Origin of the sequence: Hymenobacter rubidus (genome assembly GCF_016734815.1) — a bacterium.
GTDB classification, from domain to species: domain Bacteria; phylum Bacteroidota; class Bacteroidia; order Cytophagales; family Hymenobacteraceae; genus Hymenobacter; species Hymenobacter rubidus.
Map to the genome: position 1 here is coordinate 1 of NZ_JAERQF010000041.1, position 45,454 is coordinate 45,454.

The window sequence follows — 45,454 nt, forward strand, 5'->3', positions numbered from 1 at the left end:
GGGCACGAACTCGCGTCCTTACTCACCCTCCACTTTCACCTGCTCGATTCGCAACCCACTTCGTGACGGGTATAACTCAAACAGCTTCTTAGCGCGGTGTCGGGGTTGGTGTACCGTAGCGCGAAGGTTGTCGTTCGCGTGCCCGCGCCGCGAGCTCGTTCTGGCACGCGAACGACAACGTTCGCGCTACTGACCGCACGTACACTGACTTCAAAACGGCTGTAACGAAGCGTTGCGTAACTAAGCTCGGCCGCAACCCCAGCGGCGGGCGGCGGCGTACACAGCCGCGAAGCAACGCTCCTCCCCCACGATGAAAACCCCTGATTTAAACGCGCTGGTTCAGCAATTTCTGGAACACAAACTCACGCTGGCCCTGGCCGAAAGCTGCACCTGCGGCTTGGTAGCAGCCCAATTGGCTCCGGCCACGGGCGTCAGCGAAGTACTGCTCGGCTCCGTGGTCACCTACCACGTCGAAGCCAAACAAAAGCTGCTGGGGGTGAAAAAGGAAACCCTGGCCACCTACTCGGCCGAAAGCCAGCAAACCACCAATGAAATGGCCCAGGGCCTGCACCGCCACCTGCCCGCCGCCGACGTGTGCGTGGCCGTGACCGGCCTGTGCGGCCCCGGCGCCTCCGAAACGCCCGATAAGCCCGTCGGCACTGTGTTCGTCACCGTGCTGGTGGAAGGCCACGCCTACGAGTACCGCGAGCAGTTCAACGGCACCGGCGACAAGCTGCGGGCACAGGCCGCCGAATTCATCTACGAAAAACTGGCGGAGCTGCTCACCCGCCGCAAACAGCTGGCCGGCGCCGTGCAGCCCGGCACCAAGCAGCTAAAAAGCAACATTGCGGCGTGAGGGCGGAGCAGCTGTGTAACCAGCCAAGGCGCCCGTCAGGCAGCGCGCAGCGAAGCAGCTGGCGTGGGGTAGTAAATCAATCGTCTGTCATCCTGAGCTTGCGAAGGACCTTATCAAGCCTGCGCCAGTTGAGGATTACTGCCACCCGTTCAGCGGTGAGAAGGTCCTTCGCAAGCTCAGGATTACAGACGATTGATTTACTACCCCACGCGAGATGCTTCGCTGCGCACTGCCTGACGGGCTGCCTAACTGATTTCTCTGCTACGGCGTGCTCTGCCGGTATAGGTCACTCACGCGGTAGCGGCCCGTTTTGGAATTGAAATCCGAGAGGCTCTGGCTGAAGCCCAGGTCCGTCACCGCTTTCACAAAGGCGGGGTTGCTGGCCTCGTACATCTCGCGCAGGTAGCGGGGCGTGAGTGGGAAGATGAGCCCCGTCAGGCCCACACTGAAGTAGTAGCGCGGGGCCGTGTACTGGCCCATGGCGCTGGCGCCGGGTGTGGCCACGTTGGTGCCGTTGCGCTCAGTGCCCGGCTGAATATCACTGCTGCTGTAGATGGCCAGTGTATCGGACGTTTCGAGCTGGTACTCACCGCCCCGGTAGAAGCGGTGCGTGCGGCCCTTGCCCGTCACATAGCCCCAGAGGCTATCGGTGGCAAGGCGGATTTTTTGGGTGCGGGGGCCGTTGGGCACCGTTACCACCAGCTGGCCGCGCTTGTCGGGGTACGAGGCCTCGACGCCGGCCGGCTGGGGCCGGCGGTGGCGGTAGGCCACCGCTGTGCGGTAGGCCCCCGGCGGAACCGTGACCACCTGCGCCACGGCAGACTCGGCCAGCACGCTCAGCGACGCTAAAAACAGAAGACGAAAGGAATTCATGGCGTTGAATGGAAGTGTAAATGTAGCCGGGCCGGGCCCCGCCGCAGCCGCTGCGCCAACGAAGCGGACGGAATGTGGCGGCCATTGCCGAACTTTGAGCAGGACAACGACCGTCGAACCGGCAATCATTCCCGCTTACATGAAAAAACGCTTTTTGCCGCTGTTCCTGGCGGCCCTCACCCTGGCTTCCGGCACGGCCGGCGCCTGGGGCTTTTTCGGCCACCGCACCATTACCCAAGTGGCCGTGTACGAATTGCCTTCCTCCATGCAGGCCTTCTACTACCGGCACATGCCGGAGCTGGTGCGCCTGAGCACGGCCCCCGACGAGCGCCGCAACGACGACCCTTCCGAAGCGCCCAAGCACTTCATCGACATGGACCACTACTCCGAAGACGACCCCTTCGGCAAGGTGCCCAAGCAGTACGACAAAGCGGTGGAGAAATTCACGGCCGATACCCTGAAAAAGTACGGCACCGTGCCGTGGGTCATCATGGAAACGAAGGACAACCTGACCGAGGCCTTCCGGCAGAGCGACACCACGGCCATCGTCAAGTACTCGGCCGAGCTGAGCCACTACGTGGCCGATGCCTTTGTGCCCCTGCACACCACCATCAACTACGACGGCCAGCTCACCGACCAGAAGGGCCTGCACAGCCTCTGGGAAAGCCAGCTGCCCGAGAAATACATCAACGACTACAAGCTCGACGGCGAGCCCGCCAAATACATCAAAGACCCGCTGGCCGCCATCTGGGCCACGCTGGCGCAGAGCTACGGCTTCCTGGGCGAAACCTTCGACCGGGCGACCAAAATTGAGAAGACGATGAAGCCCGAGGTGCGCTTCACGTTCTCGCACAAGTACGGCAAAACCACGCGCCGCTATTCCGATGCCTTCGCGGCCGAGTACGAAAAACAGGTGGGCGGCATGGTCGATTTTCGCCTGAAGTCAGCGCCCAACCTGGTGTCTTCCCTGTGGCTCTCGGCCTGGCAGGATTCCGGCAAGCCCGACCTGGCCCTGCTGATGCACCCGGCCAAGCCCACCAAAGAGGAAAAAGAGAAGCTCAACACCGAGCTAAGCGCCTGGAAGAAGAATACCCTGGCCCAGGACCAGCTGCTGCTGGCCCAGCAGAAAGTGAAGAAAGTGGAAGAAGCCGACCAGATTAAGTCGGCCAAAGACATGGCCGAACCCCCCGCCGAAACCGAAGCCGCCCCAGCCGCACCTGCCCCGGCCGACGCTCCTGCTCCCGCGCCCGCCGCGCCGGAGAAAGTGAAGGTGAAAACCAAAACCAGCAGCGGGACCGAGAAAACCAAGCAAAAAGCCAACGACGGCTGGTAGCCGAAGCGCCCAACGATGCTGGCAAAAGCCTGTGCCGCCCGGCGCAGGCTTTTGTGCATTTTGACCACCTTGACCCAACCACGGGGCCGGTTCCGGCGTCTTACTTTTGGGCCCAGGGTTGGGCACAATTTTTCTTCTATGGCTCCTTCATTTTTCGGCCGGTTGGTCATCGGCCTGGCGCTGCTGGCCGCCTGCAACCAGACGCCGCCCCCTACGGCCGCGCCCAAAACCAAGCCCCCCGTTCCCGGCCCCGACCTGGCCACCCTCACCGACAGCGCCGCCCCGGCCGCCCTGCTGGCCTACGGCCGCCAATACCCCGGCTCGGAAGTGCTGATTAAGACGCGGCTGGGCAACATTCGGGTGCGGCTCTACGACGACACCCCGATTCACAAGGCCAATTTCCTGCTGCTGGCCCGCAAGGGCGTGTTCGATGAAACCATGTTCAACCGCGTGGTGAAGGATTTTGCCGTGCAGGGCGGCCAAACCTACGCCGCCCGCACCATCCGGCTGAAGCGCTACCGCCTGCCGCCCGAGTTTCGGGCCGAGCACTTTCACCGCAAAGGCGCCCTGGGCATGGCCCGCTACGACGACGAAAAGAACCCCGGCAAGCTGTCGTCGAACACCGATTTTTACTTTGTGGTGGGCTCAACGCTGGCCCCCAACCAGTCGCAGGCCATGGCCGGGCGCCGGCTCACCCCTGCCCAAACCAAGGCGTATGCCACGGTGGGCGGCGTGCCCTCGCTCGACGGCCAGTACACCGTTTTTGGCGAAGTAATCGAAGGGCAGGACGTGGTGGATAAAATTGCTAACGAGCCCGTGGAATCAGATAAATGGCCCGTCACGGACATCCCGATGAAGGTAGAAGTGGTGCGGTAATGGGTCCGCGGGCCCGGCCCGCTACGTCCAGGGCTCTTCGGTCAGGAAGGCTTCGAGCAGCGGCACCAGGTCGGCGGTGTGCTCGGGCAGCGCGGAGGGCACAAACCGCAAAAACTGCGTCGACACCACGTTGCGAAAGCCCATGGACCAGTCGGCAAACGCCCGGGCCTGCACCGGGCCGTCGGCCAGCTTGGTTACGCTGCGGTGGCGAATATCGGCCGCAATGGTGGCAAAAAGGGCCTGAACGGTGGCGGATTCGCCTTCCAGCACCTGCAGGATTTGGCCTTCGCTGTGCAGCAGCACGCCCGTTACCGCCAGGTCGGCGTTTTTCTGGCGCCAGCTTGCAAGTTGCTGCTGAAGCTCGGTTTCGGTGAGGGCCACGCCGGCGGTGCTGGTGTAGACGAGTTGGTGCATAGCAAGGATATTGATAAAGAACGAACAAATCTAAATTTATCCGCAGACACTCGCAACCCGCGGCCGAGCTAAATAAAAAGGCCCGCCCCCAGGGGAAGCGGACCTTCTCGTATCGGGCGCGGAAACAGTTTCCCGTGCGTGATTCAGAATAAGCTATGCAAACGGCTTACCAAATTTTGGCGCGGTCGGCGGTGGGGCGTACCATCTTGTCGCCGTCTTTGCAGCCAAAGGCGGCGTGAAACTCCGGCATGTTCTGCAACGGACCGTTGGTGCGGTACTCGCCGGGCGAGTGCGGGTCGGTCTGGATTTGCTGGCGCATGGCTTCCGGGCGCTGGTTCGAACGCCAGATTTGGGCGTAGCCCAGGAAGAAGCGCTGCTCCGGCGTGAAGCCGTCAATCGGCTTGCCGGCTTTGGCCTGGGCCGTTTTCTGGAAAGCCTGGTGCGCAATGGTGAGGCCACCAAGGTCAGCCAGGTTTTCGCCCATCGTCAGGCTGCCGTTCACGTGCACCGAATCCATCGGCGAGAAAGCGTCGAACTGCTTGCCCACCACGGCAGCTTTGCTCGTAAATTTCTCGCCGTCTTCTTTGGTCCACCAGTCGCGCAGGTTGCCGCTGGCGTCCGACTTGCGGCCCTGGTCGTCGAAGCCGTGGGTCATTTCGTGGCCAATCACGGCCCCGATGCCGCCGTAGTTCACCGCGTCGTCGGCCTTGGGGTCGTAGAAGGGCGGCTGCAGAATGCCGGCCGGGAACACGATTTCGTTCATGCTCGAATTGTAGTAGGCGTTCACCGTGGGCGGCGTCATGCCCCACTCGCCGCGGTCAATGGGCTTGCCAAACTTGCTCAAGTTGTCTTTCGAGGCCCACTCGGCCGTGGCAAAGAGGTTATTCAGCGCGCTTTCCCGCGAAATTTTCAGGGCCGAATAATCTTTCCACTTGTCGGGGTAGCCAATCTTCACGGCGAAGGCGTTGAGCTTTTTCAGGGCCTCGGCTTTGGTGGCGGCGCTCATCCATTCGGTGGCCTGAATGCGCTCAGCGTAGGCCACGCGCAGGTTTTCCACCATGGCTTTGGCGCGGGCCTTGGCCTCGGGGCTGAAGGCTTCGTCTACGTACAGTTGGCCGAAGGCCTCGCCCAGCGCGCCGTCGGTAGCGGCCAGGGCGCGGCGCCAGCGGGGCTGCTGCTGCTTGGCGCCCGTGAGCACCTGGCGGAACTTGAAGCTCTCGTCAACATACGCTTTGGGCAGGGCCGAGTTCACGCCGCTCACCAGGTGCCAGCGCAGGTACTGCTTCTGGTCGGCGAGGGGCTCCTCTTTCAGCATCGCGCTCACTTCTTTCAGAAATTCGGGCTGGCCCACGATGACTTCCTTGGCGTTGCCCAAGCCGCTTTCCTTGAGCACCAGCGGCAGGTTCAGGTTGGGGTAGTCGGCGGCGGCCTGCTCCACGGTCAGCTTGTTGTAATTGCTCTCGCGGTCGCGCAGGGCCACGCGGGTGCGGGAGGCCTTGGCCAGGCGCGTCTCGATGCGGGTGACGGCAGCGGCGTTTTTCTCGGCCGTGGCCTGGTCGTCGCCCAGCAGCTTAAAGGTGTTGACCTGGTAGGTCTGGTACGCGGCCCGGATGGCTTTGGAGCGGCCATCGTCCTTCAGGTAATAGTCACGGTCGGGCAGCGTGAGGCCGCCCTGGCCCATGCGCACAGCGTATTGCGTGCTGTTTTTGCTGTCCTGCGTCACACCGAAGCTGTACCAGCCCGTACCGAACGACTTGGGGTCGGCGAGGTAGTGCTGAAGGGTGGGCAGGTCGTTGATGGCCGCAATCTGGTTCAGGCGCGGCTGGAGGTATTTCAGGCCGGCTTTCTCAATGGCCACCGAGTCCATGGCCGCGGCGTAGAAGTCGCCCACCTTTTGCAGGTTGGTGCCGGGCTTGGCCATGCGGTCGTTGGCGGCTTTTTCCAGAATGCGCCGCTCAATGGCCCGGTTGCGGGCGGCCAGCTCATCAAAGGCACCGTAGCGGACTTCGGCCGCCGGAATGGGCGTGTTCTTCAGCCAGGTGCCCGAGGCAAACTGAAAGAAATTGTCGCAGGGCGCCACCGAGCGGTCCATGTTGGCCAGCGAAATGCCCGTGCCGCTGGTGGGCACGGCCACGGTGGTTTTTTGTTTGCCCGCGCTGCTGGACTTGGTTTTGATTTTGGTTTGGGCCTGGGCCACGCCAGTACCCAGCCCCAGAAGCGCCGCGGCAAAAACCGCTTGGCGCATGAAATCAACTTGTTGCATAATCTGAGTTCAAAGGATAAGAAATTACCATGTGCAAGCTACAAACAATTCGTTTATTCAATAAAAGGCAAAAAACAAAAGGATTGGCTGCCATATTAGCAATTAAGCCAATAGCGCAGTCAATCCTTTTGCAATAGCGAAGGGCCGTGCCGCAATTACCAGATTTTCGAGCGGTCAGCCGCCGCGCGCATCATCTTGTTGCCTTCCTGGCAGCCGAAGGCTTTGTAGAACTCCGGCATGTTCATCAGCGGTCCGTTGGTGCGGTACATGGCCGGCGAGTGCGGGTCGGTCTGCACTTGCTGGCGGATGTACTCGTCGCGGGTGTTGGTGCGCCAAATCTGGCCATAAGCCAGGAAAAAGCGCTGCTCCGGCGTGAAGCCGTCAATTTTTTGCCCGGCTTTGGCCTGCGGGGTTTTCTCAAAGGCCTGGTAAGCAATGGTGAGGCCGCCGAGGTCGGCCAGGTTTTCGCCCATGGTCAGCTTGCCGTTCACGTGCACCGAGTCGAGGGGCGAAAACGCATCGAACTGCTTGCCGACAATGGCGGCTTTGGCGTTGAATTTCTCCGCATCCTCCTTGGTCCACCAGTCTTTCAGGTTGCCTTCGGCGTCGTACTGCCGGCCCTGGTCGTCGAAGCCGTGGGTCATTTCGTGGCCAATCACGGCCCCGATGCCGCCGTAGTTCACGGCATCATCGGCCTTGGGGTCGAAGAACGGCGGCTGCAAAATGCCGGCCGGGAACACGATTTCGTTCATCGGCGGGTTGTAGTAGGCGTTCACCGTGGGCGGCGTCATGCCCCACTCGTTGCGGTCGATGGGGTGGCCGAAGTGCTTGATTTGGTCCTCGTTGGCCCACACGCGGGCAGCCAGCAAGTTGTTCAGGTAGCTCTCGCGGCTCACGTTCAGGCTCGAATAGTCCTTCCACTTGTCGGGGTAGCCAATTTTCACCGTGAAGGCATTGAGCTTTTTCAGGGCTTCCTTTTTGGTGGCGGCGCTCATCCAGTCGGTAGATTGAATGCGTTCGGCATAGGCCACGCGCAGGTTCTCAATCATTTGCTTGGCGCGGGCCTTGGCCGCGGGCGAGAAAGCTTTGTCTACATACAGCTGGCCGAACGCCTCGCCCAGGGCGCGGTCCGTCGACTGCAGCATGCGCTTCCAGCGGGGCTGCTGCTTTTTGGCGCCGGTCAGCGTTTGGGCAAATTTGAAAGCTTCGTCGCCGTAAGCCTTGGGCAGCGCGGCGGTCACGCTGCTCACCAGGTGCCAGCGCAGGTACTGCTTCTGGTCGGCAATGGGCTCTTCCTTCAGCATGGTGCTCACTTCTTTGAGGAAGTCGGGCTGGCCCACAATCACTTCTTTGGCGGCCCCCAGGCCATTTTCCTTCAGCATCATGGGGAGGGCCAGGTTGGGGTAGGCGGCGTTGGCCTCGGCCACCGTCATCTTGTTGTAGTTGGCGTAGGGGTCGCGCAGGTCCACGCGGCCTTTGCTGGCTTTGGCCAGGCGCGTTTCGATGCGCTGCACGGCAGCGGCATTGGCTTTGGCCGCGTCGGGGCTGTCACCGAGCATTTTGAAGGTGTTGACCAAATACGCCTCGTAGGCAGCGCGAATGGCTTTGGAGCGCCCGTCTTCCTTCAGGTAGTAGTCGCGGTCGGGCAGCGAGAGGCCGCCCTGGCCAATCTGCACCGCGTACTGGGAGCTGATTTTATCGTCCTGGCCCACGCCGGCCCCGTACCACACGTTGCCCGCCTGCGCCTTGGGGTCGGCCAGAAAGCGCTGCATCTCGTTGAGGTCCTTGATGGCCGCGATGCGGTTCAGGTGCGGCTGCAAATACTTCAGGCCCGCCGCCTCGATGGCCGCCGAGTCCATGGCCGACGCGTAGAAGTCCCCTACTTTCTGGGCGTTCGAGCCTTTGGGGGCTTTGGCCGCGTTTTTGGCCGCTGCTTCCAGAATGGTGCGCAGGGTGGCGTTGTTGTTGTTGGCGAGTTCGTTGAAAGAGCCCCAGCGCGATTCAGCCGCCGGAATCGGGTTGTTTTTCAACCAGTTGCCCGAAGCGTAGTGAAAGAAGTCCTCGCAAGGCTTCACCGACGGGTCGATGTTGGCAATGGTGATGCCGACGCCTTTCTGCGGGGGCGTGGTGGGCGGGCCCGCCGAAACCAGGGCCGCCGCGCCGCCCAAACCTAGTACGGCCAAACCCAGCCGCCGAGCAATAGAAATTGAAAACATGAAATGAAAATTGGTTGAAAATTATGCCGTGAAGTTAAGGACCCGGGGCCTTTGGGGAGGTTGCACCAACGCGGCCGCACTGGCACGTGGTTCCGGCAAAGGGCCTGCGGCACCGGCAGGAAGAACTTTTTCGTTCAACGCCCCGGCCGCCCGTAACTTGCGCCCATGCCGCTCTACAACCGCCGCCCCGAGCTTTTGCCCCTCACGCCCCCGCCGCCCCTGGGCCTGACGGACTTGCTGAGCCGCGTGCGCCTGGCTCTGCAGCAGCAACTGGCCGACTCCTACTGGGTGGTGGCCGAAGTGGCCGAGCTCAGCCTGCCGCGCTTTGCCGGCGCCCATTGCTACCTCACCCTCACCGAGCAAACCACCGACGGCCGCGGCACGCCCCTCAAGGCCCAGGCCCGCGCCACGCTCTGGAGCCAGCGCTACCAGCAGCTGGCCCCGGCGTTTGAGCGCGCCACCGGGCAGCCCCTGCGCGCGGGGCTCAAGCTGCTGCTGCGCGTGCAGGTGCGCTTTCACGAGCAGTACGGCCTGAGCCTCGACATCGTGGCCATTGACCCCAGCTACACCGTGGGCGAGCTGGCCCTGCAACGCCTGAACACCCTGCGGCGGCTGGAATCCAAAGGCTTGCTGGAACGGCAAAAAAGCCTTACCCTTCCCCTGGCCCCTCAGCGGCTTGCGGTTATTTCCTCACCCACAGCCGCGGGCTTCCAGGATTTTGTGCAGCACCTACGGGAAGCGCCCTACGATTTTGCCCTTACCCTGTTTCCGGCCACCATGCAGGGCGACGAGGCCCCGGCCAGCATTCGGGCCGCGCTGGATGGCGTGCGCGTCCGGCGCGGGCAGTTCGATGCCGTCGTCATCATTCGCGGGGGCGGCGGCCGCACCGATTTGCTGGCCTTTGACGAATACGGCCTGGCCGCGGCCGTGGGCGCTTTTCCCCTGCCGGTTCTCACCGGCATCGGCCACGAGCGCGACGAGGCCGTGGTGGACCTTACCGCCCACCGCGCCCTTAAAACGCCCACGGCCGTGGCGGCCTTTCTGGTAGAGCGGCTGGCCCGGCTGGAAGGCGCTCTGCTGGGCTACGGCGAGCAGGTGGCCGCCCTGGTGCGGCGCCAACTGGGCCAGCATCACGCCCGCCTGCAGCAGCTCAGCGGGCGCAGCCGCTACGCGGCCCATCGCCAGCTCGATGCGGCCCAGGAGGCCTTGCTGGTCCGCGCCCGCCAGGCGGTGCAAGGCCCCCGCGAGCAACTCCGCCAGCTGGGGCTGGGACTGGAGCGCTTCCGGCACCAACTGTCCCGGGCCGCCCGCCGCGCCCTGGCCCGGGAGCAGTGTAGCCTGCGTCAGCACGGGCGGCGGCTGCTCAAGCGCTTTAGCCGCCACCACCAGCGCCGACGCGAGGCCCTGTTGCGCCGCCGCTTTCAGCTGCAGCTGGCCCTGGAGCGGCACCTGCACCGCACCGAACTGCGCCTTTATCAATTAATAAGCAGCAATGAGCAGCGGACAGTCCGCCGTTAGGGAAATTGCTCATTGCTCATTGCTCATTGCTCATTGCTAATTAAAAAACATGACCTACCGCGAAGCTATTGAAGAGCTCGAAACCATTCTCCGGGCCCTCGAAACCGATGCCGTGGACGTAGACGACCTTACCTCCCGCGTCGAACGCTCGGCGGAACTCATTCGGCTCTGCCGCCACAAGCTGCGCCACGCCGAAGCCTCCCTCGACCGCGTGTTCGACACGCTGGACGACGAAGAAGAGGCCGATGAACTAGCTGAGGATGAGGACGAAGAAGCCGATGAGGAGGAAGATGACGAGGCCGATGATGAGCACGACGACCTGCCGGGAGGGCCCGGCCGGGCGTGGTAATGTTTTCAATCGTATATCTTTCCCCACCTTGCGCCCTATATTTGGCCCGCTCAATCCAAATCAAACTTTTTTTCATTCAATTTTCATCCCACTCTTATCTCTTGCACTATATGCCATTTGATGGTTCTGAAGGCAGCCCTATTGACGCCAACACCGCAGGCGACTGGACCCATGCTTACCAAGCCAGTGTTCCGGGCGACGCTGCAAAAGCTATGTTTTTTGGTCGGGACATTTTGGAGTCTATCTTAGCTCAGGATGGCTGCAAAGGCATCCGTTTCTATTTTGGGCTTTCCAGCGGTAGTGTGGACCTTAAGGGCACAATGCAGCTGGTAGCGGTGGGCGCCGACCACGATGAAAACGACCAGCTTGGCGATGGCTTCATCGTGGCTGATGAAGCCACAAGTTGCCCAAGCGCCTGTAGCCAGCCCAACGTACTGTACAACTAACTTTTGTGCTCCCCGTCATGTCGCCCGAACTGCTGAAGCTACTGTCCACCAGCCTGATGTATACCATGCAGGCAAGCGTGTTGGTGCCGATGATTGTGGTGTGGCGGCGGCAGCGGCATTTTCCTGCGGCCATAAAAATCCTGAGCTGGTATGTGTATTTATCGGCTTTCTGCTCGATTATGGCGAAGCTTTGCGCAATTTATCTGCACAACAACTTGTTTGTACTAATTGGCTTCAATACCGGCAAGGTTCTGCTGTTTGCGGCGATGTATGGCTTGGTCATGCCCACTTGGAAGCGCACGATGTGGCTAACAGTGGCCATAGGGTTTATGCTCACTATCAGCACAATGCCTTATAACATGATAGTGGCAATGGATGTAGCCCGCGTTGTGCAATGCGCTGTATTGGCTGGGCTTGCCCTGTTGTACATGGACTATACGTTAACCCATTCCGGCTCAGAACCAGGTTCGCAAAACCCCTATTGGCTGCTGAGTGTGGGACAACTGGTTTATTCAGCTGGCACGGTCACAGGCTTCAGCCTAGATTGGCTGGGACAAACTTCGGCCGTTATTAATCACCTTGAATTTCTTTGCGTTGCGGGCAGTGGGCTGGCCTTTAACTACTTTCTAACGCTGGCCTTTTTGCGGGCCAATCGCACAGAACCCACCGAAACGCCTGCCCCGCCGGTTGCCGGAGAGCAAGTCGGGCTGCCGCCAAGCCTGGGAAATGCCAAGCCCGTGTACGGCCTTGAACAATAATATATTTCATAAATATATAATATCAATTATATATTTATGAAAATTCTTTGCTCACCGCTTTGCTGTCACGGTTTCGCCTGCCATAGCATTCATTCAGCTTTCTTCCGGCGGATTTTGTAGACAGCCGCTGCTTTTGCCCATCTGCGCGCTTCTGCCTCTATGCCTGCACTTTAAGCACTAAACTGTTTACCTAACTCACGTATAAAGCTGCGCCGCTTGCGTCCGGCTGTAACCTAAATTCCGTTGCCTGCGCTACAGGGCGTGCAACCAAGCAAGTTGGCAACCCGAACGGGTTGGGAATTTCTTTTTTTATTCTTTTGCGCTACCTGTCCGTTCGGGCATTCATGTGACTGACTTTTTACCCTTGTTTCTACTCACTCCTACTTTGCTCTTGCTCGTGCTCGGGCTGGTGTGGTTTGTGGTACGTTACCAACGGGCACAAATGCGCCAGCAGCAGGAAGTAGCGCAGCTCAAGGAAGCGGCGCAGCAGCAGGCACTGGCCGCGGCGCTGGTGGCGCAGGAAGACGAACGCCAACGCATTGCCGGCGAATTGCACGACGGCGTGGGCACTATTCTGGCCCTGGCCAAACTGCACCTGTACGCCCCCGGCAGCCCGCCCTCGCCCGAAGCCGGTGCGCTTATCGACCAGGCGGTGGCCGAAGTGCGCCGCATCTCGCGCAACCTTCAGCCCGCTACGCTCCAGCAACTGGGGTTGGCGCAGGCCTTGCGGGCGCTGGTGCAGGCCGTGCCGAGCGACAGCGGCCCCGAAGTACGCCTGGAGCAGGACACCCCGCTGGGCCGGCTCATTCCGCCCCACGAGCTGATGGTGTACCGCATTGCCCAGGAACTCCTCACCAACGGCCTGCTGCATGCCGAAGCGGCCCACATTGTGCTGCGGGTGGCCTCGGTGCCCGGCCAGCTCACCCTCACTTATTCCGACGATGGCCAGGGTTTCGACCTGGCCGACCTGGAAGAACTGCCGCCTCCCGGCCCCCACGGGCAGCCCGTGGGCATGGGGCTCATCAATCTGCGCAGCCGCGTGGCGGTACTCGGCGGGCAGTTGCACTACCATTCCGAACCTGGCGTTGGCACCCGTGTCGAAGCCCTATTGCCCGTTACGCTGTTGCCAGCGGGCACGCCCACCCCTACTTTTTCACTCAACTCATGACCTCTCCCACCTCCGCTGCGGGCGCCGTTCCCGTGCGCCTGGCCATCGTCGACGACCACATTCTGTTTCGCAAAGGTCTGCGGGCACTGCTCAGCGGGTATGCGGGCATCGAGGTGGTGTGCGAAGCCGGCAACGGCCAGGAACTGCTGGAACTGCTTGACCAGGGCAGCAGCCCCAACGTGATTCTGATGGACATGCAAATGCCCATCCTCGATGGCCTGCAAACCACCCGGCTGCTGCGCACCCAGTTTCCGGCCGTGCGCGTGGTCATCATCTCCATGCACGACGACCCCTCCCTGGTGAGCACCGTGCTGGCCGAAGGCGCTCACAGCTACTTGGTAAAAAACACTTCACCGGAAGAGATGCGCAGCGCGGTATTGGCCGCTGCGGCCGCCGGCGCTCGCAAATAGCTAAAAAGCTGGGCAGCGCCCACCGAAACAAGAAAGGCCATGCCGCACGTAGCGCGGCATGGCCCTTTGCTTCTACCGAAGCTGTTCAGGAAGGGCGCCAGACCGGGAAGAACCGACTTCCTAAACCGCTTCATCGTAAGTGTGCGGGGTACTTCCCTGCGCAGCCCAACGCTTACAGCGTGGCCGACAGGCCAACGGTGAACGTACGGCCGCGGTTGAAGAATCCCTGCAACAACGACGCGTCAGTGGCCGACGTGCTGGCGGGCACATCGGTAATGTAGAACTCGTTGAGCACGTTGAGGACGGAGCCTTTGAGGCCCAGGCGAACTTTGTCGCCAAACAAGCGCTTGGGCAGGTCGTAGCCCAGGTGCAGGTCGAGGTTTCGGGAGGTGGGCAGCCGATAGGTATCGGTGCGGCTGGCTTCGCTGAGGAGACTCACGGGGTCGAAGCCGGCGTAGTACTTGGTGAAGAGCAGGAACGAAGGCCGGATGTAGAAGTTATTCACCGGCTCGTAGCGCAGGCCCATCTGGAACTGGTTCTGGGCGGCATCGCCCACGTGCACGCCTTTGAGGTAAATGGGCATGTCGGGGGTACCTATCGGCTGGTTGTTCACGTCGCTTTGGTTCACCACGCCGTTGCCGGCCCAGCGCCAGTCGCCGAGGCTGATGGCGGCGTTGAGCTGCAGCCGGCGGCTGATTTCCTGGGCCACGCTCATCTCGATGCCCATGTGGCGGGCATCCACGTTGCGCACGTTGTTGTAGATGGTGGCATCGCCGCTGCCGCTAATGGAGTTGCTGCTTTTGTTGGTCCAGTAGGTGTAGTAGGCGTTCAGGGTCACTTTCAGGCTGGGGTAGCTAATGCCGTAGCCCAGCTCAAGCGAGGTAATTCCTTCGTTGCGGATGTCGTTATACTTCTGGCCGTTGTTGTTAAAGACGAACTGGTAGAACGGCACCTTGCTGTTGTAGCCCACGTTGGCAAACAGGTTGTCGTGCTCGGTCAGGTTGTAGTTGGCCCCCGCTTTTACGCTGTAGCCGTAGATGTTCACCCAATCGTTTTCGAGGTAGTGGCCGTCGGCATTGGTGTAGCTCTGGCCGTTTATCACCAGGGGCGGTGCACCGTAGGGCACGTCGTAGCTTTTGCCATCCACGGTCACCTGCTTGGGCCGGAAGTAGTCGATGCGCGCGTAGCTGATGCGCGAAACGGTGCCGCTGACCACCGCCGAAAGCAGCGGCGTTTTGTATTCGAGCTGGCCGTAGCCGCCCAGCCACCCTGTTTTGCTGTCGTTGTAGAAGCCGAACTTGTCGCCCACCTTCAGGCGGGTGTTGGCGTCGGCGTTGCGGTTGACGGCCGTACCGGAGCCGATGGCGTAATCGCCGCCCAGCAAGTCCCGGATTTCGCGGTAATGAATGCCATAATAGTAGCGGGCGTCAACGCCGGCCGACAGCGTGAGGCTGGGCTTGAGCAGGTAGTCGAACCCGGAAACCAGCCCGTACCAGCGGTGCGAGTTAACGCTGTTCGCCAGGTACTGCGAGGACAGGCGCTGGCCATCGGCACCCACTTTTTTGTAGTTGTCGTCGTAGGCTTTCTGGAGGTTGTCCTGGCCATCCGCATCCGTCGACAAGGTACTGCCCGCCGCCTGGGAGCCGCCGCCCGTGCCTTTGGAAGCGTAAACCACCGTGGAGATGAACAGCCGGTCGGTCACGTTCCAGAAGTGGTTGAGGTTGACCTGGGGCTTGTGGAAATAGTTTACCCGCTCGTTCACCACTTCCTGGCCGTGACTGATTTTATTGCCGTTGTTATCCAGCGTGTAGCGGTCCACAAGTCCCCAGCCTTTGTTGTATTTGAACCCTCTGTCGCCGGACGATACGGGCGTGGCCCCCAGCTCTTTGGCTTTCTCATTGGAATACACCCCAATCCGCTCGCCAAACGGAATGCGCTGGCCGTGGCTCTGGGGCGAGCCCATGCCGGTGAGGGAAAGGGTGTGCTTGCCCATGCGCTTGCTCACGGTGCCGAAGTAAGTCCAGGCATCGTCAAACGTCTTGTCTACCCAGCCGTCCTGGGTGCGGCGCGCGCCGTAAGCCGTCACGGCCCAGTCGCCCTTGAGCTGGCCGCTGCTGAGCATGAGCGAGTATTTCTGGTAGTTGTTCGAGCCGCCTTCCACGCGGGCCACCACCGAGCGCTTGTCATCGAAGCCTTTGGTGAGCACGTTGATGGTGCCGCCCACGGAAGGCACGGTAATTTTGGAAGCCGACAGGCCCCGCTGCACCTGCAAGGACTTTGTCACGTCGCCCAGGTCCCAGTTCGACCAGTATACCTGGCCGTTTTCCATGTCGTTCACGGGCACGCCGTTGATGAGCACCGCCACGTTGCGCTGGTCGAAACCGCGCACGTTGATGCGCGAGTCGCCGGTGCCGCCGCCCGCGCCCTGGGTGGCGTACACGCCGGGCGTCTCGTTGAGAATCATCGGCAGGTCGCGGTTGGAGAGGGTTTCGCGCAGCTTCACCTCGTTCACGGCCGAGAAGGCCACGGGCGTGGACCGTTCCTGCGCCTGGGCGGCCACCACGGTCACTTCTTCCAGGCTGGCGTTGTCGGAGGCAAGGCTGAAGGAAACCGTTACGCTCTGGGTCGTGATTTTGACGGTTTGGGTCGTGGCCTTGTAGCCGATGAAGCTGGCCTGCACGGTGTAAGTACCGGCCGGCAGGTTGGAAACTTTGTAGGCACCGTCGGCATCGGCCCCGCCGCCGGTGTTCTGGCCATTGCCGGTCACCTGCACGGTGGCGCCCGGCAGGGTTTCGCCGCTCACCTGGTCCACCACGCGCCCGCGGATGGAAAACTTATTTTGGGCCAGGGCCGGCAGGGAAAGCAAAACGGCTAAAAGAGCTGTAAATAAGTGCTTCATACCAAAGAAAAAACCACCCGGCACACTCCGGGGACAACAAATATACAGTATACAGCCTGACCGGGGCTGGCTCTAGCCAGCGGGCTGTAATGGTTTGATGAAGAAGAGCGGGCAAGCGGTAAATTTTCCGCCAGCAAACCGCCAGCAGTAGCTTTGGCCCATGAATCGACCGCTGCTTTGGGGCCTGATTGGCGCCCTGTTTTGGCTAGCGAGCAGCCCCAGCCGGGCCCAGGTGTATTACGTCGACCTGGCCGCTCAGCCCCTGAATCTGCCCGCTTCGGCCTTCGCCGTCGAGCAGGTGCTGGATGGACGCCCCAACCGGGCCGGCATTGGCACGGTGCACCGGGGGCTCAATAACATTCCGCAGGTGGCCGGCTTGCACCCGACGGTGGCAGCGGCCCTCACCGCTTACCTGCAAGCGCAGCTCCCGCCCGGCACCGCCGACAAGCCGCGCCTGGTGCTGGTCATCCGGCAGCTGCAGCTGGCCGAGGAAATAACGGCTTTGTACGAAAAAGCCAGCCTTGAGCTGGCCCTGGACGCCTACGTGCACTTGCCCGACGGCTATCACTACGCGCTGAGCGCCAGTGATTTTATTGAAGGCAAAGGAATGGAAACAACGGCCCGCCACGCGCCCAACCTGGCCCTTGCGCTCCGGCACTGCCTGGCCCAGTGCCAGGGCATCAACTGGGCCAAGAGCGCGGAGCAGCCGGCCCGTTCCCTTGCCTACCTCGAACAAACAGGCCGCCTTGCCGAAGGCACGCCGGTTTACCCGATTCTGGTTGATTCGGTGCGCAAAAAGGGCTACTTCCCCACCTTTTTAGCGTTTCGCAACAACCAGCCGGAGGTCCGGCCCGCGCTGCTGGTCGAAGCCGTGCCCCGCAAAGCCAAGGGCTGGGAGGGCACCTCGGAGGTGAAGCCCTATTTTGCCACGGCCAGCGGCGGCAAAGAATACCTGCGCAACGCATGGGGCTTTTCCGATGGCCGGCAGCTTTATATTTTCCATCACCGCCACTTTGTGCCGTTGGAAAAGAAAAACGGGACGTTCGGTTTCGTTGGTTTTTCGGGGGCCGACCCTGGGGCCGTGAGCACCGGAGCCTTGGTAGGCGGGGCAATTGGCGGGGCCATCGCGGCGGGCGCCACCAACGACCAGCCCACGCCCTACACCGTGAACATGGTCACGGGCGACATCTCGCTCTTCGACGACCCCGGCCTGGTTGCTACCCCTGATACGGCCCTGCTCTGCATTTACCGCCGGGCCGGCACGGCAGGCCCCCCGGTTCAGGTGCTGCTAAACGGCAAGCCCCTGGGCGAACTGGCTGACAATCAATTTCTAACCATTCCCTGGACCGATAAGCTGCACGAACCGCGTTTGTGCCTGGCCGGGACACCGGAGACGTGCTTTGGCTTTCTCCCGGAATTTGGCAAAACGAATTACCTGAGAATCAGTCGTACTCCCGCCGACGCAAGCAAGCCTCCGCTGGAACAGGTAACTGCCAAGGGTGGCGAGTTTGAAATTCGGCAACTCAAGGCCCGCGCCAAAAGCCGGGGTAAATGAGCAGCGTCCCACGTGCGCTACGTCCCGGCGCAGCTTGCCAAGCAACGCTCCCGACCACTCACTGCCAGCCGCTACGCCAGCTCCACGCCGGGGTCCCAGAACAGCTTCCCGAAATCCCCCACCCGGTCTTCTACTACTTGGATGCCTTCGGCTTCGAGGGCTTCCTGCATGGCGAAGGGGGTGGCGTAGTGCAGGCGGCCGGTGAGGTGGCCCAGGCGGTTGAGCACGCGGTGGGCGGGCACGTATGGGGCGGCGGTGTGGGCGGCCATCATGGCGTAGCCCACGGTGCGGGCGCCGTGCCGGGCGCCGAGGTAGTGCGCAATGGCCCCGTAGGTGGTAACGCGGCCGGCCGGCACGAGGCGCACGACTTCGTGCACGTCCTGAAAAAAATTGCGCGGCTCGGGCGGGGTGACGGCGGTGGGCTTCGGCTTCATCGGGACGAAGATAGTCTCGGTCAGGGTGATGCCGTTCTACGTCTATTAGTGGCCAAGCCGCGCAACCTTTCGAGCGAAATTTGCACTATATGAGTTCGGCCCGACGGCATATTCGTTCCTTCGGACGCCGGTTGTCGTATAGCCAAACTACCCCACGTGAGAGCCCAGGCTTCTCACACCACTCGTGCGTTTTGCTTTTTATGCCTTTGGAAACTCCTACCGCTGCCGCCTCCAAAACCTGGGACACCACCACGTCTGCCCCCGTCGTTCCGGAGCCGTCCACCCCGCCCGCTACGCCACCACCGCGCAAGCGTGGCTGGCTGGGCTGGCTGCTGGCGGCCGTCGTTATTGCGGGCATGGCCTGGGCCAAGGCGAAGTATTTTCCCAGCCCCACCGCGGGCGAAAAAGGCGGGGGCAAAGGCGAGAAAGGCAGTGGCAAAGGCGGCAAGGGCGGTGGGTCCGGCGGAGCCGGAGCCAAAGTACCGGTGCAGGTATACGTGGTGGCCGCCACCAAGCTTTCCGATGAAGTGGCCTCCACCGGCTCGGTACTGGCCGACGAGTCGGTGACCATCCAGAGCGAGATTTCGGGCAAAATCACCAGCCTCAATATTCAGGAAGGACAGCCGGTGCGCAAGGGCCAGCTGCTGTTCACCATCAACGCGGCCGATGTGCAGGCCCAGTTGCAAAAGCAGGAATACAACATCAAGCTCTACCGCGACCAGGAGCAGCGCCAGCGCACGCTGCTGGCCAAAGAATACATCAGCCGGCAGGAATACGAGCAGTCGCAAAACGCCTTGCTCACGGCTCAGGCCGACCTGGCTGCGCTGCGCGTAACGCTGCAAAAAGCTTTCGTGCGGGCGCCGTTCGACGGGATTTTGGGGCTGCGCAATACCTCGGTGGGCGCCTACGTGTCGCCGGGCACGGCCATCACCACGCTCTCGCGGGTGAAGCCGGTAAAAATCGACTTCAACGTGCCCAGCCGCTTCGCACAATCGGTGCGCGTAGGCGACCCGGTGCTGGTGACCGACGAGGCCACTACCCAGAAAATCGAGGCCAAGGTGTACGCCATCAACCCGCAGATTGACCCGGTTTCGCGCACGCTGCCGGTGCGGGCCGTGTATGCCAACACCCACATGGAGCTGCGCCCCGGCGGGTTCGTGAAAGTGAACCTGGAGCTGGGCGAAACGGCTGAGGCATTGCAGATTCCGACCGAATCGGTGGTGCCGGTGGCCAGCGGCTACACGGTGTTCACGGTGAAGAAGGGCAAGGCCGCCGTGCAGCCCGTCAACATCGGGGTGCGCTCGGACAAGGTCATTCAAATCACCAAGGGCCTGGCCGTGGGCGACACCGTCATTCGCACCGGCATTTTGCAGGTGAAGGCGGGCGACCGGGTGAGCATTCAGAAGTAAGCAGCAGCACGCCTGTCATCCTGAGCGTAGCGAAGGACCTTCTCACGGCTGAGTCGTTTGGCTTACTACAGGTTGTTTAGCGGTGAGAAGGTCCTTCGCTACGCTCAGGATGACACAGAAATTTCATAGACCAAACTAAAATGAGCCTTTCTTCCGTCAGCATCAACCGGCCGGTCCTCGCCATTGTGATGAGCTTGCTCATCGTAATTTTCGGGGCCATTGGGTTTCGCTCGCTCGCTATTCGCGAGTACCCGAGCGTCGACCCGCCCATCATCACGGTCCAAACGAGCTACACCGGCGCTTCGGCCGACGTCATTCAGTCGCAGATAACCGAGCCGCTCGAGGAAGGCATCAACGGCATCGCGGGCATCCGCAACCTGTCGAGCACCAGCCGCGACGGGGCCAGTACCATTACCGTGGAGTTTGACCTCGGGGTAGACCTGGAAGCTGCCGCCAACGACGTGCGCGACAAGGTATCGAGCGCGCAGGGCCGCCTGCCGCGCGACGTAGACCCGCCCACCGTGAGCAAGGCCAACGCCGACTCCTCCCCCATCATTCTGAGTTACTTAAGCAGCTCGTCGCGCACCCTGCTGGAGCTGACGGACTACGCCAACAACGTGCTAAAGGAGCGGCTCCAAACCATTCCCGGCGTGAGCGAAATCCGGGTGTGGGGCGAGCGCAAGTACTCCATGCGCCTCTGGCTCGACCCGGTGAAAATGGCCGCCCTTGGCATCTCGCCCGTGGACGTGCAGCAGGCCCTGGCCCGCGAAAACGTGGAGCTGCCCAGCGGCGCGGTGCAAGGCCAGAGCACGCAATTGTCGTTGCGCACCATGGGTCGCCTGTCGTCGGTGACGGATTTCAACAACCTGATTATCCGCAACGACCCGACCTCGCTGGTCCGCCTCACCGACGTGGGCTACGCCGAGCTTTATCCCGAGAACGACCAGACCATCCTGCGCCGCAACGGCATTCCGATGGTGGGCGTGATGGCCATTCCGCAGCCGGGCGCCAACCAGATTGCCATCACCGACGAGTTTAACAAGCGGATGAAGCAATACCAGAACGACTTGCCCAAAGACCTGAAAATCAGCAGTGGGTTTGACAATTCGGTCTTTATTCGCGCCTCGATAGCGGAGGTGGAGGACACCATCATTGAAGCTTTCGCATTGGTGGTGGTCGTCATTTTCCTGTTCCTGCGCGACTGGCGTTCCACCATCATTCCGGTGGTGGCCATTCCGGTGTCGCTCATCGGCATTTTCTTCGTGATGGACCTCATGGGCTTCTCCATCAACGTGCTGACGCTGCTAGCCATCGTGCTGGCCATCAGCCTGGTAGTAGATGATGCCATTGTGGTGCTAGAGAATATCTACAGCAGAATCGAGGAAGGAGAAACCCCACTCGAAGCCGCCAAAAACGGCTCGGAGGAAATTTTGATGGCTGTTATTTCAACCACCATCGTGCTGGCGGCGGTGTTTCTGCCGGTGGTATTTCTGTCGGGCATCACGGGCAAGCTGTTCCGCGAATTCGGCATTGTGCTGGCCGGCTCGGTGCTGATTTCGGCCTTCGTGTCGCTCACGCTTACCCCCATGATGTGCTCGAAGCTGCTGAAACGAGAAGGCGGCCACAACTGGCTCTACCGCAAGACCGAGCCCTTCTTCCAGGCCCTGACCAACGGTTACCGCGAGGCCTTGGTCACTTTCCTCGACCGCCGCTGGCTGGCTTGGGGCCTGGTGGCGCTGACGGGCGTCGGCATCTGGTATTTTATGAAAACCCTGCCAACTGAGCTGGCCCCGGTAGAAGACCGCAACCGTCTCAGCATCAACGCCACGGCGCCGGAAGGCGCGTCGTTTGAGTACATGGACGACTACGTGAACCAGCTTGCGAAGGCCTTGGCCGACAGTTCGCGCCAGGATGCCGACAACATCCTGACCGTGACTTCGCCGGGCGGGGGCAGCAGCGGCGGCGCGGCCAACTCGGCCATTGCCCGCGTGCTGCTCAAAGACCCCGAAGCCCGCCCCCACACCCAGCAGCAGCTGGCCGATATTCTCACCGCGACGGTGAAGAAATACACCGGCGCCCGCGTATCCGTCTCACAGGACCAGAGCATTAGCTCCGGCGGTGGGGGCGGCCGCGGCGGCAGCCTGCCCGTGGGCTTCGTGGTGCAAACCCAGGATTTTGATAAGCTAACGGCGGCCGTGCCCAAGTTTCTGGAAGCTGCGCAGGCCGACAAAACGTTCAGCTTCGTGGACGTGAACCTGAAGTTCAACAAGCCCGAGCTGCGCGTGGTGATTGACCGCGAGAAGGCCCAGACCCTGGGCGTGAGCGTGCAGGACATCAGCCAGACCTTGCAGGCCGGCCTCAGCGGCCAGCGCTACGGCTACTTCATCCGCAACGGCAAGCAGTACCAGATTATCGGCCAGGTGGCCCGCGAAGACCGGAACCAGCCGCTCGACGTGCGCACCCTGAACGTGAAAAGCCGCAGCGGCAAGCTGGTGCAGCTCGACAACGTGATTCGCCTGGAGGAGAAGAGCACGCCGCCGCAGCTCTACCGCTTCAACCGCTACAACGCGGCCACGTTCTCGGCCTCGCTGGCCAAGGGCAAGACGCTGGGCGAAGGCATCGCCGCCATGCAGGCCATTGCCGATAAGCAGCTGGACGACTCGTTCTCTACGGCCCTCACGGGGCAGTCGCGCGACTTTGCCGAAAGCTCGTCCTCGGTGCTGTTTGCCTTTGGCCTGGCCCTGGTGCTGATTTACCTGATTCTGGCCGCGCAGTTCGAGAGCTTCCGCGACCCCGGCATCATCATGGTGACGGTGCCGCTGGCGTTGTCGGGGGCCTTGTTCAGCCTCTGGTATTTCAACCAGACCATGAACCTGTTCTCGCAAATCGGCATCATCATGCTGGTGGGCCTGGTGACGAAAAACGGCATTCTCATCGTCGAGTTTGCCAACCAAAGCGTGGAGAAAGGCGCCGACTACATGACGGGTTTGATTGAGGGCTCGGCCGCCCGTTTCCGTCCCATTCTGATGACGAGCCTGTGCGCCGTGCTGGGCATTTTGCCCATTGCGCTGGCGCAGGGCGCGGGCGCGCTGGGCCGCCGGGCCATGGGCATTGGCGTGGTGGGTGGGCTGCTGTTTGCCACGGGCCTCACGCTGTTTGTGGTGCCGGTGATGTACTCGTATTTCGCTACTGCTAAGAAACATTCGGCTAAAAAAGTAGCGGCCGAGCCGGAAGCGGTGACGGCGTAATGTTTTTATTAAGAACGTCATGCTGAGCGCAGCGAAGCATCTCTACCGTTTCGTCAGTTCAGCCTGCCCCAACCTGATAATTGATTTAGTGCTGCGGTAGGGATGCTTCGACTACGCTCAGCATGACGTTCTTTTTTCCTTGCATGAAACTCCCAACGCTTCTTTTCCTTTCCCTCCTGCCCTTCGCCAGCTTGGCGCAGCAGATTCCGAAGGCGCGGCCCAACCAGTTGGCGCGGCCGGCTTCGGTGCCGTCGGCCCCGCCTCTCTCGCTCCAGCAGGCCATTGCCGAAGCGTTGCAGCACAATTACGGCATCCTGCTTTCGCGCCAGGATGAGCAGATTGCGCAGAATAACGTGACCCGCGGCAACGCCGGCCAGCTGCCCAGCCTCACCGGCAACCTCACCCGCACCTTCAACAACAACAACATCAACCAGCGCTTCGGCGAGGCTGACCCGCGCATTGTGAACGGGGCCAGCTCCAACGCTTTTAATACCAACGTGACGCTGGGCTGGACGATTTTCGACGGGTTTGGCATGTTCATCGCCTACGACCGGCTGAAAACCCTGCGCCAGCAGCAGCAGCAAATCACGCGCGCAACGGTGGAAGAAACCGTGGAAACCGTGACCAATGCTTACTACGACGTGGTGCGCCAGGCCGGCAAAATCACCTCGCTGGAAGAGGCCCTCAAAATTGGCCAGGCCCGCATCGACCTCACCCAAGCGCAGGTCGACGTGGGCGTGAGCGCCAAGGTGGAAGTCCTCACGGCCCGCGTGGACTACAATGCCGACCGCAGCCTGCTCCTGCAACAGCAGCAGGCCCTGACGGCTGCCAAAATCACCCTCAACAACCTGCTGGGCCGCACCCCGCGCACCGATTTTGCGCCCTCCGACAGCCTCACCGTGACGCGCGACCTCAACCAGGAAACCATCACGGCGGGCATCAAGGCCAATAACCCGCGCCTGGCCCAGGCCCGGCTGGGCGTGGACGTGGCAACCTACGACCGACGCCTCATCCGGGCCTCGCGCTTTCCGCAGGTGGGCCTGGTTTCGGGCTATGGCCTCACGCGCAACATCAACAACGCGGCGTTTGCGGGCACTACGCTCACGTCCAGCGTCAACCAGGTGCAGGGGCTGAACTACGGGGTTACGGCTTCGGTGCCCATCTTCAACGGGTTCAACCTGCGCCGCCAGGAGCAAAACGCCCGCGTGGCGGAAGAGCAAAGCCAGCTGACCCTGGCCCAAACCGACCTGCAACTCGACGCCGACGCCGCCACAGCCTTTGCCCAGTACCAGAACTACATCCAGCTGCTCGACCTCGAAGAAACCAACATTCAGCTGGCCCGCCAGAACGTGGCCATTGCCCTGGAGCGCTACCGCCTGGGCCTGCTCACGCCCCTGGCCCTGCGCGAAGCCCAGCGCAATGAGCTGGACGCCGAAACCCGCCTGCTGGACATCCGGTACTCGGCCAAGCAGGCCGAAATTGCCCTGCGCCGCCTCAGCGGCGAACTGGTGCGGGGGTAACGCCTGCGGCTTAATGAAGAATGACGAATGAGGAATTACCGATGAGATAATTCTTCATTCCTCATTCCTCATTCCTCATTAAGCGCAGCGTCCTACTCTTTCACAAAACGCTTGGTCTGGGAATCGCCTTTGGTGGTCACCTTGTAGTAGTAGGTGCCGGCAGGCAAGTCGTTCAGAATCAATTGCTGAGTGTGGGTGCCTTTGTCGGCGTTGGCTTCCGCAACCAGCGTGCGGAGCTTGTTGCCGTCTTTGTCCAGCAAGTCAACGGTGACCGGACCGGCCGCTTTCAGCTCGTACTCGAATTGGCTGGTGGCCGTCACGGGGTTTGGGTAGAAGCTGGTGCTGCTGAGGCTGTGCTCGGGGGTGCTGGCGGGAGCGGTTGGTTCCAGTAGCAAAAACGAGGTGGCCCGGAAGAAGCGCGGCATGGCCTCCTGGCCGCGAAAGGCATGCATGGGGCCGTGGTCGGGGCCGTGCATGGGCATACGGCCGGCCATTTCCACCGGGTGCGGCTGCTCCTGGCTGATACTTTTCGCCACAATGGCCTGCACGTCGGCCGACCATTTTTCTTTCTGAGGTTGTGTTTCCTGGGCCAGCTGCGCGAGGGCGTCGTGGTATTTCTGAGCCATTTGGCCCACGCTCATCATGATGGTGCGGGTTTGGCTACGCAGCTGGTGCAGCTGTTCGTGCTGTGCCTCGGTCAGCTCGGGGCGGAAGCCAGCCTGGGGTTCTCCGCCACCGGGGTGAATGCTGCGGCGCAGGGTCTCGCCTTGTTCTTTCAGGGTACGGAGCTGGGCGCGGTAGGTGGCTAGCTGGGCGCGGTCTTCGGCGGAGAGCTGGAGCTCCAGCTTCTGGCGCTGCTGTAGCAGCACGGGCAGCACGTTGGCCTGGTAATAGGCTTGCACTTCGGCGTTCTGGGGCCGGCCGCCGTGCATGGGGTGGCCGCCGCGGGCCATGGTGGGGCCGGCCGCCGAGGCCATCAGCAGGAGCGCCAGCGCCAGCTGCTTGGGTAGGGATGCTTTCATGGGTGTTGGGGGTTATGGTAAGAAAATGAGTTCGTTGAGCACTGAATTGGTAGACGTATCAAGCCTCCACGGGTTTAAGAGCGTGCAGGAAAAGTATTTGCTCGTCATGCTTCGGCAAGCGCAGCATGACAGAATAGGGTGATTTTGGTACGCGCAGTCTCAGGCAGAAACTGCCGGCCGGACCCCGAAGCCGCAGAAAAACCTATAAAGCACTCAATATAGGTCCAAAGCATAGAAAATCAATAAGGTCCGGACGGCGGGCTTAGCAGTTCCAGCGTTCCACGGTTTATATTGAGCGCTCAAGCACTTCCGCCCGCATGACGACGCCCGCCGCTCCCTCCAGCCTGAAAAAAACGCTGACGCCGCTGCACCTCTGGGCCATTGCCGTGGGACTGGTGATTTCGGGCGAATACTTTGGCTGGAACTACGGCTGGGCAGTGGCCGGCCCGGTGGGGTTTCTGGTGGCCACGCTGGTGGTCACGGTGCTCTACGTCGCGTTCGTTTTCAGCTTCACGGAGCTCACCACGGCCATTCCGCAGGCGGGCGGGCCGTTTGCGTATGCGCACCGGGCCTTCGGGCCCATTGGCGGGTTTGTGGCCGGCTACGCCACGCTGGTAGAGTTTCTGTTTGCGCCGCCGGCCATTGCGTTTGCGCTGGGCAGCTACGTGCATTTTCTGTATCCGGTGGTGCCGGTGCTTTACACGGCGCTGGGCTGCTACGTGATTTTCACGCTGATTAACCTGCTGGGCATCAAGGAATCGGCCAACTTTTCGTTGGTGGTCACGCTGCTGGCCGTGGCCGAGCTGCTGCTGTTTATGGGGCTGGTGGCGCCGCGCTTTCGGATTGATAATTTCCTGGCCCACCCGGTGCCGGTGAGCGCGCCGGGCGTGTTTGCGGCGCTGCCCTTTGCCATCTGGTTTTACCTGGCCATTGAGGGCGTGGCCATGGTGGCGGAGGAAGTGGCCGAGCCCCGCCGCACCATTCCGAAGGGCTATGCCTACGGGCTGCTCACGCTGGTGGCGCTGGCCCTGGGCGTGATGGTGCTCAGCGGCGGCGTGGGCGACTGGCGCCGCCTGAGCCGCCTCGACTACCCGCTGCCCGAGGCGCTGGTCATGGTGCTGGGCAAAGGCAGCCGCTGGACCAGCTTCTTCGCCAGCATTGGTTTGTTTGGGCTGGTGGCCTCGTTTCACGGCACCATCATCGGCTACTCGCGGCAGGTGTTTGCGCTGGCACGGGCCGGCTATTTGCCGGCTTTTCTGGCCCGCCTCAACGGGCGTCAAACGCCGCACTGGGCCCTGGTGGCCGGCGGTGCGGTGGGCGTGCTGGCCCTGCTCACCGGCACTACCGACCAGGTCATCATCCTCTCCGTGCTGGGCGCGCTGGTAATGTACGTCACGAGCCTGCTCAGCCTGTTTGCCCTGCGCCGCCGCGAGCCGGAGCTGGCCCGGCCCTTTGCCGTGCCGGGCTACCCGCTGGTGCCGCTGCTGGCGCTGGCACTGTGCATGGTGAGTCTGGCAGCGCTGGTGTATTATAATCTGCTGCTGAGCGGCGTTTTTCTAGCGGGGCTGGTTGGGTTGTTGGGGGTGTATCTGCTGATTATTCGAAAGCAGCAAAGAAAAGAACGTCATGCAGAGCGAAGCGAAGCATCTCGCGTGTACTAGTATATCAATCGGTTATATCAATCGGTTGAGTTGCATTGCGCGGTAGAGATGCTTCGGCTGCGCTCAGCATGACGTTTTACTGTTCATTCCTCATTACTCATTCTTCATTGAGCGCAGCGTCATGCCCTACCGTCACACCATTGCGTCCCGAACTTATGTTTTTGACGACCTGAAAACGCTGCTGGCGCGGGCCTCGCCCCTGCGCTCCGGCGATGTGCTGGCCGGCGTGGCGGCTGCCACTTATGAGGAGCGAGTGGCAGCCCAGTTTGCGCTGGCTGACGTGCCGTTACGCAATTTTCTCAACGAAGCGCTGGTGCCGTATGAGAAGGACGAGGTGACGCGCCTGATTCTGGATACCCACGACGCAGCGGCCTTTGCGCCCATCAGCCACTTCACGGTGGGCGAGCTGCGCGACTGGCTGCTATCCGACGCGGCCGATGCCCCGACCCTGCAAGCGTTGGCGCCCGGCCTGACGCCGGAAATGGTAGCGGCCGTGAGCAAGCTGATGCGCAACCAGGAGCTAATTGGCGTGGCCCGGCGCTGCGAAGTCATCACCCGCTTCCGCAATACGCTGGGCTTGCGGGGGCACCTGGCCACCCGCCTCCAGCCCAACCACCCCACCGACGACGCGCGCGGCATTGCCGCCAGCCTGGTCGATGGCCTGCTCTACGGCAGCGGCGACGCCGTGCTCGGCATCAACCCCGCCACCGATAACCCGAAGGCGGTGAGCCAGCTGCTGCACATGCTGGACGCCGTGCGCGAGCAGTACGCCATTCCGACCCAGACCTGCGTGCTCAGCCACGTCACCACTACATTGCAGCTCATCGAGCAAGGCGCGCCGGTGGATTTGACGTTTCAATCCATTGCCGGCACGGAGGCGGCCAATGCTAGCTTTGGCATCAGCCTGAGTTTGTTGCAGGAGGCGAACGAAGCCACCCTAGCCCTGAACCGGGGCACCGTGGGCCAGCACGTGATGTACTTCGAAACCGGCCAGGGCAGCGCCCTTTCGGCCAACGCCCACCACGGCCTCGACCAGCAAACCTGCGAGGCCCGCGCCTACGCCGTGGCCCGCCGCTTCCGGCCGCTGCTGGTGAATTCGGTGGTCGGCTTCATCGGCCCGGAGTATCTCTACGATGGCAAGCAAATCATCCGGGCCGCCTTGGAGGACCATTTTTGCGGCAAGCTCCTGGGCCTGCCCATGGGCGTGGACGTGTGCTACACCAACCACGCCGAAGCCGACCAGGACGACATGGACACCCTGCTCACGCTGCTGGGCGTGGCGGGCTGCACGTTCATCATGGGCATTCCGGGGGCCGACGACATCATGCTCAACTACCAGTCTACCTCCTTTCACGATGCGCTGTACCTGCGGCAGGTCCTGGGCCTGCGCCCCGCGCCGGAGTTTGAGGCATGGCTGCGGCAGCAGGGCATTTTTGGGGAAAGTGGGCGGCTGCTGCCTGCAGCGCAACACCAGCTGATGGGCATGGGGCCGTTGAAAAAATGGGCCTAAGCTCCATTTGCTCGACTCTCGTCTATATTCAGCTCCATGACTACAGCCCAGGACCTTATTCAGCAGCTGCGCCTGCAGCCCCACCCCGAAGGCGGCTACTACCGTGAAACCTACCGGGCCGACCTCGGCATCACGGTCGAAAGCGGCGCACGCCGCAGCGTGAGCACCGCCATCTATTACCTATTGGAGGATGACAACCGGTCCCATTTTCACCGGATACAATCGGACGAATTGTGGTTTTTCCATCAAGGCCAGCCGCTGGAACTATTATTGCTCCAAAACGGCCAACTCACGACCATTACGCTGGGCCACGACGTTGGGCGCGGAGAGTTGCCCCAGGCCGTCGTGCCAGCCCATACGTGGTTTGGGGCGCGGGTGAAGTCCGGTGCCGGCTTTTCGCTGGTTAGCTGCACCGTGGCGCCTGGCTTCGATTTTGCTGATTTTGAGTTGGCCGAGCGAACCCAGCTGACGAGAGAGTTCCCAAGCCTGGCAGCGCTTATCGAACAATTCACCTAGGGCAGTTTCCTATTGGTTCCTATTGGCTACTTGTGCCCTCGTCCATGAACTCATCTGCTGACCCCTGGTCCGGCCTGCGCGCCTACACCGCCGCCCGCATTGCGCTGGGCAGCACCGGCACCAGCGTGCCCTTGCGCGAGGCGCTGGCCTTCCGGCTGGCCCACGCCCACGCCCGCGATGCCGTGTATTCGACCTTGGACGGGGCCCGCTTGCTGGCGGAATTAGAGCCGCTACACCTACCCGTATGCCAGGTGCATAGCCGGGCCACCAGCCGCGAGCAATACTTGCAGCGCCCCGACTACGGCCGCCAGCTCAGCGAAGAATTCCGGAATAGACTTACCGAGCAGGCTACCGATTGCGACCTTGCCATCGTGCTGGCCGATGGACTCTCGGCCACGGCTACCAACGAGCACGCCGTGCCGCTGCTGCGCCTGCTGCTGCCCCAGCTGCGTGAGGCCGGCTTTCGGCTGGGGCCGGTGGTGCTGGCCGAGCAGGCGCGCGTGGCATTGGGCGATGAAATTGGCCAGCGGCTGCGGGCCCGGCTGGTGCTGGTGCTCATTGGCGAGCGGCCGGGCCTGAGCTCGCCCCGTAGCCTGGGCGCGTACTTCACCTACGCCCCCCGGCCCGGCCTGACGGATGAGGCGCGCAACTGCGTGTCCAATATCCGGCCCGAGGGCCTGGTGTATCCGGCAGCGGCCGACAAGCTGTTTTTCCTGCTGCGGGAGGCGCTGCGGCTTCAGCTTTCGGGCGTGGGGTTGAAGGATGAAACAGATTTGCTGAAATAGCTGACACCTTTATTTGAACGTCATGCTGAGCGCAGTCGAAGCATCTCTACCGCTTCGTTGAGTCGATTGAATTACTGCTGCGGTAGAGATGCTTCGACTGCGCTTAGCAGGACCGACTGTTAAACAACCAGGCAATTCCCTGAATAAAAAGGCCGGCTTTCCGGGCAGGGCCCGTGCGCAGAAGCTGCGGGAGCAACGCGGCACAAAAGCCGGCCGCCCGACCAACACCAAAACCCTGAACAGCTGCCGTTTTTGTTTTGCGCTGCTGCTCCTTCCCTATGGTTTCAGCGCCCGCAGCTCGGCCAGCGCTTCCTGCGTTTCCTTCTGCTTGGTGCCCTCTTTTTCCTCCTGCGAAGCCGGGGTTTTGGGCTGGGTGCCGTAAAAAGTCAGAATGTTTTGGCGGGCCACGGGGCTCAGGGCTTCAAATTTCTTCTTGGCCAGCTTGCGCACCCAGTCGCCGTAGGTTTCGTCGGCCAGGCCGTATTCACCGGCGCGGGTGGGGTGGCCGGTGTCGAAGTCGGCATTGGCCAGGGTGAGGGGGCTGGCGGCCGTGTCGGCGGGCTGGCGGGCAATGTTGGCGCAGTAGCTGGCCATCACCTTCCGGAAGCTGGCCCGGAAAATCTTTTCCGCCTCGGGCGTGGGCAGCTTGAAGGCAAACGGCTTGAGCGGGCCGATTTTGGGCAGCACCCGGATGAAGTAGGAGATGATGCGGGCCCCGAAGCCGGGCTTCTGGTAGTCGTTGCCATATTCTTTGCGGAACGCGCGGGGATGGTTGCGCTGCATGTAGTCGCGGCGCCGGGCGCCGGGGCTCAGCTTCAGAATTTCCTTGCGCTTGTAGTGCCAGGCCGCCCGGGCCGCCTGCGGAATCAGCTGGCTCACGGCAAAGCGGAAGCTGGCAATGCTCAGGTCCACGTTCACAATCACCTGGCCCAGCTCCAGGCCGTAGGTTTTCAGAAAGGCGCGTTCCAGCGGCGCCTTGCTCACCTGGAACCCGATTTTTTGGTGGTAGTCCTGGCTGTGGTACTTGCCGCTGGCCAGTTGCACCACGTCGAAGGAGAACTCCAACTGCCCGTGCTGCGCCTTGCCCTGCTCGTAAGTCACCACGTCGCCGTACTTGGCTTTCAGGTCCGGATACACGAGGGGCACGGCCCGGTTGGTGCCTTCGGAATGCCCATTCAAGTCGGCCGAATAATGGGCCAGCGCCCCCAGGGCAAAGGCGTAGTCGTTGCGGTCCCGGGCTTCCAGCAGCAAGTTGTGCACAAAATCGCCCGAGCGCACATAGTGCGTGAGGTTGGTAAAGAGCACCGAGCCAAATGGATAGTAGCCCATGTCCTGGATAATGGCCCCGCCGTAGGCATACGCTTTGGCGTCGATGAGTTGCGCGGGCGTGGTATCGGGGTAGCGCTTGAGGATGGCCGGCACCAGGCAGCGCTCCCAGGTCGAGTCGATGTTGGCTTCGTGGGTGAGCACGGCGTAGGCCGCCGCCGGGCGGCCCGGCAAAGCCAGCAGCACGGCCAGCAGCAGAATGAAAAAACGAGGCATTACTACTAAGCAAATAAGCCCGACACTGGAAGCATGGCCGGGGTCTTGCAACGACAAACGGCGCTCCACTGTTGCCCGCCCCGCTCCGGCTACCCAAATCAGCCCCGCAAATGCCCAGGCCGGGCGCGAGTAAGCCCCGCGCTTCCGGGCGGCATCCACTTGATTCTTTTACGGATTGTTCATTTTACGCGGGGCGGGCTTGTCGGCGGCAACCGGTCTGGCCAAGCGGGCCCGGTTTCTATCGTAATAATTATCGTTATTCCGGCGCAGCAGTTCTTGACAAAACTAATTTTATATCAAAATTATAATAATCAGCATTTTAAGCAGATTAATATCGGCTTGTGCTTCGCAAATTTGACGCCTAAGCCACACCAGCCAGTCTGCTGAAGCGCTTGTTTCTTGGCTCTTTAGGGCGGCCGTATTTGCCCCGCCATTTGCGTCACCTTACTTTTAGCTACCCAAAAAACGTTTCCCTCTTCATTAACCACCCCTTTATGAAACAACCATTTACAGCTTACTATAGGCTGCTCCTGCTGGCACTGGCCTTGGGCACGGGCTTCACCTCACTGGGCCAAACCTACACCCCGGTGGCGCTGACAGGTTTCACGCACGACGTCATTGCCAACGGGACCGGCGCGGTGAGTGCCACCACCACGGCCGATATTGACGGGGCGGCGGCCACCGGCGGCACCGGCTATACCCTGATGGCGCAGGACTACGTGGGCCCGGCCGGCCAGGTCCCGAACACCACCACGTACCCCGCAGCAACTTACCCGGCCCTGGAAACCAGCGGCCTGATTACCAGCACCCTCAACAGCGCCATCACCTTTCAGCTGGCTTCGTACTCGGCCAATAACGCGCTGCGCCTGTACGGCGCGGGTGCATCGGGCACGCTCTCGTTTGCCACGCCCAGCCCGGCGGCCGAGCTGTACGTCATCGGCACTTCGGGCAACGCGGCCAGCGTACTGGACCTGACCGTGACCTTCACGGACGGCACCACGCAGCTGTTTCCCAGCCAGACCATTGCCGACTGGTTTGCGGCCAGCCAACCCAACGTGGTGCGCGAAAAGCTGGGCCGTGTGAGCCGGGGCGATAACTCGGTGCAGTATACCGGCACTCCCATTGGCCCCCGCTTCTACCAGCTGAAGCTGGTGCTGGACGCCGCCAACGTCACCAAGAACATTGCCGGCATCACCTTCACCAAGCCCCTGGCCGCCGGCAACACCGTGCTGCTGGCCGTGACGGCCGGCACCTACCCCGTGTGTGCGACGACGCCCAGCGGCCTCGCGGCCGCCGCTACTACCGCCGCTGGCGGCACCACGGCCCTGACCACGGCCTGCTCCTCCACCAACATTTACCTCTCGCTGCCGGCCCTGGCCAACCAATCGGGCTACACGTTCCAATGGCAATCCTCGACGGACAACGTCACGTTCACGAACATCAGCGGCGCCACCAGCAGCACGTACACGGCCACCAACCAGCTGGTTAGCACGTATTACCGCGCCGTGGTCACCTGCCTGTTTGGCGGCACGGCCGCCAACTCGGCTTCGGTGCAGGTGTTGCAGAGCCCCGTCACCAGCTGCTACTGCGTGCCGGTGCATTCGAGCACCAGCACGTCCTACACCACGGTTACGTCGGTTTCGCTGCCGGGCGACGCGGGCACGCTCACCAACGCGCCCGGCCTGCTGACCAGCACTTCCCCCGGCTACGTGTCGGCCTACTACGCCATCTATCCGGCCAGCACCACCACGACTACGCTCAGCATCAACGGCAGCTACACCCTGAGCGTGGCGGTACCGGCCTTCGCCCGCGCTTCGGTCTGGATTGACTACGACCAAAACGGCACGTTCGACGCGAGCGAGTTTACGCTGCTGCGGACCACCACGGCCGCAACTTCGCCACTCTACTCGTCGTCGGCGACCACCCTCGTGGCCACCATCACGCCGCCCGTGGGCACGCTGAGTGGACCGACCCGGATGCGCGTCCGCACGGACTACTACAACAACACGGTCATCAATACCTACACCGGCGCCTGTGCTACCACCGTTTATGGCGAAGCCCTGGACTACACGGTGAGCATTGCGCCTCCCGTGGCCTGCACGGGCACGCCGCCGGCGACGGCGGCCACCAGCACCGCCACGTCGGTGTGCACCAACTCCACTGCGGGCTTCATCTTGGGGCTGACGGGCATTACTCCTGGCACCACGGGCCTGACCTACCAGTGGCAGAGCAGCCCGGCCGGCGCCAACACCTTCACCAACCTGGGCACGGCCCAGGCAATGCCCAGCTACACCGTGGCCACGCAAACGGCCTCGACGGACTACCGCGTGGTGGTGACTTGCACGGCCAGCAGCCAGTCGACCACCTCCAGCCTGATTTCGGTGGCCACGTCGTTCCTGAACTGCTATTGCACCGTGACGAGCACGGGCACCAACGAGTACATCAAGAGCGTGACCTTCCCCGGCACTCCCGGCTTCACGAACGCCACCAATGCCAACTCGACCGGTGGCTACGGCGACTTCACTACCACCGCTACGGCCACCACCACCCTCACCCAGGGCACCACCTACGTGAACGGCGTGAGCGTGATAGTACGGGCCAACAACGTGGGCTCGCAAGGCGGCATGTGGATTGACTACGACCACAGCGGCACCTTCGATGCCAGCGAATACATCCTTCTCGGCACGTCCAGCGCCATTGCTACGGACATTACCCTGCCCGTGACCCTGGTAGTACCCACCACGGCCCTGCTGGGCCAGACCCGCGTGCGGGTGCGCTGGCGCAACGGCAGCTTTGCCAACACCGATGCCTGCGTGACGGGTACCACCACCTGGTACGGCGAAACAGAGGATTATTTCGTTACCATTGCCGCGCCGACCACCTGCTCGGCCCCGCCCGCCACGGTCGTGGCCACGGCCGATGTGACCAACGCCTGTTCCAACTCGTCGTTCACCCTCTCCACCAACAGCATTCCGCTCACGCTCGGCGGCTACACCTACCAGTGGCAGAGCCGCACCGGCACCAATGCCTTCGCCGACATCGTGGGGGCCACCACCAACCCCTACACCATCGCCAGCCAGACCGTGGCCACGGACTACCGCCTGGTGGTGGGCTGCCAATACGGCGGCACGGCCGTGAACTCCAACACCGTTTCGGTGGGCCAGAACACCTTCGACCAGTGCTACTGCACGGCCTCTTCCACCAACGTGTGCAGCAACTACGGCGTCATTACCAGCGTCAACCTGGGCACGATTAACAACCCCTCGGGCTGCACCTCGACCGATTCCTATTCGTCGTACGCTTCGGCTCCCACCCCGACCACGACGACGACCCTCACGCCCGGTACCACCGCTACGCTCACGCTGGGCGTGGCCAGCGCCACCACCACCTTCAACTACAACTACGGCGTCTGGATTGACTTCAACCACAACGGCACCTTCGATGCCGCCGAATTTGTAGCGGGTTCCACGACGCCGGTTTCGGCAACCACCGCAACCATCTCCCTGGCCATCCCGGCAGTTTCCAGCTCGGTGTTGCTCGGCCCTACCCGGATGCGCATCCGTACCAACGCGGGCATTGCTTCCTACGGCATCTTCACGGCGGGCGGCGCCTGTGGCGCGGTCTACAACGGCGAGACGGAGGACTACCTCGTCACCCTCGCGCCTTGCACGCCCACCACGGCCACCTTCAGCTACGGCACCACGACCAGCTACTGCGTATCGGGCACCGCCAGCCCGGCCGTGGTACTGGCCACGGGCGCCACGGCCGGCACCTACACGTCGACGACGGGCCTGACCATTAACGCCACCACCGGCACCATCACGCTCTCGACTTCGACGCCCGGCACTTACACCGTGACCAACACCGTACCGACCACGACCACGCAGTGCGGCTCGACGGCTACTACGACGGTGACCATCACGGCGGCTCCTACGGCCAGCTTCTCTTACCCAAGCGCTACCATCTGCGCCGGCAGCAGCAGCACCCTCACGGCAACCCCGGCCACGGGTGCCACCGCGGGCACGTTCTCGCTGCCCACCGCCACGGGCCTTGCGGTGAATGCCACCACCGGGGTAGTAACGGTTGGCGCTACCGCCGTTGCCGGCACCTACACCGTAACCAACACCGTGGCCGCTACCGGCGGCTGTGCGGCGGTAACAGCTACGGCTACGTTCACCATCGCGCCCCTGGCCACGGCCACGTTCAGCTACACCGGCTCGCCCTATTGCGTGAGCGGCACGGCCAACCCCACGCCCACCGTCACGGGCACGGCCGGCGGCACGTTCAGCTCGACAACGGGCCTGACCATCAACGCCAGCACCGGGGCCATCACGCTGGCCAGCAGCACGCCCGGCACCTACGTGGTGACTTATGCCGTGAGCGGCACCTGCGGTGCCAGCAGCACGCAGAGCATCACCATCAACGCGGCGCCTACGGCCAGCTTCGCCTACCCGACTCCGGCCCTGGGTGCGGCCTGCGCCGGTGGCACGGGCACGTTCGCGCCGTCCATCGGCGTGGGTGCTACGGCCGGCACCTTTAGCTCGACCACGGGCCTGGCTATTAACGCCACCACCGGCGTTATCAGCCTGGCTACTTCTACGGCCGGCACCTACACCATCACCAACACGGTGACGGGCAACTGCGCCCCGGTAACGAGCACGAGCACCTTCACGGTGAACCCGATTCCGGCCACGCCGACCATTACGGTTTCGGGCACACCGGCTACGGGCATCACGCTCACTTCATCGTCGCCCACCGGCAACCAGTTCTACCTCGGCGGCGTGCTGGTACCCGGCGCCACGGGCCAGAGCTACCTCATCAACTCGGGCACGCGCAACGGCATCTATACCGTGGTGGTGACCAGCGCTGCCGGCTGCTCTTCGACGGCCTCGGCCCCGACCACGGTGACGGTAACGGCCTCCCGCTCGGCGCAGGCCGGCACGACCCTCGAACTCTACCCCAACCCAACCCGCGACGGCCAGCTAACCTTGGCGCTAAGCGGCTACCACGAAACCGTAACTCTGAGCGTGGTTAACGCCTTGGGCCAGCGGGTATTTGAAGGCACGGTGTCGGGCAACGCCCTCAACCAGAAGCAGACGCTGAACCTTGGCGCCCTGCCCGCCGGCATGTACTTGCTGCAAGCCCGCACCGCCAGCGGCAGCGTGGAAGTGCGCCGCATTGTGCGGGAATAAAGTAGCGGGGAAATCATCCTACGATGCGTAATTCCTCCTGTTAACGAAAAAGCCTACCGCAATGCGGTAGGCTTTTTTTGTTTTTAGAAACCCGTCATGCAATTATTCGACCTTGTCTGGCTCCACGGCCAGGTCTACTTCATATAAACGGTGCATGCCCAGTTTGCCTTTTAGCGGGGCTAAAAAACCCTGGCGCACGGCCAACGCCGGGCCCGCCGCAGCCACCACCGCTTCCGACACCAGAAAAGTGGTCCCGTACTCTTTGTTGGCGCTTTCAATCCGGGAGGCCACGTTCACGGTATCGCCAATGGTGGCGAGCTTGCGAAAGCCGTTGCCTCCGATGTGGCCCACCACCGCCTCGCCGTAGTGCAGGCCAATGCGGATGTGAAAGGCGCAGCGGTACATCTGCTGCAGGTAAGGATTGAGCTGCGCCACGGCCCGAAACATGGCCCGGCCGGCGGCCAGCGCATCGGTCACGGCCGTGGCTGGGTGCGACAGGCCAAACACCACCATCAGCCCATCGCCAATAAAGTCGCTGATGTAGCCGTGGTGCGCGGCCACTACCTCGCTCATCACCCCAAAGTAGCGGTTGAGGACGTGCACTACGTCGTAGGGCGGCAGTTGGTCGGCCAGCACGGTGTAGTCGGCAATATCCGAGAATAGCACCGCCACCTGTTTCAGCTGGCCCAGCTGCTGGTCGGGGTGCTGCAGGTCCTGCGCGGCCAGTTCCATATCGAGCCGGTCGAGCACCGGCCGCGCAAATCGTACGGTGCCGCTGCCGGTCACCGTGGTTTGGCAGGCCAGGCGCACGGGCTCGGGCAGGTGCAGGCGGGTGGTCAGGGCCAGCTCGCTGGCGTTGCGGGGCGAACAATTGACCAGGCCGTCCAGCACGTGGATGCGGCAGGTGGAGCACTTGGCCTGCCCGCCGCAGGCGTGCACGTGGTCGATGCCCTGGCGCAGCGTGGCCGCCAAAATGGTTTCGCCGGGGGCAATGGTCAGCAGCCGCTCATCGGGCAGGGCATACAGTTGGGCCATAATCGGGGCAATAAATGAAGCAGCGAACGGCGCCTCGCGCAGCCCGGCGGTGGGGTGCACGCGGCCCCATCAGCCATTAACAGCGGAGCAGCAAAGAGGGCAGCGTTTTCGGCTCCTCAACGGCACGGCAGCCGGCGTCAGGACCATCTGAATAATCAGTGCCCGAATATTTATTTTTCCTTAATGGCTTCTTCATGAATCGCATGCTACCTAGAGGCACCATCCCACACCAACCCGTCTTCGTCATGATTGACAACCTGTCTTTGTTGCTTACCAAAGTCCTGGGCTTTTGCTTTCTCGTGCTGGCCGTCGGAGGCTTGCTGTTGCTCGCTATTGCGCATTTTTCTCCTCGGCAGCCCGCAATGGGCAAGCTGCTATCCAGCAGCACGGCCAAGCCAGCTCCTTTCGGCAACTTTGCCCGCGGTGTTGCCTCCCGCTGACGCCACCAGCAATGCCCTCCTCGCCGAAGGCCATCTTTCCAGTCCCGCGCTTTGCTGGCTGGTTTGAAACGAAGCTACCCGGCTTGCCCATCTACAAACAGCGCCGTTGCTGGAAGCAAAACCGACTTCCGGCAACGGCGCTGCTTGGGCTACACGGGAGCACGGCAATTCCTCGTGCTACGGCACCTCAATCGGGCACTTCAAGGCTGCGAAGGGGCTTGGCTGTAGCCAGCGAAACCGCTTGCTGGGCCAGCTATGCCGTCTTTTTTGGTCGGCCCGGCTTTTTGCCGGTGGGCTCCTCCCCTTCTTTCAGAACGCGCGGCTGGCGGGGCTTGCGCACTTTGGGAGCCGCCACGTACGTTTCCGAAAGCACCGCTTCCATCTCGCCGAGGGCCGCCTGCAAGGCGCCCAGCGTGGTGGTCACCTTGCGCAGGGCGCGTTTCAAATCCGCTTTAACCGCATCGGCCTGCTGAGCCGTTTCTACGATTTTTTGAAATTCATCAAAGTTGAGAGCCATGGGGTGTTATTAAATGAGACGGCCAAAGATAGCCAACCCATTGATTTGATAACGCATCGGGCTCACGCCCCCCAGCCAAAGCCACCCGCCACCAGGGCCCCGACGAGTGTGTTGAGCAGGTTCACCACGTTGTTGCCCACGTAGCCCCGCCGCTCCAGCGTGGCCCCCAGGAGCGAGTCGGCCAGGTTGCCTGCGGTGCCGGCTACGGGCAGCCCCCAGCATGCGGGCCCCCAGCCATGCCCCGCGCCATAGGCCAGGGCCACCAGCGCACTGCCCGCTAGGCCCAGCAGGGTGCCTTCCAGGCTCACCACGCCGTTTTCGCCGCGGGTGTCGGGGCGCCCGGTGAGGATGTTGTAGTAGCGGCGGCCATACACGTTGCCCAGCTCCGAAGCCAGCGTATCGGCGGTGGCCGCGGCAAAGCTGCCCGCCAGCATGAGCCGGCCCAGGGGAGCGAAGGCCGGAAATTGCCAGCTCAATAGCCCCAGAGCGCCCGCCACACCGGCATTGGCCAGCACCTGCCCGGCGGTGCGGCGGCCTTGGTTTTCTTCGGCCAAACCCAGCCGGCGCTTATCCGCAACCCGCCAGGAGGAAGCCGCCGACCCCAGGCCGAAAAACAGCGCCAACAGCCCCAGGCCCGTGAACCCGGCGCCCAAATAGATGAGCAGGCCCAGCACGCCTCCCGTCCAGACCCCGGCCACGGTTAGCTTGCCGGCGCGGGCAGCGTACCCCATGCCCAAACCGAGCAGCACCAGCACCAGCCCAAGTTGGAGAAAAGGCGTCATCGGGCTAAAATAGGCAATAACCGCCTTTGCCGCTGCCTGAGCGCAGCGCTTGGGCTGTCCTACAGTTGTTCATCGCCCGCCGCCAGCTACCTTTCCGGCGTCTTTTCACGGCCATTGCATCCTTCGCCCATGCCTTACCCTCCTGTTCCCTCTTTTGAGGCCGATGAGCGACTGCGCTGGGTCGAGCGCGTGGCCCGGCTTATGGACAGCCAGTTCCAACTGCCCGGCACGCGCTTCCGCTTTGGCCTCGACCCGCTGCTGGGCCTGGTGCCCATCGTGGGCGACCTTTCCACCACGGCCGTATCCATTGCCCTGCTGCTGACCATGCTGCGCCACGGAGCCAGCGGCGCGGTGGTGGTACGCATGGGCCTCAACATTCTGATTGATACCGTCATTGGCGGCATTCCAGTGGTGGGCAACCTGTTCGACTTTGCCTACAAAAGCAACGAGCGCAACGTGGCCCTGCTGCGCCGCCACTACGCCGAGGGCCGGCACCAAGGCAGCGGCCGCTGGCTAATCCTGAGCCTTTTGCTCGGGTTGACAGTCGTGTTGGGACTGGCCATCTGGGGCAGTGCGGCCCTGTTGCACTGGGGCTGGCAGTACTTGGAGAAACATTGAAGCTGTTTGGGAAGGGTCTCGCCTGCCGGTCGGACGCCTACGGCGTCGGACCGGTCGTCGGTCAACGGTCGTTGGCGCCTCGTTCGGGAGGCAGCCGGTCGGACGCCTACGCCGTCGGACCGAGCGGAACCGACTGCCTAAACAACGTCATTTGTACTGAGGCCAGAGATTAAAGGCCCGTCCTGCTTCGACTGCGCTCATTGCTGCGCTCATTGCTGCGCACACCATTATAAAGCAAAAAGCCCGTTTCCAAACCAGAAACGGGCTTTTTGCTTGTAGAGAGCGAGGGACTTGCCCCTCCCGACTTCTTTCGACCGATTTTTCTCGAAATATTCGGCCAAAAACGCGGAGTGCGGTTTCTGGGGGCAGGCGCCTGTCGGACGGTGTCGGACAAAGGCGGGGGGAATCGGCGATTTTGTCCCCCGAACTGTCCCCCGGGGGACATAATTGGTTTACCTTCGGAGTGGAAACGAACCCTCCCTTTTTCTATGGCAACTGTCTCCTTTTTGCTCAAGGAACCCAAGGCCGACCCTGGAATCGTCAATACTCCGGCCAAGGCGACAGTTAGTGCCCTGGAGTTGCAAAACGCCCTCGATAGTTTACGCTTGAGTGCTACTTCTGCGATACGACAGAAAGTATTAGTGCATACCCTCATCGCAGCCACCATTGAACAGGGGAAATTTACAGACTTCGAGGAATACCTAGGCCGAATGCCCACCACGGTTAATCAGGCACATACGGCACTTAGCAGCTGGTTATTGCATTATTACCAAATGGCTCACCGTGAAACCGATGCTCAACGCATGCGGGTGGCTTTGCTTGCCCGCTATCCCGGCGATGCAGAAACGGAAAACATGGTGCGTCTCTCAACGATTGTCGCCCACCGGGCGAGTACATCAGCCTCTCTTGGCCAAGTAGACGTGGCTGCGCTGCGGAAAGTGGCTGGCTCGGGTACCACTTCGGCACGCGTAGCGTGCCCGTTAGCCCGGCGTTATGAGCCCTCCTGTCCCTGCCGTTTTCCTACGCAAGAAGCTGCTCGTCCGCTGGCTGGACGTACCAATACCTCAGTCCACGTATCTACTGTATTGGGAGATATATTCCCCAATCCGGCGGGTGAACAAGTCCACATTAGCTACTCCTCAGTGGTTGGCAATGGCTTGCTATATTTAGAAGTACGCAACACCTTGGGCCAAACGGTACAGCAGGTACCCTTGTCGGGCGCATCCGGGGAAATCCAACTCCCTGTTGGTCACTTAGCTGCCGGCTTGTATCAGGTAGCCGTGGTTAGCAATGGCCGGTGCCTGGCTACCCAGCGCCTGGCGGTTGCACATTGAGTTGAAATGAGAATGAATGCTTTCTATCGCCCTTTCATCACCGGCCTGCTGCTGGCCGCCGCGGGCGTTGCGGGCCACGCCCAGCAAATTGTCTGCGAGCGGCTGCTCACGGCCCCGGGCTTAGACGTGCCTGCCCCGACGGCGTGTGCCGCGCCCAACGGCGAGTTTGTCATCAGCGGGGCGGCGCGTCCCGCGGGCAGCACCAGCACCGCCCTGGCCACCCACACCTTCGTGGCCCGGCTGCGCGCCACCGGCTGCGACACGCTCTGGCAACGCCGCCTGCCGCACTCGGTGCCGGCCTACGCCGTCTCGGCCGTGCAGGCCGACGCGCGGGGCCTCTGGCTGCTGACCTACGACACGCTCGTGGCCAATACGGTCGGCGTCCGGTTGTGGCACCTGAACTCGTCCGGCCGCGTGCGGCAGAAAGTATCCCTAGTAGGGCGCACCCCCCGGGAATTTCCCACCTACCTGCTGCCCGCTACAGATGGCGGCGTGTACGCCCTGAACTACAGCGTCTCCTCCGCCCTGGGCGCCCCCCGGGCCCCGGCCGTGCTGCGCTTCGACAGCACGGGCGTCCAACGCTGGCGCCACAACTACGGGTTTACCGCGCCCAACGAAGGGGTCAACCTGGTGTACACGCCAACCGGCACGGTGCTGCTCGCAGGCATGACCGGCACGAACACGAATCCGGCCAGCCACTACAAGTTGCTGGAGATAGAACCGGGCCGGGGCGACTCACTGCGTGGTGTCAGCCTGCCCTGGGCCCCGGGCGTGACGTATGACCAAGCCGTTCGGCTCAATAATCAGCCCTTGGACGCGATTGCGCTGCGCCAAGGGGGGTATGTATTGCCTTCCATGGTCAACGCGTCCAGTACCCAAACCGGGCAGTTGACGCGCGTCGACGCGGCCTTTAACGTGCTATGGCGCTACCAACTGCCCATCACCGGCAGCAGCGCCGCCGACATTCGCGAGGTGACGCAGGTCCGCGAGTTGGCCGATGGCACGCTGGTGGCCTTGGTGCGGCTGCAATACCCCGGCCGTACGTTCTGGCTTTACCGCCTCAACGCCACCACCGGGGCCCTGCTGGCTATTTATCCGTTCGTCTCGGCCTACAGCACGCTTCAACTCCACCCCGCGCACCTGTTGGCGGTGGCCGCCGATTCGACGCTTTTGGTGGTCGGCAGTTCGCAGGTAGCCGGCACCGCGCAGGTGGGCGGCATCTACGTGGCGCGGCTGCGGGTGCCGGGCCTGCCGCGCGTCGTCACGCCGGCGCTGCCGCTGGCTCCCCGGCCGGGGAGGGCATCCGTGGCCTTTGCCCTCTACCCCAATCCGGCCCACGACGCGGTGACGGTGGACGTGCCCGCGGGCAGTGGCGCGGGCGGGCTGGAACTGCGCGACGCGCTGGGCCGGCGGGTGCGGGCCCAAGCCATGCGTTCGGGCGCCCCGCCGGTGCAGTGGTCGCTGACCGACCTGACGCCTGGGCTCTACGTCGTCGTGTGGCACAGCGCCCACGGGACGGCCATGCAGCGCTTAACCGTCGAATAAATCGCCCGTTGCCGCTAGCCTCCGGAGCCGTAGCCACAACAGGGTCAAGAGAGAAGGTCGAGGTAGATGAGCACGTTATCCTGCTGGGTTTAGTACTCAACAGTAGCTGTTCTCAAATGCTCAGCTTACAGCGAATTCGGAGTGAGTGTACGGGTTTTAAAGGTAGCTTGCGCTATGCAAACCTATTCGAATGATTTGCGCCAGCGCGTAGCGACTGCTTACGCCACTGGGCAGTTTACGATTGGCCAGGTGGCCAGCCGCTTTGCCGTTTCCACCTCGTTTGTGGAGAAGTTGCTCCAACGCCAGCGCATCAGCGGCTCGGTGGCCGCCCTGCCCCACCGCGGTGGCCCCGCGCCCCGTCTGCAGGAGGTCGACCGCCACCGCTTGGCGGCCTGCGTGGCGGCCCAGCCCGACGCAACGCTGGCCGAACTGCGCCAGCAACTGGTGGCCACCGGCAGCCCCGCCGTGGGGCCAACCGTGTTGTGGCAGACGCTGCAAGCGCTGGACTTGCGGCGTAAAAAAAGAGTCTGCACGCCGCCGAGCGCGACACCGAACGCGTGAAGGACCTGCGCCGGGACTTTCTCGAAGCCCTGCAGAACGAAGACGTGACCCGCTTCAAGTTCGTGGACGAGACGAGTATCAACCTGACCTACACCCGCCGGTACGGCCGTGCCCTGGGCGGGCGGCGGGCGGACGCGGCCGTGCCGCTGCACAACGGGCCCAACGTGACGGTGGTGGCCGCCCTCTCGGCCCAGGGCGTGGAGGCGGTGATGGAACTGGACGGGGCCGTCAACACGGCCAGTTTCACCGTGTACGTGGAGCAGGTGCTCGGGCCGGGCTTGCAGCCGGGCGACGTGGTTGTATTGGACAACTTGCGGGTCCACAAGGCGGCCGGCCTGGCCGAACGGGTGGAAGCACGCGGCGCCCGGCTCCTGTTTCTGCCGCCCTACTCGCCGGATTTTACACCCATCGAACTGGCCTTCAGCAAACTCAAAACCCACCTGCGTACCGCCGCCGCCCGCACCCGCGAGGCCCTGACAGCTGCCTTGCAAGCGGCCCTGGCCTGGGTAACGGCCGAGGATGCCCAAAACTGGTTTGGCCACTGTGGTTACCACGTACACTGACTATGAAATCGCTCTAGGCTTTCATAAACGGCGCAAACCAGAGTAACTGTATATAATCTGAATTCGCTCTAATTGTATCTAGATGCGCCTCGTGCAGGAAAATGGAATCTCTAATTATTATCAAATTGTCATCAAAATAATAACTTTTAGGCAGTGGTCTAACTAGGTGTGATTAACGTAGAGCAGTTATGATAATCACGACGCAGTTATGTGGGCGTTGCGCCAGCGACCAAGTGCGCAAGAACGGCAGCAGCGGCGGGCGGGCCAAGTACCAGTGCAAGGTCTGTGCATACCGAGGCTACCTGCACCTTTCAATCGGCTTTGACCGTGTTAGCTTGTTGCGCCGTTTCCACGACTTTCTGGAATTCATCAAAATCTAAAGCCGCATGCAGCGAAGGATAAAGTATTGCTAAAGATAGAGAATTGCGGAGGTGTTCTCTGCTTTGACACAATTTACCGGCAAACTCGTCGAAGTCCCAAGGCCTCTACGCCGTTGTTCCCATCGGTTAGGTAAATTGTCGAGCATCGTCCCGGTGTTTTCCCAATACCAAGCAGGAGCATCGGACTTCACCAATACAGAAGAGAGGCATTTTGGCATGGTTCGCTCTATACATTGCATGCAACAGACTAATGGCAACGTTTTACTTGCTAACATATTCGTATCCATCTACATAATAGCTGATTTTAAGCCTTAGCAACCTTGAAGCAACTTTTTGCACGGGAAAGTGTGCATTTCTGGGTTGCAACCTTGCTACCATTTAATACCTGGGCCGCGTTTTTAGCGTAATTCTACGGTAAGCATTGTGGGTACACGAACAGCGGCGCGGCTGTTGGCCATCAGTCCCAAGCTGCGCTACCACTGGCAACAGTCCCAACTCGTGGCCGAAGTGGGCAGTAAGTAGCCCGTAAACCGGAGGTACGGGCTCTGCGCGCCTGCCTCAAACGGGCCGAGCAAGAACTGGACATTTTAGAGCAGATTCGAGGTCAGTGTAGATGATATCCACAATGCGCAAACCAATTTTTCGCGTCGGTTTCGGTTATCCAGTCGAGGGCTGCTCGCAGGGCGTCAGCCAACGCGTCACGGGTGCGGGTCTTGGCCTTTTGAGCTTACTAAAAGCCAGTTCGACGGGCGTAAAAGCAGGCGAATAGGGCGGCAAAAACAGCAGACGGGTTGCCGCCCCGCGGGCGGCCACTGCTGGCCGCCCGCGGGGCCTTGTGCACGCGCAGGTTGTCGAGCACGACCACTTAGCCGGGCACGAGCGTAGGGCTGAGCACCTACTCGAGGT

36 protein-coding genes are annotated in these 45,454 nt (G+C 62.1%); 25 read left to right on the forward strand and 11 right to left on the reverse strand.

All coding sequences use genetic code 11. The features are described 5' to 3' along the window. Positions 1–310: 310 nt before the first annotated feature. Positions 311–856 carry a CinA family protein gene (locus JKL48_RS20065; protein WP_201986676.1) on the forward strand — a complete coding sequence of 182 codons (546 nt, stop codon included), beginning with the start codon at positions 311–313 and terminating at the stop codon, positions 854–856. Positions 857–1,117: 261 nt separating this feature from the next. On the opposite strand, the gene JKL48_RS20070 is transcribed toward JKL48_RS20065, so the two are convergent. Then, positions 1,118–1,729 (reverse strand): hypothetical protein, encoded by a 612-nt coding sequence (locus JKL48_RS20070; protein WP_201986678.1) that lies wholly within the window; start codon positions 1,727–1,729, stop codon positions 1,118–1,120. 139 nt (positions 1,730–1,868) lie between these two features. Here JKL48_RS20070 and JKL48_RS20075 point away from each other — a divergent pair, with 139 nt between their 5' ends. Together JKL48_RS20075 and JKL48_RS20080 are read left to right on the forward strand one after the other, a co-directional pair. Then, positions 1,869–3,062, forward strand: a complete 1,194-nt coding sequence (locus JKL48_RS20075; RefSeq protein WP_201986679.1) for a zinc dependent phospholipase C family protein — start codon at positions 1,869–1,871, stop codon at positions 3,060–3,062. Positions 3,063–3,200: 138 nt separating this feature from the next. Then, complete coding sequence (locus JKL48_RS20080; protein WP_201986680.1) at positions 3,201–3,938, forward strand: peptidylprolyl isomerase; 738 nt, start codon at positions 3,201–3,203, stop codon at positions 3,936–3,938. A gap of 21 nt (positions 3,939–3,959) precedes the next feature. Here JKL48_RS20080 and JKL48_RS20085 read toward each other — a convergent pair whose 3' ends face one another. From JKL48_RS20085 to JKL48_RS20095, 3 genes are all read right to left on the reverse strand, one after another. Continuing rightward, positions 3,960–4,352, reverse strand: a complete 393-nt coding sequence (locus JKL48_RS20085) for a BLUF domain-containing protein (RefSeq protein WP_201986681.1) — start codon at positions 4,350–4,352, stop codon at positions 3,960–3,962. 166 nt (positions 4,353–4,518) lie between these two features. Next, positions 4,519–6,615: a M13 family metallopeptidase gene (locus JKL48_RS20090; RefSeq protein WP_236668941.1), complete on the reverse strand. Its 2,097-nt coding sequence runs from the start codon at positions 6,613–6,615 to the stop codon at positions 4,519–4,521. A gap of 155 nt (positions 6,616–6,770) precedes the next feature. Then, a complete protein-coding gene (locus tag JKL48_RS20095) occupies positions 6,771–8,831 on the reverse strand; it encodes a M13 family metallopeptidase (RefSeq protein WP_201986682.1) in 2,061 nt (686 codons plus the stop codon). 165 nt (positions 8,832–8,996) lie between these two features. Here JKL48_RS20095 and xseA point away from each other — a divergent pair, with 165 nt between their 5' ends. From xseA to JKL48_RS20125, 6 genes are all read left to right on the forward strand, one after another. Continuing rightward, positions 8,997–10,349, forward strand: coding sequence for an exodeoxyribonuclease VII large subunit (gene xseA, locus JKL48_RS20100; protein WP_201986683.1), 1,353 nt, complete (start codon positions 8,997–8,999; stop codon positions 10,347–10,349). Between the two features lie 49 nt (positions 10,350–10,398). After that, entirely contained in the window at positions 10,399–10,698 is a 300-nt protein-coding gene (gene xseB / locus JKL48_RS20105) for an exodeoxyribonuclease VII small subunit (protein WP_201986684.1), read from the forward strand. 41 nt (positions 10,699–10,739) lie between these two features. Continuing rightward, the gene (locus tag JKL48_RS20110; protein ID WP_201986685.1) at positions 10,740–11,144 is read left to right on the forward strand and encodes a hypothetical protein; all 405 of its coding nucleotides are present in this window, start codon (positions 10,740–10,742) and stop codon (positions 11,142–11,144) included. A gap of 17 nt (positions 11,145–11,161) precedes the next feature. Then, positions 11,162–11,902, forward strand: coding sequence for a hypothetical protein (locus JKL48_RS20115; RefSeq protein WP_201986687.1), 741 nt, complete (start codon positions 11,162–11,164; stop codon positions 11,900–11,902). Between the two features lie 346 nt (positions 11,903–12,248). Next, positions 12,249–13,070 carry a sensor histidine kinase gene (locus JKL48_RS20120; RefSeq protein ID WP_201986689.1) on the forward strand — a complete coding sequence of 274 codons (822 nt, stop codon included), beginning with the start codon at positions 12,249–12,251 and terminating at the stop codon, positions 13,068–13,070. Continuing rightward, positions 13,067–13,480 (forward strand): response regulator, encoded by a 414-nt coding sequence (locus tag JKL48_RS20125; RefSeq protein WP_201986691.1) that lies wholly within the window; start codon positions 13,067–13,069, stop codon positions 13,478–13,480. The genes JKL48_RS20120 and JKL48_RS20125 overlap by 4 nt, the downstream gene beginning before the upstream one ends. Before the next feature lie 172 nt (positions 13,481–13,652). Here the strand turns inward: JKL48_RS20125 and JKL48_RS20130 are convergent, their stop codons facing one another. Continuing rightward, complete coding sequence (locus JKL48_RS20130; RefSeq protein WP_201986693.1) at positions 13,653–16,379, reverse strand: TonB-dependent receptor; 2,727 nt, start codon at positions 16,377–16,379, stop codon at positions 13,653–13,655. A 160-nt stretch (positions 16,380–16,539) separates the two neighbouring features. Between JKL48_RS20130 and JKL48_RS20135 the strand changes: the two genes are divergently transcribed. Next, positions 16,540–17,934 (forward strand): hypothetical protein, encoded by a 1,395-nt coding sequence (locus tag JKL48_RS20135; protein WP_201986695.1) that lies wholly within the window; start codon positions 16,540–16,542, stop codon positions 17,932–17,934. 71 nt (positions 17,935–18,005) lie between these two features. Here the strand turns inward: JKL48_RS20135 and JKL48_RS20140 are convergent, their stop codons facing one another. Further along, on the reverse strand, positions 18,006–18,368 hold the full coding sequence (locus JKL48_RS20140; RefSeq protein WP_201986697.1) for an MGMT family protein: 363 nt from the start codon (positions 18,366–18,368) through the stop codon (positions 18,006–18,008). Between the two features lie 206 nt (positions 18,369–18,574). Here JKL48_RS20140 and JKL48_RS20145 point away from each other — a divergent pair, with 206 nt between their 5' ends. The 3 genes from JKL48_RS20145 to JKL48_RS20155 all read left to right on the forward strand — a co-directional run bounded on the left by JKL48_RS20145 (position 18,575) and on the right by JKL48_RS20155 (position 24,545). Beyond that, positions 18,575–19,777 (forward strand): efflux RND transporter periplasmic adaptor subunit, encoded by a 1,203-nt coding sequence (locus tag JKL48_RS20145; RefSeq protein ID WP_236668942.1) that lies wholly within the window; start codon positions 18,575–18,577, stop codon positions 19,775–19,777. A 140-nt stretch (positions 19,778–19,917) separates the two neighbouring features. Further along, entirely contained in the window at positions 19,918–23,025 is a 3,108-nt protein-coding gene (locus JKL48_RS20150; RefSeq protein WP_201986701.1) for an efflux RND transporter permease subunit, read from the forward strand. 143 nt (positions 23,026–23,168) lie between these two features. Continuing rightward, positions 23,169–24,545, forward strand: a complete 1,377-nt coding sequence (locus tag JKL48_RS20155) for a TolC family protein (RefSeq protein ID WP_201986702.1) — start codon at positions 23,169–23,171, stop codon at positions 24,543–24,545. Positions 24,546–24,637: 92 nt separating this feature from the next. Here the strand turns inward: JKL48_RS20155 and JKL48_RS20160 are convergent, their stop codons facing one another. After that, on the reverse strand, positions 24,638–25,567 hold the full coding sequence (locus JKL48_RS20160) for a T9SS type A sorting domain-containing protein (protein WP_201986704.1): 930 nt from the start codon (positions 25,565–25,567) through the stop codon (positions 24,638–24,640). A gap of 317 nt (positions 25,568–25,884) precedes the next feature. On the opposite strand from JKL48_RS20160, the gene eat reads away from it, so the two are divergent. The 4 genes from eat to eutC all read left to right on the forward strand — a co-directional run bounded on the left by eat (position 25,885) and on the right by eutC (position 30,039). Further along, complete coding sequence (eat, locus tag JKL48_RS20165) at positions 25,885–27,228, forward strand: ethanolamine permease (protein WP_201986706.1); 1,344 nt, start codon at positions 25,885–25,887, stop codon at positions 27,226–27,228. Positions 27,229–27,349: 121 nt separating this feature from the next. Next, positions 27,350–28,738 carry an ethanolamine ammonia-lyase subunit EutB gene (locus tag JKL48_RS20170; RefSeq protein WP_201986708.1) on the forward strand — a complete coding sequence of 463 codons (1,389 nt, stop codon included), beginning with the start codon at positions 27,350–27,352 and terminating at the stop codon, positions 28,736–28,738. 36 nt (positions 28,739–28,774) lie between these two features. After that, positions 28,775–29,254: a cupin domain-containing protein gene (locus JKL48_RS20175; RefSeq protein ID WP_201986710.1), complete on the forward strand. Its 480-nt coding sequence runs from the start codon at positions 28,775–28,777 to the stop codon at positions 29,252–29,254. Positions 29,255–29,298: 44 nt separating this feature from the next. After that, a complete protein-coding gene (eutC, locus tag JKL48_RS20180; RefSeq protein WP_201986711.1) occupies positions 29,299–30,039 on the forward strand; it encodes an ethanolamine ammonia-lyase subunit EutC in 741 nt (246 codons plus the stop codon). A gap of 276 nt (positions 30,040–30,315) precedes the next feature. Here eutC and JKL48_RS20185 read toward each other — a convergent pair whose 3' ends face one another. Continuing rightward, entirely contained in the window at positions 30,316–31,581 is a 1,266-nt protein-coding gene (locus tag JKL48_RS20185) for a zinc dependent phospholipase C family protein (RefSeq protein ID WP_201986713.1), read from the reverse strand. A 494-nt stretch (positions 31,582–32,075) separates the two neighbouring features. Between JKL48_RS20185 and JKL48_RS20190 the strand changes: the two genes are divergently transcribed. Beyond that, a complete protein-coding gene (locus JKL48_RS20190) occupies positions 32,076–36,773 on the forward strand; it encodes a beta strand repeat-containing protein (RefSeq protein ID WP_201986714.1) in 4,698 nt (1,565 codons plus the stop codon). Positions 36,774–36,875: 102 nt separating this feature from the next. On the opposite strand, the gene JKL48_RS20195 is transcribed toward JKL48_RS20190, so the two are convergent. Further along, the gene (locus tag JKL48_RS20195; RefSeq protein ID WP_201986717.1) at positions 36,876–37,808 is read right to left on the reverse strand and encodes an adenylate/guanylate cyclase domain-containing protein; all 933 of its coding nucleotides are present in this window, start codon (positions 37,806–37,808) and stop codon (positions 36,876–36,878) included. Between the two features lie 158 nt (positions 37,809–37,966). Here JKL48_RS20195 and JKL48_RS20200 point away from each other — a divergent pair, with 158 nt between their 5' ends. Continuing rightward, positions 37,967–38,248 carry a hypothetical protein gene (locus tag JKL48_RS20200; protein WP_201986718.1) on the forward strand — a complete coding sequence of 94 codons (282 nt, stop codon included), beginning with the start codon at positions 37,967–37,969 and terminating at the stop codon, positions 38,246–38,248. Between the two features lie 253 nt (positions 38,249–38,501). Here JKL48_RS20200 and JKL48_RS20205 read toward each other — a convergent pair whose 3' ends face one another. After that, positions 38,502–38,765 (reverse strand): hypothetical protein, encoded by a 264-nt coding sequence (locus JKL48_RS20205; protein WP_201986720.1) that lies wholly within the window; start codon positions 38,763–38,765, stop codon positions 38,502–38,504. Positions 38,766–38,827: 62 nt separating this feature from the next. Continuing rightward, positions 38,828–39,547: a DUF92 domain-containing protein gene (locus tag JKL48_RS20210; RefSeq protein ID WP_201986722.1), complete on the reverse strand. Its 720-nt coding sequence runs from the start codon at positions 39,545–39,547 to the stop codon at positions 38,828–38,830. Between the two features lie 129 nt (positions 39,548–39,676). Here JKL48_RS20210 and JKL48_RS20215 point away from each other — a divergent pair, with 129 nt between their 5' ends. The 6 genes from JKL48_RS20215 to JKL48_RS23855 all read left to right on the forward strand — a co-directional run bounded on the left by JKL48_RS20215 (position 39,677) and on the right by JKL48_RS23855 (position 44,548). Beyond that, positions 39,677–40,165 (forward strand): DUF4112 domain-containing protein, encoded by a 489-nt coding sequence (locus JKL48_RS20215; protein ID WP_201986724.1) that lies wholly within the window; start codon positions 39,677–39,679, stop codon positions 40,163–40,165. A 488-nt stretch (positions 40,166–40,653) separates the two neighbouring features. Then, complete coding sequence (locus tag JKL48_RS20220) at positions 40,654–41,499, forward strand: T9SS type A sorting domain-containing protein (protein ID WP_201986726.1); 846 nt, start codon at positions 40,654–40,656, stop codon at positions 41,497–41,499. Positions 41,500–41,511: 12 nt separating this feature from the next. Then, positions 41,512–43,044 carry a T9SS type A sorting domain-containing protein gene (locus tag JKL48_RS20225; RefSeq protein WP_201986728.1) on the forward strand — a complete coding sequence of 511 codons (1,533 nt, stop codon included), beginning with the start codon at positions 41,512–41,514 and terminating at the stop codon, positions 43,042–43,044. A gap of 174 nt (positions 43,045–43,218) precedes the next feature. Continuing rightward, positions 43,219–43,605: a transposase gene (locus JKL48_RS20230; RefSeq protein WP_201986730.1), complete on the forward strand. Its 387-nt coding sequence runs from the start codon at positions 43,219–43,221 to the stop codon at positions 43,603–43,605. Beyond that, complete coding sequence (locus JKL48_RS20235; RefSeq protein ID WP_201986732.1) at positions 43,602–44,168, forward strand: IS630 family transposase; 567 nt, start codon at positions 43,602–43,604, stop codon at positions 44,166–44,168. Before JKL48_RS20230 ends, JKL48_RS20235 begins: the two co-directional genes overlap by 4 nt. A 188-nt stretch (positions 44,169–44,356) precedes the next feature. Beyond that, entirely contained in the window at positions 44,357–44,548 is a 192-nt protein-coding gene (locus JKL48_RS23855) for a transposase-like zinc-binding domain-containing protein (protein ID WP_449555698.1), read from the forward strand. Positions 44,549–45,454 lie beyond the last annotated feature (906 nt).

Bases quoted from the DNA above. Each gene is read 5' to 3' on its own strand.
- JKL48_RS20065 (WP_201986676.1), top strand. From the start codon at position 311: ATGAAAACCCCTGATTTAAACGCGCTGGTTCAGCAATTTCTGGAACAC.
- JKL48_RS20070 (WP_201986678.1), bottom strand. From the start codon at position 1,729: ATGAATTCCTTTCGTCTTCTGTTTTTAGCGTCGCTGAGCGTGCTGGCC.
- JKL48_RS20075 (WP_201986679.1), top strand. From the start codon at position 1,869: ATGAAAAAACGCTTTTTGCCGCTGTTCCTGGCGGCCCTCACCCTGGCT.
- JKL48_RS20080 (WP_201986680.1), top strand. From the start codon at position 3,201: ATGGCTCCTTCATTTTTCGGCCGGTTGGTCATCGGCCTGGCGCTGCTG.
- JKL48_RS20085 (WP_201986681.1), bottom strand. From the start codon at position 4,352: ATGCACCAACTCGTCTACACCAGCACCGCCGGCGTGGCCCTCACCGAA.
- JKL48_RS20090 (WP_236668941.1), bottom strand. From the start codon at position 6,615: ATGCAACAAGTTGATTTCATGCGCCAAGCGGTTTTTGCCGCGGCGCTT.
- JKL48_RS20095 (WP_201986682.1), bottom strand. From the start codon at position 8,831: ATGTTTTCAATTTCTATTGCTCGGCGGCTGGGTTTGGCCGTACTAGGT.
- xseA (WP_201986683.1), top strand. From the start codon at position 8,997: ATGCCGCTCTACAACCGCCGCCCCGAGCTTTTGCCCCTCACGCCCCCG.
- xseB (WP_201986684.1), top strand. From the start codon at position 10,399: ATGACCTACCGCGAAGCTATTGAAGAGCTCGAAACCATTCTCCGGGCC.
- JKL48_RS20115 (WP_201986687.1), top strand. From the start codon at position 11,162: ATGTCGCCCGAACTGCTGAAGCTACTGTCCACCAGCCTGATGTATACC.
- JKL48_RS20125 (WP_201986691.1), top strand. From the start codon at position 13,067: ATGACCTCTCCCACCTCCGCTGCGGGCGCCGTTCCCGTGCGCCTGGCC.
- JKL48_RS20130 (WP_201986693.1), bottom strand. From the start codon at position 16,379: ATGAAGCACTTATTTACAGCTCTTTTAGCCGTTTTGCTTTCCCTGCCG.
- JKL48_RS20135 (WP_201986695.1), top strand. From the start codon at position 16,540: ATGAATCGACCGCTGCTTTGGGGCCTGATTGGCGCCCTGTTTTGGCTA.
- JKL48_RS20140 (WP_201986697.1), bottom strand. From the start codon at position 18,368: ATGAAGCCGAAGCCCACCGCCGTCACCCCGCCCGAGCCGCGCAATTTT.
- JKL48_RS20150 (WP_201986701.1), top strand. From the start codon at position 19,918: ATGAGCCTTTCTTCCGTCAGCATCAACCGGCCGGTCCTCGCCATTGTG.
- JKL48_RS20155 (WP_201986702.1), top strand. From the start codon at position 23,169: ATGAAACTCCCAACGCTTCTTTTCCTTTCCCTCCTGCCCTTCGCCAGC.
- JKL48_RS20160 (WP_201986704.1), bottom strand. From the start codon at position 25,567: ATGAAAGCATCCCTACCCAAGCAGCTGGCGCTGGCGCTCCTGCTGATG.
- eat (WP_201986706.1), top strand. From the start codon at position 25,885: ATGACGACGCCCGCCGCTCCCTCCAGCCTGAAAAAAACGCTGACGCCG.
- JKL48_RS20170 (WP_201986708.1), top strand. From the start codon at position 27,350: ATGCCCTACCGTCACACCATTGCGTCCCGAACTTATGTTTTTGACGAC.
- JKL48_RS20175 (WP_201986710.1), top strand. From the start codon at position 28,775: ATGACTACAGCCCAGGACCTTATTCAGCAGCTGCGCCTGCAGCCCCAC.
- eutC (WP_201986711.1), top strand. From the start codon at position 29,299: ATGAACTCATCTGCTGACCCCTGGTCCGGCCTGCGCGCCTACACCGCC.
- JKL48_RS20185 (WP_201986713.1), bottom strand. From the start codon at position 31,581: ATGCCTCGTTTTTTCATTCTGCTGCTGGCCGTGCTGCTGGCTTTGCCG.
- JKL48_RS20190 (WP_201986714.1), top strand. From the start codon at position 32,076: ATGAAACAACCATTTACAGCTTACTATAGGCTGCTCCTGCTGGCACTG.
- JKL48_RS20195 (WP_201986717.1), bottom strand. From the start codon at position 37,808: ATGGCCCAACTGTATGCCCTGCCCGATGAGCGGCTGCTGACCATTGCC.
- JKL48_RS20205 (WP_201986720.1), bottom strand. From the start codon at position 38,765: ATGGCTCTCAACTTTGATGAATTTCAAAAAATCGTAGAAACGGCTCAG.
- JKL48_RS20210 (WP_201986722.1), bottom strand. From the start codon at position 39,547: ATGACGCCTTTTCTCCAACTTGGGCTGGTGCTGGTGCTGCTCGGTTTG.
- JKL48_RS20215 (WP_201986724.1), top strand. From the start codon at position 39,677: ATGCCTTACCCTCCTGTTCCCTCTTTTGAGGCCGATGAGCGACTGCGC.
- JKL48_RS20220 (WP_201986726.1), top strand. From the start codon at position 40,654: ATGGCAACTGTCTCCTTTTTGCTCAAGGAACCCAAGGCCGACCCTGGA.
- JKL48_RS20225 (WP_201986728.1), top strand. From the start codon at position 41,512: ATGAATGCTTTCTATCGCCCTTTCATCACCGGCCTGCTGCTGGCCGCC.
- JKL48_RS20230 (WP_201986730.1), top strand. From the start codon at position 43,219: ATGCAAACCTATTCGAATGATTTGCGCCAGCGCGTAGCGACTGCTTAC.
- JKL48_RS23855 (WP_449555698.1), top strand. From the start codon at position 44,357: ATGATAATCACGACGCAGTTATGTGGGCGTTGCGCCAGCGACCAAGTG.